We start from the raw sequence: 55,459 nt of genomic DNA on the forward strand, positions 1-55,459 counted from the left end.
GGCGTCCAGGCGCTTCTCGGCCACTTGCACGTTGGGCTGGATGTAGTCAGTGAACTCCTTGACCTTCAAATCCACCCCTTCCTTGGCCAGTGTCGGCTTGACGAAGTCGAGGATCTCGGCGTGCGGCACCGGGGAGGCGGCCACGCTCAAGGTTTCCGCCGCCTGGGCGGAGAAGGCCGCGACGGCGGCGACGACAGCAAGCAGTTTCTTCATCGATCACTCCTTGTGAGGGCCGCGACGGCCCCCGAACGGGTCGGCACGCCGACCCCATTGGGGTTGTTACTTACGGGAAAAATGCACGACCAGCCGGTCGCCCACGCTCTGCAGGATCTGCACCAGCACCAACAGCAGCACCACGGTGACGATCATCACGTCGGTCTGGAAGCGCTGGTAGCCGAAGCGGATGGCTAGGTCGCCCAGGCCGCCGGCGCCGACCACACCGGCCATCGCGGTATAGGACACCAAGGTGATCGCGGTGACCGTAATGGCCGCAAAAATACCTGGACGCGCTTCGGGCAGCAGGGCATTGGTGATGATCTGCCGGGTGGTGGCGCCCATCGACTGAGTGGCCTCGATGATGCCGCGGTCCACTTCGCGCAGCGCAGTTTCCACCAGGCGGGCGAAGAACGGCGTGGCACCGACCACCAAGGGCGGGATGGCGCCAGCCACGCCCAACGAGGTGCCGGTGATCAGTACGGTGACCGGAATCATCACGATCAGCAGGATGATGAAGGGCAGCGAACGCAGGATGTTCACCACCAGCGACAGCAGCGCATACACGCCCTTCTGCTCGAACATCTGCCGCGGGCCGCAGAGGAACAGCAGCACGCCCAGCGGCAGGCCGAGCAGCACGGTGAACAGCAGCGAGCCGAACAGCATGATCAGGGTGTCGCCGGTGGCCAACCAGATCTCGGACCAGTCGACGTTGGCGAAGAAATTCAGGGCGTCCATCAGCGCAGGACCTCCATGTGGACGTCAGCGGCCTGGAAGCGCGCGAACGCAGCGTCGATGTTGCCGCCGGTGACGGCGAGGGTGAGTTGGCCGTAGGGCACGTCCTTGATGCGGTCGATGCGTCCGGCCAGGATGCTGTAGTCCACTCCGGTTTCGCGGGCGACGGTGCCCAGCAGCGGCGCGTAGGTGGCTTCGCCCTGGAAGGTCAGGCGCACGATGCGGCCCGGCACGTGGGCGAAATCGTCGCGTTGCTCGTGCTCGTCCACCTGCTCGTCTTCCTGGACGAAGCGCTTGGTGGTGGCGTGCTGCGGATGCAGGAACACGTCGGCCACAGAACCCTGCTCGACGATGACGCCGGCATCCATTACCGCCACGCGGTCGCAGACCCGACGGATCACGTCCATTTCGTGGGTGATCAGCACGATGGTCAGCTTCAGCTCGCGGTTGATCTCGGCCAGCAGTTGCAGCACCGAGGCGGTGGTCTGCGGGTCGAGGGCGCTGGTGGCTTCGTCGCACAGCAGGATCTTCGGGTTGGTCGACAGCGCCCGGGCGATGCCGACGCGCTGCTTCTGGCCACCCGACAACTGCGCCGGATACTTCTTCGCGTGGTCCGACAGGCCGACGCGGGCCAGCAACTGGCTGACACGTTGGTCGATCGCCGCGCGCGACAGCTCGCCAGCCAGCACCAGCGGCAGGGCGACGTTATCGGCGACGGTCTTGGAGGCCAGCAGGTTGAAGTGCTGGAAGATCATGCCGACCTGCTGGCGGAAACGCCGCAGCTGGTTGGCGTCGAAGGCGGTGACGTCTTCACCGTCGACGATGATCTTGCCGCCGGACGGCGCCTCCAGGCGGTTGATCAGGCGCAGCAGGGTACTTTTGCCGGCACCGGAATGGCCAATAAGGCCGAACACCTGGCCATCTTCGATGCTCAGGCTGGTCGGGTTGAGGGCGGGGATGTCCCTACCGGCGACGCGGTAGGTCTTGTGCACATGTTGGAACTCGATCACGTAGCGAACCTTGTGGGGCGCATGGAATTTAGGGTCAGCGGTGAGCTGGGGTCGCGCATTTTAGCCTTTTCCCCTGGCGGTTCTTAGCATTTATTTCGTCTTCGACCAATCGCCTGGGCATAACGCGACGGTCGGTAAACCCGATGGAACGCATGGTCAACCCCTCCAGTCACTACCTGAACAAGCCCCCGATGGGCAGCCTGAAGACTGATGAGGAGAGCCAAGATGTCGAGCAACAGGACCGACGCGCCCAAGCAGAGCGAACTGGCTGGCACCCAGACCCCTGACCGCGCCAACACCAATACCAAGCTGCAGAACCTCGAGCAGGCGCGCAGCGATGCCACCGGTCAGGCGCTGCGGACCAACCAGGGCGTACGCATCGCCGACAACCAGAACACGCTCAAGGCAGGTGCGCGCGGGCCTTCGCTGCTTGAAGACTTCATCATGCGCGAGAAGATTACCCACTTCGACCATGAGCGCATCCCCGAGCGCATCGTGCACGCCCGCGGCACCGGCGCCCACGGTTACTTCCAGAGCTACGGCAACCACAGCGCACTGACCAAGGCCGGTTTCCTGCAAGACCCGGAGAAAGTCACCCCGGTGTTCGTGCGCTTCTCCACCGTGCAAGGCCCGCGCGGCTCGGGGGACACGGTGCGCGATGTGCGCGGTTTCGCCGTGAAGTTCTACACCGATGAAGGCAACTTCGACCTGGTCGGCAACAACATGCCGGTGTTCTTCATCCAGGATGCGATCAAGTTTCCCGACTTCGTGCATGCGGTCAAACCCGAGCCGCACAACGAGATTCCAACCGGTGGCTCGGCCCATGACACCTTCTGGGACTTTGTTTCGTTGGTGCCGGAGTCGGCGCACATGGTCATCTGGGCCATGTCCGACCGTGCCATTCCGCGCAGCTTGCGGATGATGGAAGGCTTCGGTGTGCACACTTTCCGCCTGATCAACGCCGAAGGCGTGGCCAGCTTCGTCAAATTCCACTGGAAGCCGCGTCAGGGTGTTCACTCGGTATTGTGGGACGAGGCGCAGAAACTGGCTGGCAAGGACACCGATTACCACCGCCGCGACCTGTCCGAAGCCATCGAGACTGGCGACTATCCCGAGTGGGAGCTGGGCGTGCAGATCGTGCCGGAAGCCGATGAGCACACGTTCGACTTCGACCTGCTCGATCCGACCAAGCTCATCCCCGAAGAACTGGTGCCGGTGACGCCGCTGGGCAAGATGGTGCTCAACCGCAACCCGGACAACTATTTCGCCGAGATCGAGCAAGTGGCGTTCTGCCCAGGGCATATCGTGCCGGGTATCGACTTCACCAATGACCCGCTGCTGCAGGGGCGCCTGTTCTCGTATACCGATACCCAGATCAGCCGCCTGGGCGGGCCGAACTTCCACGAGATTCCGATCAACCGCCCCGTGGCGCCGAACCACAACAATCAGCGCGATGCCATGCACCGCCAGACCATCCATAAGGGGCGCGCGTCCTACGAGCCGAACTCGATCGATGGCGGCTGGCCGAAAGAGACGCCTGCCGGGCCTCAGGATGGCGGTTTCGAGAGCTATCAAGAACGCGTCGACGCGCACAAGATCCGCGAGCGCAGCGAGTCGTTCAGCGATCACTTCTCCCAGGCCCGCCTGTTCTTCAAGAGCATGAGCCCGAACGAACAGCAGCACATCATCAAGGCCTACAGCTTCGAGCTGGGCAAGGTCGAGCGCGAGTACATCCGCGAGCGGCAGGTGAATGAGATTCTGGCCAACATCGATCTCGACCTGGCGGCGGCGGTGGCCGAGAACCTGGGCTTGCCGGCGCCCAAGGCGGGCACCGTCAAGGCGCCTCAGTCCAAGCTCAAGACCTCCCCTGCCCTGAGCCAGATGAACCATCCCGGCACGGTCGGCATCAAGGGCCGCAAGATTGCCCTGCTGATCGCCAACGGTGTGGACGGTGCCAGCGTCGACATGCTGGTCAAGGCGCTCGAGGCGCACAGCGCGCGGCCGATGCTGCTGGGGCCGACTTCGGCGCCGGTGAAAACGGCCGACGGCAAGGCGCTGCCGGTGGATGCGTCGATGGAGGGCATGCCGTCGGTGATGTTCGACGGCATTCTGGTGCCGGACGGCAAGGCCTCGCTCGATGCCCTGGGCGCCAGTGGCGTCGCCAAGCACTTCCTGCTCGAAGGCTACAAGCACTTGAAGGCCATCGGCGTGGCGCCGCAGGGCAAGGCGCTGCTCGATGCGCTGGGTCTGAAGACCGACAAGGGGCTGCTGCTGGGCGACGACCAGAATACCGTGGAGGCCTTCGTCAAGGCGGTCGAGGCTCATCGGGTGTGGGAGCGAGAAGCGGCCGCCGAGGCCATTCCAGCCTGACAGGTAACGCTGCGCTGTAGCGAAAGGGCCGCATTGCGGCCCTTTTCGTTTGTTCAGTTTTGATGCGGGACCAGCACCACTTGGGCCGGCAAGGCGCGCTGGATTTCATGCTTCTGTTTCAGCGGGAAGCTGGCATCGAGCTTGCTGACGCGCTTTTGCAGCAGCGTCTTAAGCCAAGGCGCGTCCTGGGTGCGCGGCACTTGGAAAACCACTTCGCAGTGATAATTCACGACGTCGGCGGCAATGTCGTCCAGTTGCCGGCGCATGGCCGCGATGTCCGTGGTTTTCAACGCAATTACCGTGCTCGGTGCTGCCGGATCGATGACCCGAGCCTGAGGTTTGGACTCGGCGGCCTTGAGTGCGGCCTCGGCCTTGTCCAGCTCGGCCTGGCGGGCCTGTGCCACGGCTTCGCCGCCGGTCAGAGCCGGCGCCTGTGGCATCAGGGCACGCGCTCGGGCCAGCGCGGTGGCAGCGGCGTTGACGTCGCCCTTCTGCAACACGATCTGGCTGCGTTGCAGGTAGGCTTCGGCCAACTGGCGATGATACTGCTCGACGCGGGCGTCGTCCGGCGACTGCGCTTGCAGCGTGGCGAGTTGATCTTCGGCGGTGGCCAGCTCGTTGCTGGCGATGTTCTGTTGCAACTGCTGCCAGGCGTCGGGCTGTTCCGGGGCGGCGGGCGGTTCGACCGGCGCTGAGGAGCAGGCGGCAAGGAACAGCGAAAAGACGGCAACAAGCAGATAACGGGAGGCGAACGGCTTCATTCCTGCGACTCTCTATTTGCGCAAAAAGCGAGCAAGTCTACACCCAGGTGTGCACGCTCGAAAACACGTCTTACTGACCCTTTACCCAGGTAAAGGTTGCACGGTGCGACCTTCAGGTGTCAGCGCTTGGGCAGTGCCAGGCTCAGCAAGAATAGCACCGCCGCGCAGACCACGATCGACGGACCGGCCGGGGTGTCCTTGAACCAGGACATCGCCAGGCCGCCACAGACCGCGGCCACGCCCAGCAGGCTGGCGCCCAACGCCATCTGTTCGGGCGAGCGGGCGTGACGTTGTGCCGCGGCGGCGGGAATGATCAGCAGCGAGGTAATCAGCAGTACACCGACGATTTTCATCGCTACCGCGATGACCACCGCGATCAGCAGCATCAGCGTCAGGCGCAGTCCCGCCACCGGCAGGCCTTCGACCCGCGCCAGTTCCTCGTGCACGGTGACCGCCAGCAGGGGGCGCCAGAGCGCGGCCAGCAAGGCCAGCACCAACACGCTGCCGCCGAGGATCCAGGCCAGGTCGGTGCTGCTGATGGCCAGCAGGTCGCCGAACAGATAGGCCATCAGGTCGATGCGCACATCGTGCATGAAGCTCAAGACCACCAAACCCAGCGACAAGGTGCTGGGGGCGAGAATGCCGAGCAGGGTGTCCGACGCCAGCGGCTGGCGCTGCTGCAGGGTTACCAGCAGGATTGCCAGCAGCAGGCAGCCGATGGTCACCGCCAGGGTCGGGCTGACGTCCAGGGCCAGGCCCAGGGCCACGCCCAGTAACGCCGCATGGGACAGGGTGTCGCCGAAATAGGCCATGCGCCGCCAGACCACGAAGGAGCCCAGCGGGCCGGCGACCAGCGCCAGGGACAATCCGGCAAGCAAGGCGTAGAGAAGAAAATCAGCCATGCTTGCAGTGCTCTCCGTGGACATGGGCGCCGGGGGCGATCACGGCGCCATGCAGGTCGTGGCTGTGATCGTGATGATGGTGATAGACCGCCAGGCTCGGCGCCGTCTGGCCGAACAGCTCGACGAACGCCGGGTCGCCGCTGACCTGCTCTGGGTGGCCCGAGCAGCACACATGGCGATTCAGGCAGACCACCTGGTCGGTGGTGCTCATCACCAGGTGCAAGTCGTGGGAGACCATCAGCACACCGCAGCCGTAGCGGTCGCGCAAGCGGGTGATGAGGTTGTACAGCTCGCCCTGGCCGACCACATCGACGCCTTGCACCGGTTCGTCGAGCACCAGCAACTCGGGCTCGCGCAGCAGTGCGCGGGCCAGCAGCACGCGCTGCATCTCGCCGCCGGAGACGGTCTGGATCGGGCTGTCGATGACCTGTTCAGCGCCCACCTCGCGCAACGCCGCCAGCGCCCGAGCGCGGTCCACGCCGGGTACCAGGCGCAGGAAGCGCAGCACCGACAGCGGCAGCGTGGCATCGACCTGGATTTTCTGCGGCATGTAGCCGATACGCAGGCGCGGCTTGCGCCAGACCGTGCCACGGTGCGGCTTGAGCAGGCCGAGCACGGCACGCACCAGGGTGGTCTTGCCGGCGCCGTTGGGGCCGATCAGGGTGACGATCTGGCCGGGTGCGACCGCCAGGTCGATGCTGTCGAGCACCGCTTCGCCGGCAAAGCTCACGCCGACCTGCTCCAGGCGGATCAGCGCGTCGCTCATGCGGCGCTCCGGCAGTTGGCGCACAGCCCGACCACTTCTACGGTCTGCGTCTCGACGGTGAAATTCACCGCCTTGGCGCTGGCGACGATGGCATCGCTGATGCTGTCCTGCTCCAGCTCGATGGCCACGTGGCAGGCGCGGCAGATCAGGAATTGTCCCTGATGCTTGTGTTCGGGATGGCTGCAGCCAATGAAGGCGTTGAGCGAAGCGATGCGGTGCACCAGGCCATTTTCCAGGAGAAAGTCCAGCGCGCGGTAGACCGTCGGCGGCGCGGCGCGGCGGCCGTCCTGCTCGCTGAGCACGGCGAGGATATCGTAGGCACCCAGCGGCTTGTGGCTTTGCCACACCAGTTCGAGCACGCGCCGGCGCAGCGCGGTGAGGCGCAGCCCCTGGCGCGTGCACAGGGTGTCGGCTTCGCTCAAGGCGCTGTGCACGCAACGGGAATGATCGTGGGGACGGTTGGCCAGCGGGGTGATAGACATGGGCGGCGACGATTATCGGCGGAGACGTTATTATGTTACCTGTTTCTGACGAGTCGAGTATTCACCGTGTCCCGATTCCTTGCCCTTTTTGTCGCTTTCATCGCTTTTTCCGCCCACGCAGACGTGCGGGTGCTTACCAGTATCAAGCCCCTGCAGCAGATCGCTGCAGCGGTTCAGGACGGCGTTGGCCGCCCTGACGTACTGCTGCCGCCTGGGGCTTCGCCGCACAACTACGCGCTGCGCCCCTCCGATGTGCGCAAGGTCGGCGATGCCGACCTGCTGTACTGGATCGGACCGGACATGGAGAGCTTCCTGCCGCGGGTGTTGAAGAACCGCAGCAAGCCTACGGTGGCGGTGCAGTCGCTGCCGGGCATGAAGCTGCGCCACTTCGGCGAGGACAGCCATTCCCACGAGCAAGACCAAGACGATCACGACCATGACCACCGCCCCGGTTCGCTCGACGCGCACCTGTGGCTGTCGTCGATCAACGCGCGGGTGATCGCGGCGAAGATGGCCAGCGACCTGGCGGCGGCCGACCCGGCCAACGCTGCGCGCTACCAGGCCAACCAGAAAGCCTTCGCCGAGCGGCTGGACGCGCTGGATCAGCGGATCAAGACGCGGGTCGCGGGTATCGCGGGCAAGCCTTACTTCGTGTTCCACGAAGCCTTCGACTATTTCGAGGCCGAGTACGGCCTGCGCCACACCGGCGTGTTCAGCGTCGCCGCCGAGGTGCAGCCGGGGGCGCAGCATGTGGCGGCCATGCGCACGCGTTTGCAGCAGGTGGGCCCGACCTGTGTGTTCAGCGAGCCGCCCATTCGTCCGCGTCTGGCCGAAACCTTGGTGGCGGGACTGCCGGTGAAGTTGGCCGAGCTTGACGCCTTGGGCGGGACCGACCCGGTGGACGGCACGGGCTATGAGCGCTTGCTGGAGACGCTCGGAGGGGATTTGGCGGGGTGTTTGGAGAGCCTCTGAGGCTCTGATCCCAAAGGGGCGGCCTCATCGCGGCGGGTCATCGCCGCGACGAGGTGCTTGCCTGTCACAAGGCGATGGGCAGCTTCAAGGCCACATGCTGACGCTGGGCCAGGCGGACCTCGAACTCGCGGGGGTCATGGATGGTCACGTCCATGCCGGCGAAATCACGGGCGGCGATCAGCCGCGACAGCCAGAACCGCACGCAGCCCACGCGCAGCATCACCGGCCACAACTCGGCTTCGGCCGCCGTGAAGGGCCGTAGCCCAGCGTAGGCGTCGAGCAGCGCCTGGGCATGCGGCAGGTCGATACCGCCGTCGGCGTCCAGGCACCAGTCGTTCAGGGTAATGGCGATGTCATAGAGCATCGGCCCGGAGCAGGCGTTGTAGAAGTCGATCAGGCCGCTCAAGTGAGTGCCTTCGAACATCACGTTGTCGCGGAACAGGTCGGCGTGCAGGTTGGCCCTGGGCAGTGCGAGAATCTGCGCCTTATGCGCTTCGATTTCCTGCAAGGCGCTACGCAGCAACCCGCTCTGCTCGGCGTCCAGGCCCGGCAGCAGCTCGGCGCCGGCGCTGAGCATCCAGTCCAGCCCCCGGTCGGTGCGGCGTTCGATGATGCGCTCGCGGGTGGCCAGGTGAATGTGCGCTAGCAGTTCGCCCACTTGCGCGCAGTGTTGGTTGTTCGGGGCTTTCACATGCTTGCCCGACAGCCGCGGTTGCAACAGCGCCGGCTTGCCGCACAACTGGCGCAGACCGTGGCCGTCGCGGTCGCGCACGGCGTAGGGCACCGGCATGTCGGCGTCGTGCAGCACATCGAGCAAATCGATGAAGAACGGCAGGTCCTCGGCCGGCCCGCGCTCGATGAGCGTCAGGACGAACTCCCCCTTTTCCAGGCTGACGAAGAAGTTGCTGTTTTCGGTTCCGGCGGCGATGCCCTGGAAGTCCAGCAGGCGGCCCAGCTCATACGGCGCCAGAAAGGTTTCCAGCTCGGGCCGGGACACGGGGGTGAAGACTGACATGTTGAAAAGCTGCCCATGCAGGCACTTCCAACTGGGAAGTGCCGGGTTGATGAGAACGGTACGGGTGACTACCTCACCATTCGAAGATTTTCCAGGACGGAATCAGCATGTCCGGCTGGTCGGATCGAATGAAGTTGCCGTCGGAGCCATCGGCGCGTACCAGGAAATATGGCTTGCCGTGTTTCGGCGTGACCTTGATCGCGTATAGGAAGCCGTTTTGACGGTACTCCTGGATGGTGCGATCGCCTTCCGTGCGAATGGTTACATCGGGATCGGCCGATGGGGCCTCGTCCGCCGCCAGTGCCAGGACCGGGGTAATGGCCAGCAGGCTGAGCAGTAACAGGCGAATGGGTGTGCGCATGATAACCTAAGTCCTTTTGTCGTCACTGATCCGGCTATTCTAGCGCCGGACCCGTCGAAAAGGTTGATTCCTCTCATGAGCCAAGCGCCCCTCGTCCTGGTGGACGGTTCGTCCTACCTCTACCGCGCCTTCCACGCCCTGCCGCCGCTGACCACCTCCAAGGGCATGCCGACCGGCGCGGTCAAGGGCGTGCTGAACATGCTCAAGAGCCTGCGCCGGCAGTACCCCGACGCGTTGTTCGCGGTGGTCTTCGACGCCAAGGGCGGCACCTTCCGTGACGCCATGTTCGCCGAATACAAGGCCAACCGCCCGAGCATGCCCGACGACCTGCGGGTGCAGGTCGAGCCGCTGCACGCCAGCGTGCGGGCGCTTGGATACCCACTGCTGTGCGTCGAGGGCGTCGAGGCCGACGACGTGATCGGCACCCTGGCGCGCAGCAGCGCGGCGGCCGGGCGCCCGGTGATCATCTCCACCGGCGACAAGGACATGGCGCAACTGGTGGACGGCCACATCACGCTGGTCAATACCATGACCGGCAGCGTGCTGGATGTCGCCGGCGTGCATGAAAAATTCGGCGTGGGGCCTGAACACATCATCGACTTCCTCGCCCTGATGGGCGACAAGGTCGACAACATCCCCGGTGTCCCCGGCGTTGGCGAAAAAACCGCCGTGGGCTTGCTGACCGGCATCGGTGGTGGTCTGCGCGAGCTGTACGAGAACCTCGACAAGGTGCCGAGCCTGGCCATTCGCGGCGCCAAGAGCCTGCCGGCCAAGCTCGAAGAGCACCGTGATGCGGCCTTCCTCTCTTACGAACTGGCCACCATCAAGATCGATGTCGAGTTGGACATCGCCGTGGACGCGCTGGTCTGCGGCGAGCCTGACCGCGAGGCCTTGCTGGCGCTGTACACGGAAATGGAGTTCAAGAGCTGGATCGCCGACGTGCAGCGCGACGCCGCCCGCGAAGGCGCTTCGATCGAGCCGGTGGAGGCGCCGGCGGCCAAGGTCGAGGCCAGGTACGAAACCGTCCTCGATCAGGCGCGCTTCGACGTCTGGCTCGACAAGCTGCGTCAGGCACCGCTGTTCGCCTTCGACACCGAGACCACCGGGCTGGACGCGCAGCGGGCCGAACTGGTCGGCGTGTCGTTCGCGGTCGAGCCCCACGAGGCTGCCTATGTGCCGCTGGCCCACGACTACGAGGGCGCGCCGCAGCAGTTGGACCGTGATGCGGTGCTGCTGGCGCTCAAGCCGCTGCTGGAAGACCCGGCCAAGGCCAAGGTCGGGCAGAACGCCAAGTACGACATCAACATCCTGGCCAATTGCAGCCAGCCGATCGAGGTGCGTGGCGTGGCCTACGACACCATGCTCGAGTCCTACGTGCTGGACTCCACCGCCACTCGCCACGACATGGACAGCCTGGCCCAGAAGTACCTCGACCACCGCACCATCGCGTTCGAGGACATCGCCGGACGCGGCGCCAAGCAGTTGACCTTCAACCAGATCCACCTGGACAAGGCAGGCCCCTACGCGGCCGAGGACGCTGACATCACCTTGCGTCTGCACCTGGCGCTGCAAGCCCGCCTGGCGCGTACGCCGAGCCTGCAGCCGGTGCTCATGGACATCGAGATGCCGCTGGTGCCGGTGCTGGCCAAGATCGAGCGCCAAGGCGCGCTGGTCGACGCCGCCTTGCTCAAGGTGCAAAGCGGCGAGCTGGGGGTGAAGATGGCCGAGCTCGAGCGCCAGGCGTACGAGTTGGCGGGCGAGCCGTTCAACCTCGGCTCGCCCAAGCAACTGGGGGTGATTCTGTACGACAAGCTGGGCATGCCGGTGCTGAGCAAGACCGCCAAGGGTCAGGCCTCCACCGCCGAGGCGGTGCTCGCCGACCTGGCCGCCGAAGGTTATCCACTGCCGACCGTGCTGATGGAGTACCGCTCCCTGAGCAAGCTCAAGAGCACCTACACCGACAAACTACCCGAACAGATCAACCCGCGCACCGGGCGCATCCATACCTCGTACCAGCAGGCCGTGGCCGCCACCGGGCGACTGTCCTCCAGCGACCCGAACCTGCAGAACATCCCGGTGCGTACCCTCGAGGGCCGGCGCATCCGCCAGGCCTTCGTCGCCAGTCCGGGCTACAAGCTGCTGGCGGCGGACTACTCGCAGATCGAGCTGCGTATCATGGCCCACCTGGCCAAGGACGAAGGTCTGCTGCACGCCTTCCGCAATGACCTGGACGTGCACCGGGCCACCGCCGCCGAAGTGTTCGGCGTGGCACTGGAGGCGGTCACCCACGATCAACGGCGCAGCGCCAAGGCCATCAACTTCGGGCTGATCTACGGCATGAGCGCGTTCGGTCTGGCCAAGCAGATCGGCGTGGATCGCAAGCAGGCGCAGGATTACATCGACCGCTATTTCGCCCAGTACCCCGGCGTGCTGGCCTACATGGAGCGCACCCGCGCCCAGGCGGCCGAGCAGGGGTTCGTCGAGACCTTCTTCGGCCGCCGTCTGTACCTGCCGGACATCAACGCCAAGAACCCGGCCCTGCGCCGTGGTGCCGAGCGCACGGCGATCAACGCGCCGATGCAAGGGACCGCCGCCGACATCATCAAGCGGGCCATGGTCAACGTCGATCATTGGCTGGCCGACAGCGGCCTGGATGCGCGGGTGATCCTGCAGGTGCACGACGAACTGGTGCTGGAGGTGCGCGAGGACCTGGTGGAGCAGGTGCGCAACGAGATTCGTCCGCACATGAGCAACGCGGCTCAACTGGACGTGCCGTTGCTGGTCGAGGTCGGTGTCGGCGCCAATTGGGACGAAGCCCACTGAGGCGAGCGCTGGCGGTCTGCGGCGTGAGCGCGCAGGCCGCTACAGTGCGAAAGATGAAACCTGTGCAATTAGTTTTCCGGGCTCAGGAACTAAACCCGTGAAGTGCAACTCAGAGTACCTGAATGGCTGGTGAAGCCGTTCGATGCTCCTATGTTGTGTTAAGTGTTGGCAGATATCTGGATCCCGCCCTAGCGGTCCGGACTTGAACCCCGAACTTCCCCCTCCCCATATGAAGTCCGGGGTTTTTTTTGCCCGCAATTTGCCATTAGGCGTCGAACACTGCGGGCAAACAGGCACCTCACGCCGCCGGCTTGTCTTCCAGCGCCATCCAGTCCGCCAGCACCCGGTATGCCTCTTCCAGGCCCTGGCGCTTGGGCGCCGAAAACAGCTGGATGGAGGCCGCATCGCCCCAGCCCTTGCGAATCTCCGCCTGGACCTTGAGCAAGGTGTTCTTGGCCGCACCGTGGGTGAGCTTGTCGGCTTTGGTCAGCAGGATGTGCATGGGCATGCCGCTGGCCTTGGCCCAGTCGAGCATCATCTTGTCGAAGTCGGTCATCGGGTGGCGCACATCCATCAACAGGATCACCCCACGCAGGCACTCGCGCCCGCCCAGATAGGCCTCCAGGTGCCGCTGCCAGTGCTGCTTGAGCGGAATCGGCACCTTGGCGTAGCCATAGCCCGGCAGGTCGACCAGGCGGCGCTCGTCGTCGAGGCTGAAGAAGTTGAGCAGTTGGGTGCGCCCTGGCGTCTTGGAGGTGCGCGCCAGGCTGGCGTGGGTCAGGGTGTTGAGGGCGCTGGACTTGCCGGCGTTGGAGCGCCCGGCGAACGCCACCTCGTAGCCCAGGTCTTGCGGGCATTGTTCGACCTTGGCGGCGCTAAGGGCGAATTTGGCCTTCTGGCAGAGGCCGAGGATGGGGTTTTTGAGTTGCATGGGTTATCCGAAGTGCGTGTTGCCTGATCCAGGCCACATTTCCGTTTACGGGGAGCACGTATATAATGCCCCAGTTTTTGTGTGCTCATTCTCCCAACGTAGGAGAGCGGGCATGGGGTGCCGAACACCAGCTTGCGCATCAGAACGCAGCGCGGCCCCCAACCCTGTCAGGTCGTTGCGCATGGCGAAACGGCTGCTGGCGAGCGGTAGGTTCCACCGTTTTCAGCGCACAGGCTACACAGGATCCCGAGGCGTGACCAACCGCAGCGATGCGCAGGGTCACGCGGCATCGCCGTCATCGGCCCTCTGCAGGGCAGACAGCGTCGAGGGAGCCTGGGCTGGCGCAGGTTGTGAGCGGGCCGTTGACGCACGTTGCTCAGGGTTTCAAGGCTATGCCGTCGCGTGGATTGTGCATGGACTGCAGTACCGAGGACTACCGGTCGGTCATCCTTTGGATGAGCGGCAGTCCCGATACATAACATTTCACCCTTAGCCGTGTTGGATGAGCTGATGAACAAACTAGTCGTGAGTCTGCTGTTGACCATGGGCGTCGCAGCGGCGGCCGTTGCCGCCGAGCCCATCAAGGGCGATGCCGCCGCCGGCCAGGCCAAGACTGCGGTCTGCGGTGCCTGCCACAACCCCGACGGCAACAGCCTGGCGCCGAACTTCCCGAAACTGGCCGGCCAGGGCCAGCGCTATCTCGAAAAGCAATTGCACGATATCCAGTCCGGTAAACGCCAGGTGCTGGAGATGACCGGCATGCTCGCCGGCCTGAACGATCAGGACCTGGCCGACATCGCCGCCTATTTCGCCAGCCAGAAAGGCAGCGTCGGCGCCGCCGATCCAAAGCTGGTCGAGCGCGGCCGCGCGCTGTTCAATGGCGGCGACCTGGACAAGGGCATGCCAGCCTGCACCGGTTGCCACTCGCCCAATGGCGAAGGCATCGCCCTGGCCGGCTTCCCGCACCTGAGTGGCCAGCATGCCCAGTATGTGTCCAAGCAGCTCACCGACTTCCGTGAAGGCAACCGCAGCAACGACGGTGATGCCATGACCATGCGCACCATCGCCGGCAAGCTGAGCAACAAGGACATCGAGGCGCTGGCCAGCTACATTCAAGGGCTGCACTGAGGCACGGCGTTAACGCTCGGCTAATGCGGTGTCGTGGAATATCGGTCGGCGCGGACATCCGACCGATGGCCAGGCTGAGTGCTGGCTGCCTTTTTTGCGCGCTCAGCCGTTACACTACAGAACTCGAGCCCGTCGTGGCCTGTCTGAGCACAGGTCGCGTCGAGGCGACCACAGATCGCCCAGGAGTAAAGCATGCGTAAACTGATTCTCAGCACTGCGCTGGTCGCCGCCAGCGTCTTCGGTATGACTGCCGTCCAGGCCGCCGAGCCGGTGGCAGGCAAGGAATATATCGAGCTGAGCCAACCGGTGCCGGTGTCCGAGCCTGGCAAGATCGAAGTCGTCGAGCTGTTCTGGTACGGCTGCCCGCACTGCTACCACTTCGAACCGACCCTCAATCCCTGGGTCGAGAAGCTGCCCAAGGACGTCCACTTCAAGCGCGTTCCGGCCATGTTCGGCGGCCCTTGGGACGCCCACGGCCAGATGTTCCTGACCCTTGAAGCCATGGGCGTCGAGCAGAAGGTTCACGCTGCCGTCTTCGACGCCATCCAGAACCAGCGCAAGCGCCTGACCGATCCGAAGGACATGGCCGATTTCCTCGCCACCCAGGGCGTGGACAAGGACAAGTTCCTCGCCACCTTCAACTCCTTCGCCATCAAGGGCCAGGTCAACCAGGCCAAGGAACTGGCGAAGAAGTACGAAATCACCGGCGTACCGAGCATGGTCGTCGATGGCAAGTACCGCTTCGACCTGGGCACCGCCGGCGGGCCGGAAGGCGTGCTGAACGTTGCTGACCAGCTGATCGCCAAGGAGCGCGCCGCCAAGTAGGCGGCGTCACCATGGCCCGTTTGCGTCAAACGCGAAGCGTCGGCCTGCACCAGCCGCGGGTCAACGAGCATCACCTGCAGGCCCCCGGCCTGCCGGAAGATGGTCGCCTGCGGCTGCTGAGCTTCAACATCCAGGTCGGCATCAGCACCGAGCGCTACCGTCATTACCTGACCCGCAGTTGGCAGCACCTGCTGCCGCACAACGGTCGGGCCGGCAACCTGCAGAAAATCGGCGAGCTGCTCGGCGATTTCGACCTGGTGGCCCTGCAGGAAGCGGACGGTGGCAGCCTGCGCTCGGGCTACATCAACCAGGTCGAGCATCTGGCCCAGCTCGGGGCATTCCCCTATTGGTATCAGCAGCTCAACCGCAACCTCGGGCGTTTCGCCCAGCACAGCAACGGCGTACTCAGCCGCCTGCGCCCCCAGCATCTGGAAGACCACCCCCTGCCCGGCCCAGCCGGTCGTGGTGCCATTCTGGTGCGCTTCGGCGAGGGTGAGGACGCGCTGATCGTGGTGATGATGCACCTGGCGCTGGGCGCCAAGACCCGTGCGTTGCAACTGGCCTACATCCGCGAGCTGATCGGCGGCTATCGCCACCAGATTCTCATGGGCGACATGAACACCCATGCCAACGACCTGCTCGAGCGCTCGCCGCTGCGCGACCTCGGCTTGATCGCGCCGCAAGTCGAGGCCACCTTCCCCAGCTGGCGCCCGCAACGCTGCCTGGACCACATCCTGCTCAGTCCGAGCCTGACCCTGGAACGGGTCGAGGTGCTGTCCCAGCCCATCTCCGATCACCTGCCCGTGGCCGTGGAGATCCGTTTGCCCGCTGCCCTGACGCCCGATGCCCTGCCGGCGGTGCGCTGAAGCGCTCAAGACTTGGCGCTTCTCGCCGACATCCAGTAGTTACCCTTCCCCGATGCCATCACCGTTGCGGACCCAGGCATGACCGACGAAGCCGAGCGCTGGAAAGAAAAGTACCTCAAGAGCCTCGAGCAGCAGGAGAAGCTGGAGCGGCGCTGGGAAGCCCGCCTCGACCTGCTGCGCCGTGGCCTGGTACGCAGCACCCTGGCTGCCGAGGGCAGCGACAAGGTGGTCGACCAGTGCATGAAGGAAATGCGCGAGGTGATCCGCGGCGACAGCATGGACGCCGGGCTGGCCGGCCTGATCCCGCGCCTGGAAACGGCGGTACTGGAGTCCGAACAGCGGCGCGAAACCCGCATGAACCAGGTCAGCGATGCGCTGACCTCGCTGGTCACCCAGTTGCAGGGCTTGGAACTCCCCGGCGATGTCTCCCGGCCGCTGAAAAAGCTGGCCAAGAAGCTCGATGGCGGCGTCAGCCAGTCGCGTGAATTGCCGCCGCTGCTCGGCGAGCTCAGCGGCTTGCAGGCCCAGGCGCTGTCGTCACTGCGCAAGGCCGGCGAGGACAGCCGCCCTGGCCTGTTCCAACGCCTGTTCGGTGGTCGGGACGAGAGCGCTGCAGCCGAGCCCGTAGAGCCGCAGGCGCAAACGCTGCGACCGCCTGCCGAAGCGGTGATCGCGTCGCGCTCGGACCCTGAGCCCGAACCCGCCAGCCAGCCCGTCGTCGAACCCATCCTTGAGCCTGAGGCGCCCGTCCCGCCGCAGCCGATGCCGCCTGTTGTCGAGGCCAAGCCCGCCCGTGCCGAGCCTGAGTCCTTGGCCGAAGCGCGTGTCGAATCGCCTGCGCAAGCGCCGGCCGAACTCCACGCCGATCAGCCTCTGCCGCCGTCGGTCGAAGCGGCCGAGCCTGTTGTCAGTGCCGAGCCTCAGGGCGAACCCGAATCCGTCGAGGTCGTTGCGCCCTGGGCGCCTGTCGAGACGCTGGCGACCCCTGAGGCGCCGCTTGAGGAGGATACGTCCGCCACCACCCCGCTGGCCGAAGGTGCGCTCGATGAAGACGCCACCTACGCCCTGCCCGATGCCGTGGAGCCGCCCTACAGCCAGGTTGCCGAGCATATCGAGCACACCCTGCTTGGCCTGCTCGACGACCTCAGCCTGCCGGAGCGGCATCAGGCCCAAGCCCTGGAGATGCGCGAGCGGGTTGCCCGCGGGCTGAACTGGTACGAGCTGATTCCCGTGCTGGACGATCTGGCGGTGCTGATGTTGGCGATCAACGACAGCGGCCAGCACGAGTTCGAGCGCTATCTGCAACAGATCAACGAGCGCCTGGAAAGCTTCCAGAGCCATTTGCAGGAGGCTAGCGCAGGGCACGCCGACAACAGCAGCGCCGCGCGCCAACTGGACGACCAACTGCGCGAGCAGGTCGACGGCCTGCAAAGCAGCGTGCAGGGTGCAGTCGACATGGACAGCCTCAAGCAGTTGCTGGACAGCCGCCTGGAGGGCCTGCTGGTCACCCTCGATCAGCACCAGCACGAACGCGACCGCCGCGAGCAGGCCCTGGCCGTGCGTTTGCAGGGCTTGGCCGAGCGCGTCAGCAGCATGGAGCAGGAGGCGCTCGGCTATCGCGAGCACCTCGAAGAGCAGCGGCAGAAGGCCCTGCTCGATCCGCTCACCGGATTGCCCAACCGCGCCGCCTGGGCCGAGCAGGTCGAGCGCGAAGTCGGCCACTGGCAGTCCGAGGGCGGGCACCTGGCCATGGCCATCCTCGATCTCGACCACTTCAAGCGCATCAACGATGGCTACGGCCACTTGGCAGGCGACAAGGTACTGAAGATCGTCGCCGATCAATTGCGCAAACGCCTGCGCGGGCGTGACTTCATCGCCCGCTTCGGCGGCGAGGAGTTCGTTCTGCTGCTGCCGCAGAGCGCGCCGGAGGCGGCGTTGCAGGTGGTCGAGGGTTTGCGTGCGGCGGTCGCGGCCTGCCCGTTCCACTTCAAGGGCGAGCGCGTTGTGGTCACCACCTCCATCGGCCTTACTGCGCTGCGCTCGGGCGAACGCGGCGAGCAGGCACTCAAGCGTGCGGACGAGGCGCTGTACCGGGCCAAGAGCCAGGGCCGCAATCGAATCGAGCTGGGCTGACCGTCAGGTCGAAGGTTTTCCTGACTGGGTAATCGCCAGCAGCTCGTTATACTGTATCGCTGACTGCCCTCATGACGTGCCCCGCCAATGAAAACCCTGATCACCACCCTGTTCCTCGTGCTCCTCACCGGCTGCTCCAGTGGCCTGCGCATCGACCGCAGCCACCCCTCGGCCAACCAGGACAGCCGCATCCAGTTCGTCGTCCTGCATTACACCAATGCTTCGCTGGAGCGCTCTCTGGCGCTGCTCACCCACGGTGAGGTCAGCAGTCATTATCTGGTTGGCGATGGCAATGCCACGGTCTATCAGTTGGTGGATGAAAACCGCCGCGCCTGGCACGCCGGCGAAAGCCAGTGGCAGGGCCGCACTTGGCTCAACTCCAGCTCCATCGGCATCGAGATCGTCAACCCTGGCTACACCGACACGCCGACCGGGCGTGTCTGGCACCCGTACAGCGAAGCGCAGATCCAGGCCGTGATCGCCCTGGTCAAGGACATCGTTCAGCGCAATGGCATCGCACCGCGCAACATCATCGGTCACAGCGACATCGCGCCGCTGCGCAAGCTCGATCCAGGGCCGATGTTCCCTTGGAAGCGCCTGGCCGATGCCGGGCTCGGCGTCTGGCCGAATGCCAATGCGGTGGCACGTCAGCAGGTGTATTTCGAAGCCAACCCGCCCAGTGCGCTGTGGTATCAGCAGCAGTTGGCGCGGTTTGGCTACGCCATCGAGCAGACCGGCGAGCTGGATGTCGCCACCCGCCACGTGATCGGCGCCTTCCAGATGCGTTTCCGCCCGCAGCTGTTCGACGGCACGCCCGATGCGCAGACAGCCGCGATGCTGCAGGTGCTCAATACCCAGCGTTGAGCCGGCAGGCTAAATCGTCACGAGCCAATTCACCATCCAGTTGCTATACCTTGGTTATTCAACTGGATGCCGCGCATGCCCTTGTTCATCGCCACCGTGCGTCAAATTATCAGCAGTCCCTGGTTGCAGGCGGTACTGGTGGCGCTGGCCAGCGCCAGCGTGCTGCTGGCGGCCAGCGTCGGTGTGTCGGTGCAACAAGCCAGGCAGCATGAAAGCGCGCAGATGAACGCGCGCGGCGAGCGCTTCCTGGAGCGCCTGGAGCAAATCTTCGGGCAGTTGCGCGAGGGCGTCGATCATTTGCAGGCGGTCGCCAGCCGCCAATGCGACGCGCCCATGCGCCAGGCCCTGCGCGACGTGGGGTTGAACTATCGCTTCGTCTACGAGGCGGTCTATCTCGATGGAGCCGTCGCGTGTTCCAGCCGAGGTGGCGGCCAGGTCATCCGGCCTGATCGCGCCCCCGATATCCATGGTCCCACCTACAGCTATTGGCTCAATACCTCAGCCGAACCCAACGACAACCTCGCCGCGCTGGTACTGGGGCGAGGTTCGTTCCTGGTCTCGACCTCGCGCGGACACCTGGCTGACGCGGTGGACCTGCCGCAGGGCGGCAGCCTGCTGGTGGTGCTCGATGGCGGCCGGCGCGCCATCCCGGTCCTGGGCCCGCCGCAGCCCTGGCCTCCGACGCCCGACTGGCCACCGCCCTCGCCCAAGGCCTTGCTCGAACTCAGCGATCGCCTGATTTACCGCATGCCCACACAGTTTCCCGACTATCAACTCGTGCTCATCGTGCCCCGGCAGAGCCTGCCCCTGCCGGGCGACACGTTGCTGTGGCTGATGATCGGCGCCAGCCTGCTGTTGGCCAGCCTGCTGGGATGGCTGACGCTGCGCCTGATTCGTCGCCGCCGCTCATTGGGCGCGAAGCTGCGCAAGGCCTTGCGGCGCGGTGAGTTACAAGTGCTGTACCAGCCGATCTTCGAGCTCGACAGCCGCCGCTGTGTGGGCGCCGAAGCGCTGGTGCGCTGGCGGCGTGCGGACGGCAGCCTGACCAGCCCGGAACTGTTCATTCCGCTGGCCGAGGACACCGGGCAGATCCAGCAGATCACCGACTTCGTGCTGCAGCGTGTGCTGGAGCAACTGAGCCCGCTGTTGCGGGCTCATCGTCACTTGTACATTTCGATCAACCTCGCCGCCTGCGACGTCATGCTGCCGCGCATCGGTCATGTCGCCGCGCGGCTACTGGCCCAGCACCGTGTGCCCGCGCAGCAACTCGCGTTCGAAGTCACTGAGCGCAGCCTGGTCGATGTGGTCGCTGCGCGCGATACCTTGCAGGCCCTGCGCGCAGCGGGTCACCAGATCCTGATCGACGACTTCGGCACCGGCTATTGCAGCCTGTCGTACTTGCAGGCCTTGCCGGTGGATGGCCTGAAGATCGACAAGGCCTTCATCGAGGGGCTCGGCCAGGACACGACTAACAGTGCCATCGCCCCGCACCTCATCCGCATGGCCCATGACCTGCACTTGCGGGTGATCGCCGAAGGTATCGAGTCGGAAGCGCAGGCGGCGTTGCTGGCCCTGGAGGGGGTCAAGCATGGACAAGGATGGTTGTTCGCCCATCCGCTGAGCGCCCGGGAGCTGATCGACTCGATCGGTCTCGGGCGTCGGGTGCAGCCGCGCTGGCGCAGCAAGGCCAAGCCCTGAACGGCCAGCCTGCGCTCGTCCTCAGACCGGCAGCGCCATGTAGAACTGCGTGCCCTGCCCTGGTCGGGAGAACACGCCCATGCGCCCGCCATGCAGTTGCACGATCTCTTTGCACAGCGCCAGGCCCAGGCCGGCGCCACCTTTCTTGCGCCCGACCTGCACGAACGGTTCGAAAATCCGTCCCTGTTGGCCGTAGGCGATGCCCTCGCCATCGTCCTCGACACTGACGATGACGCGCTCGGCATGTCGCCGTGCATGCAGGCGGATGTGACCGCCGCTGGCGGTGTGGCGGATGGCGTTGTGCAACAGGTTGTCCAGCACCCGGTCCAGTTGCGCGGCGTCGGCCTGGATGCGTGGCAAGGGTTGCTCGAGCTCGCTAACCAGCTCGATCTGTTTGTCCGCGGCCGATTCGGCGAAGCGCGCCTGCGCCCGCTCGAGCAGTTCGTCGATGGCGCAGGGCGCCAGCTCCAGCTTCTGCAAGCCATTCTGGTAGCGGGAGAAGTTGAGCAGGTCGTTGATCAGTTGGGTCAGGCGCTGCATTTCTTCGCCGATGGTGTCGAGCAGGTCATGCTCGCGGGCCTCGGGTGGGAACTTGACCCGCTCGCGCAGCAGGCCGAAGGCCATGTGCATGCCGGTGACCGGTGTGCGCAACTCATGTGAGGCGCGCAGGACGAACTCGCTGCGCACGCGCTCGAAGGCGCGCTGCTCGGTGACGTCGTGCAGCACCATCACTGCGCCCAGGATCGGTCCTTGAGGGTGGCTGACCGGGGTCAGGCTGAAGGTCAGCAGCCGAGTTTCTTCGTCGATCTCGATGCTCAGGTCTTCCGGCGCACGGTCCAGGCTGCCGCCGCGCAGGACCTGGCGCATCTGCTGCTCCAGCTCAGGTCGACTGAGTGCTTCGGCCAGGCTGCTGCCGACCCGCGAAGCGTCCCAGCCCAACTGGCGCTGAGCGACCGGGTTGAGGTGCTCCAGACGGCCCTGGCGATCGATGATCAGCAGGCCGTCGTCGATGCTGTCGAGCACTGCCTGCAGGCGCTGCTGCCCGGCCAGCAGCTCGTCGACGTTGGTGGCCTGGTGCTTGCGCAGGGCGTCGGCCATCAGGCCGAAGCGGCGTGTCAGCAGGCTGAGCTCATTGGCTTGAGTGATTGGCAGGGTCACCTCGAAGTTGCCCTGGCCGACCTGGTCGGCGGCCTTGGCCAGCGCCTCGATCGGCTGGCCGAAGCGACGCGCCAGGTTGTGCGCGGTGACGAAGCCCAGCACCACCACCGTCAGCCCCATCAGGCCGAGCACTCCGCTGACCAGCAATGCGCGCTCGCGGGTGTGTTCTTCACTGCGGGCGATCTGCTCCAGGGCCTGGCGATGCGAGTCGATCAGGTCGTTGCGCACCTGGTTGAAGGCGGCGCCCAGTGGGTTATCCAGGCCCATGCTGCGCCACGGCTCGGGGCTGTCGCGGTAGGCCCGGAGAAAGGCTGGGTAATGGCTCTGCGCTTTGCCAAAGCCCGTGCGCTCGCCGCCCTGCTCCAGACCGGTCGCCAACAGCGTGCTGAAGCTGTCCTGCAGGTGGGTCAGGCTTTTCGGATCGGTCTGCGGGTCGAGGATCAGCGTCAACTGCTCACCCAGGTTCTGCCGCAGCTTCAGGCCGATTTCCAGGGTGTGATTGGTCTCGCGCACCATCTGCTGCTGCACCGAGGCCATCTGCAGCACGCTGATCAGCCCCAGTGCCAGGCCCAGCAGCGCGACGGTCACCAGCGCCGAAAGGCTGAGGAACAGCCGCGTGCGCAGCTTCATGTGCCACTTCACAGGTTGTACTGCTTGCGTTTGCGGTACAGCGTCGAGGCGTCGATGCCGAGCGTCTTGGCGGCTTGGTCGAGGGTGTCGCTGGCGGCCAGCACTGCACCGATGTGCGCGCGTTCCAGTTCGTCCAGGCTCAGGGCTGCGCCGACCCGTGGGGCGTTGCCGGTGGGTTGCTCGCCCATGCCCAGGTGGGTGATTTCCACGCGCTCCTGCGGGCAGATGATGCTGGCGCGTTCGATCACGTTGCGCAGTTCGCGGATGTTGCCGGGCCAGCGGTAATTGAGCAGTGCCGAGCGGGCTTCGTCGCTGAAGCCGCGGGCCGGACGCGAGTATTCCTTGACGAAGCGCGCCAGGAAACGGTCGGCCAGGGTGAGGATGTCTTCGCTGCGCTCGCGCAGGGGCGGCAGGTGCAACGTGATGACGTTGAGGCGGTACAGCAGGTCTTCGCGGAAGCGACTCTCGCGCACCATTTCCTCGAGGTTGAGGTTGGTTGCCGCCAGGATGCGCACATCGGCGCGACGGGTGACCGGATCGCCCACCCTCTCGTATTCCTTGTCCTGAATGAAGCGCAGCAGCTTGGGTTGCAGGGTCAGCGGGAAGTCGCCGATCTCGTCCAGGAACAAGGTGCCGCCATCGGCCTGGTTGACCCGTCCAAGGGTGCTCTCGCTGGCGCCGGTAAAGGCCCCGCGGGTGTGACCGAACAGTTCGCTCTCCATCAGCTCGGCGTTGAGCGACGGGCAGTTGATGGTGACGCAGGCCTTGCGTGCGCGTTTGCTCCAGCCATGGATGGCGCGGGCCAACTCGCCCTTGCCGGTACCGGATTCGCCGAGGATGAGAATGTTGGCATCAGTGGTGGCCACCTGCCGTGCGGTTTCCAGCACCGCCATCATTTGTGGACTGTGCGAATCCAGGCCGTCCTTGGGTTTGCGCACTTCGCCTTCGAGCGCTTCCAGTCGAGCCGACAACTGCCGCACCTCCAACTGCTTGGCGGTGGCCAAGCGCAGTTGATCGGGGCTGCAGGGCTTGACCAAGTAATCGGCGGCGCCAGCCTGGATGGCGTCCACCGCGGTGTCGATCGCCGAGTGTGCGGTGACGATGACGACCCGCATCCATGGCGCCTGGATACGCATTTGCGCCAGCACATCCAGGCCATTGTCTTCACCCAGGCGCAGGTCGAGGAAGCACAGATCGAACACCTGGCGCTGCAGCAGTGTCTCTGCCTGGGCAGCACTGTTGGCCGTGGCGACGTTGTAGCCCTCGTCTTCGAGGCAGTAACGGAAGGTACGCAGGATCGCGGACTCGTCGTCCACCAGCAGAATGCGGCCTTGGTTATCCTGGGCTGATTCCATTTTTCCTGCGCTCCTGTGGGAATGATCTGGGTTAGTGTCGGAAAAATCGGGCAAGTTGCATGGTCGATTCTGAAGGATTACGCCCTATGCAGGCTAGCTGTTGCCTAGGTTATTGGTTAACCGATTGAAATAGTTATGTTTTTTACGCTTTTTTCAACCTGGCATGCAGGTTGCGATGAGCGTGGGATTTGTCACGAATAAAGGAGAAGCCCAATGTCTTTGTTCTCGCGTCATACCGTTCTGGCCGCCAGCCTGTTGTTGGCGGCGGTCCCCGCCTTTGCCGATTCCGTACAGGACGCTCGCCTGGAGGGCGCGGTGCAGACGGCGGTGTCCCTGAACAAACTGCTCAACCCGTTCCGCATCGAAGTCCAGGTCGAGGGCGCCCAGGCCCGCCTCAGTGGCGAAGTGGAAAACCCGGTCGAGCGTGATCTGGCAGAGCGCGTGGCCCTGGCCACCCGGGGCATCGAGCGGGTGGACAACCGGCTGCAGGTCAATCCGCAACTGGCCGAGCGGCCGCTGGAATTGCGGGCCTATGCCCAGCGCCTGGAAGACGCCACCCTCACCTCCGTCATTCGCGCTCGGCTGTTGTGGAGCCGGGTCACCGAGAAGGCGCCGATCGAGGTCGAGAGCCGCGAGGGCGTGGTGACCATGCGTGGGCGAGTGGACAACGTCGAGGCCAAGGAACAGGCCGGGGTGATCGCCCGAACGACCGAGGGTGTGTATCTGGTCAATAACCTGATCAGCCTGGACTCGGCCGCCATGGCTCTGTCCCGCGACAAGCCAGTGACCGCGCCGAGCGGGCCGCAGCCCAGCGATGCCTGGATCATCGACAAGGTGCAAAGCAGCTTGCGCTTCAGTCGCAACCTGGACGGCCCGAATATAAAGGTGGCGAGCCAGGACGGCATGGTGCGCTTGTCCGGTGAAGTGGTGAGTAATGAACAGAAGTCCATCGCGGTGCAGATCGCCGGGCAGATCCTGGGCGTTCGTGGGGTCGACGCCGACCTCTTGAAGGTCGCCAGCAAGGTCGAGGGGTGATCGTGCAAAACGCACGGGCTGCACGACGTCATCGTGCAGGATACGTTCCCCAGTGGTTTTGATTTATTTGTTAAGTGATTGATTTATAAGGTTTTTTATTTGATTAAAAACCTGGCATGCAGGCTGCAATACCTACTGCAAGAGTTGGATAACAACATTTGCAGGAGTCGCCGGCATGAATCGCCAATCCGTCAATCGTTCGCAGGTCGCCGCGTTGTCCGTACACCCGATGGTGTATCTGGTTGTGGCTCTGGTACTGACCCTGGCTGCCGGCCTGTTCTACCACAGCGTGCAGACCGCACGTCTGGCCGATCAGGTGGCTGCGCAAACAGCGCTGCTGGCGCAACTTCGCACCACCCACGCCAACACCTTGGTTCGAGCCGCTCAACCGCTGCCGGCGACCAATGCCTCGCCGGCCACGGTCGAGCGCATCGTTCCACAAGAGCGCTGGGTGTTCTGACGGCACACCGATTCAACCCTGGAAAGAATCCCGAAAAGAAAGGAGAAACACCATGCTGAGCTGGGCTATCACATTCCTGATCATCGCTATCGTCGCCGCAGTGCTGGGCTTCGGTGGTATCGCCGGCGCCGCGACCGGTATCGCCAAGATCCTGTTCATCGTGTTCCTGGTGCTGTTCGTCGCTTCCTTCTTCTTCGGACGCGGACGTCGATGAAACAGGTGCTCCGCAATGTTCTGGCCACCGCCCTGCTGCTGGGCGGTGCGACCGGGGCGCTGGCAGGTAATGACGGTCAGATGCGAGTGGGCCAGCTGCTAGGGTCCGACGAGCAGTATCGGCAGGCTTGGCAGAAGGCGATCAAAGGGGAGGAGCGGTTGCCCGAATGGGTGATCAACCTCAGCGGCAGCTCGAATGAGCAGATGTCCGCCGTCACCGAGGACGGTGACAAGTACATGGTCGGGCCGCTCTGCGAGTCCGAGACCAACTGCAAGTACAAGCGTTTGATCGTAGCGTTCAGCTGGGACAAGGACAATGCCTACGCAATGTTGGTCGAAGTGCCCGAAGGCCTGCCTTCGGACAAGTCGCCAACGCGGCATGCTGATTACCGCTGGCTGGGTAAACCGAACGAAGGCATGCAGCAGTTGCTCAAAGAGCAGCTCAAGCGTGACCCGAACTGGTACTGACCAGCGGTCGTCGTTTGTAATCAGATGGAAGCCTGCAGCCTTCAAGCTTGCGGCTTCTATGATGCGCGGCGCCGATGAGGGGCTGCACATGACCAGGGGGCCGGGCCGCTTTGATCGATTCAGGGTCGGAGTGGCCTAGGGGTACAGGGAGTACCCCCGATGAGGGCCGGGTCAGGAGCGACAGCATCGGAAGATCCAGGTCAGTGCGGGCACATGCAGACCCGCCACGCTGACCTGGCTTCCGGAGCGTCCATTGATCGTTTGAAACCCTGCTTTACGCAATTTCCCGCCGAGACACATTTTGTCTCAACCGTATGTCGAAAAAAATCCTGCGCTTCGGTTCCGCCAGTGGACCGTTAAAGTGCCCATTCGGATTGTCGAACACCCTCCTTTTAGCGCTCTGCACATCTGGTCATTTCGGCCGTGAAATGGCACGTCGGTCGTGTTCGGAAAACCGAATACGCTGATTTTTCAGCGGCTGTATTGGCCGAAATAGCCGTTTCTGTTATGCCGATTCGGCATGGGGTAGTCGTTTACGGCATTAGACTGGCCCGGCCCTCATCGCAATAGTTGCGCCTTTTTCGCAAGCCCGAGCGTTCTTTCGCTCGCGGGCGGCGGCCTTCCAAGCGGGTCGCCGGACGGAAGCCCATCGCTGGCCGTTTCATTGCCGAAGGCTCTGGGACGCGCTTTATAGCCGGGCAACCCAAGACCACTACAACAAAGGTAATGACATGAAGAAGGCAAAACTGAGCCTCGCCTGGCAGATCGTGATCGGTCTGGTACTGGGCGTTGCAGTCGGCGCGCTACTGAATCATTTCAGTGCAGAAAAGGCATGGTGGATCAGCAACGTCCTTCAGCCCGCCGGCGACATCTTCATTCGCCTGATCAAGATGATCGTCGTCCCGATCGTGATTTCGTCGCTGATCGTGGGTATCGCCGGGGTTGGCGATGCGAAGAAACTGGGCAGCATCGGCCTGAAGACCATTCTCTACTTCGAAGTGGTGACCACGATCGCCATCGTGGTAGGCCTGGTCATGGCCAACGTGTTCCATCCGGGTGCCGGCATCGACATGAGCACCCTCGGTACCGTCGATATTTCCAAATACCAGGCCACGGCGGCCGAGGTGCAGCATGAGCATGCGTTCATCGAAACCCTGCTCAACCTGATCCCGTCGAACATCTTCGCCGCGCTGATGCGTGGTGAAATGCTGCCGATCATCTTCTTCTCGGTGATGTTCGGCATGGGGCTGTCGTCGCTCAATGCCGAGCTGCGCGAACCGCTGGTGCGGACCTTCCAGGGCGTATCGGAGACCATGTTCAAGGTCACCCACATGATCATGAACTACGCGCCGATCGGTGTGTTCGCCCTGATCGCCGCCACGGTCGCCAACTTCGGCTTCGCCTCGCTGCTGCCGCTGGCCAAGCTGGTGCTGCTGGTGTACTTCGCCATCGCCTTCTTCGCCTTCATGGTGCTGGGTCTGGTGGCGCGGGTGTTCGGCTTCTCGATCATCAAGATCATGCGCATCATGAAAGACGAGCTGATCCTCGCCTACTCCACGTCCAGCTCCGAGACCGTGCTGCCACGGGTGATCGAGAAGATGGAGAAGTACGGCGCGCCGAAGTCGATCTGCTCGTTCGTGGTGCCCACCGGCTACTCGTTCAACCTCGACGGCTCGACCCTGTACCAGAGCATCGCGGCAATCTTCATCGCCCAGCTGTATGGCATCGACCTGTCCATCGGCCAGCAACTGATGCTGGTGCTGACCCTGATGGTCACCTCCAAAGGCATCGCCGGTGTGCCGGGCGTGTCCTTCGTGGTGCTGCTGGCGACCTTGGGCAGCGTGGGTATTCCGCTGGAAGGCCTGGCGTTCATCGCCGGTGTCGACCGCATCATGGACATGGCCCGTACCGCCCTGAACGTGGTGGGCAACGCCCTGGCCGCGGTGGTGATCGCCAAGTGGCAGGGGATGTACGACAGCGCCAAGGGCGAGGCGTACTACAACTCGCTGTTCCAGGCCGGCGCCAAGCCACACGCCGTGGCGACGGGCAAGACCGTCAACCAGTAAACCTGGCGTTGCACCCAAGAGCCCCGACCTGTCGGGGCTTTTTGCATGGTGCGGAGGGGTCGGGTCGCCCCCGTTTGCGCTATCATTCCGGCATTTTTCACAGGGGAACAGGCGCATGCTCAACGGCCTTTGGCTCGGCTTCTTCGTGGTAGCGGCCATCTCCGCCCTGGCCCAGTGGCTGGTGGGCGGCAACGCCGGGATCTTCGCTGCCATGGTCGAGAGCATCTTTGCCATGGCCAAGCTGTCGGTCGAGGTCATGGTGCTGCTGTTTGGCACCCTCACCCTGTGGCTGGGTTTTCTCAAGATCGCCGAGAAGGCCGGCATCGTCGAATGGCTGGCCAAGGTACTCGGCCCGCTGTTCGCCCGCCTGATGCCCGAGGTGCCGCCTGGCCACCCTGCCCTGGGCCTGATCACCATGAACTTCGCCGCCAACGGCCTGGGCCTGGACAACGCCGCCACACCCATCGGCCTGAAGGCCATGCGTGCCTTGCAGGAGCTCAATCCCAGCAGCACCACGGCGAGCAATGCGCAGATCCTGTTCCTGGTGCTCAATGCCTCATCCCTGACCCTGTTGCCGGTGACCATCTTCATGTACCGCGCCCAGCAGGGCGCCACCGACCCGACCCTGGTGTTCCTGCCGATCCTGCTGGCCACCAGCGTCTCGACGCTGGTCGGTCTGCTCTCGGTGGCGGTGATGCAGCGCCTGCGCCTGTGGGATCCGGTGGTGCTGGCCTACTTCATTCCCGGCGCGCTGCTGCTGGGCGGTTTCATGGCGTTTCTCGGCACGCTGTCGGCGGCGGCGCTGGCCAGCCTGTCGTCGATCCTCGGCAACCTCACGCTGTTCGGCGTGATCATGCTGTTCGTGGTGATCGGTGCGCTACGCCGGGTGAAGGTCTACGAGGCGTTCGTCGAGGGCGCCAAAGAGGGCTTCGACGTCGCCAAGAGCCTGCTGCCGTATCTGGTGGCGATGCTGGTGGCGGTGGGTGTGCTGCGCGCCTCCGGGGCGCTGGAGCTGGCGCTCGATGGCATTCGCCACGGCGTCGAATGGCTGGGGATGGACAGTCGTTTCGTCGAAGGCTTGCCCACGGCGCTGGTCAAGCCGTTCTCCGGCAGCGCCGCGCGGGCGATGCTGATCGAGACCATGCAGACCCAAGGCGTCGACAGCTTCCCGGCGCTGGTGGCAGCCACGATCCAGGGCAGTACCGAAACCACCTTCTACGTGCTGGCGGTGTACTTCGGCGCGGTCGGCATCCAGCGTGTGCGCCACGCCGTGGGCTGCGCGCTGCTGGCTGAGCTGTCCGGGGTGATCGCGGCGATCTGCGTGTGCTACTGGTTCTTCGCCTGAGCCTGAAACCCTGAAGCCTGGGTCACGGTCCAGTCCACCACCTGGCGCGCCAGGGTGTCGCCCGCGGCGCCGAAGCCACTGACCACCGCCGGCACCTGCTTTTCGCTCAGCGGCTGGCGCACTTCGAAGCGCTGGCTGGCGAGAATGCGCTGGCTACGTCCCTGCACCAGTCGGGCGTCATAGCGCATCACCACGTCTACACCGGCCGAGCCGTACTCGCTCTGAAATGCCTGCAGTTCGCCGACCAGTTCGTAGTCGGCCTGCAGGTTGCTGTCATCGGCGCTCAGGCGCTGCACCCGGCCATCGCGCTGGAAGGCATCGAGCAGCCGGTTGCGCACCAGCAATGGCACCGGATCGCTCCAGCGCGCGCCCTTGTAGCTGCTGATCACGTCGCCTGCGGGAATCACCGCGATGCGCGACCCCGACAGCGCTTCACTGGCCAACGGCTTGTTCAGGCGCAGCGACCAGTTCACGGGCGTGGCGGTGTGGCTGGCCTGATGCACCGGCAGGCGATAGACATCGCTCGGCTCGCCTTGCGGCAGGATCGAGCAGGCGGCCAGGTTCAGCAGGCCGGCCACGACGAGCAGGCGTAGAGGCGATTTCACGGCTGGAACTCCTTGTTCGGCTCGCGGCCCAGCAGGTAGCCGCTGGGGTCGGCTTCCAGGCGCCGCGAAATGCCCTTGAGGGCGTTGAGCGTCTCACGCAGCTCGCGGATGGCGGGCGCCAGTTGGTTCAAGCCTTGGGCACCGTCGTCCAAGGCTTCGCGGTTGTGCGAGAGCAGTTCGTTGATGGTCGCGGTGCTCTGCGCCAACGACTGCATGGCCTGCTCGGCGCTGCCGATGGCCTGCTTGCCCTCGCTGCCCAGCAGGCCGTTGGCGCTGCGCATCAAGGCTTGGGTCTCGGCCAGGGTGGCATTGGCCTGCTTGCCCACCTGGCCCAATTGCTCGATGGCCTGGGCGATGCCGCCCTTCTGGCTGGCGAAGGCCCCGGTGGTCTGCTCGAGGTTGGCCAGGGTGTTGCTCAGGCGCTCGATGTTGGTGTCGGAGAACATCTGGTTGGCGTTGTGCAGCAGCAGGTTGACGTTGGTCACCAGGTCGCTGCTGTCGTCGAGCAAGCGCGAAATCGGCGAGGGCGATGCGACGATCACGGGCAACTGGCCGTCCTTGCCTTTGAGCGCCGGACTCTGTGGCGTGCCGCCGCTGAGCTGGATGAAGGTGTTGCCGGTCACGCCGGCCAGGGTCAGCTTGGCCTGGGTGTCCTGCTTGACCGGCGTGTCGGCGCTCAGGCGGATGCGGGCCAGCACGCGGCGCGGATCCTGCGGGTCCAGGCGCAAGCTGCTGACGTCGCCGACCTTGATGCCGTTGTACTGCACCGGGCTGCCACGCGACAGGCCCGACACCGCCTCGCTGAAGACCACTTCGTAGTCCTTGAACGCGTCGTCGACGCTGGACTTGGCCAGCCACAGGCCGAACAGCATGGCACCGGCCACCACCAGCACGGCGACCAGCCCGATGAGAACGTGATGCGCGCGGGTTTCCATGCTTCAGTGCTCCTGTGCCGCGCCGGCAGCGGCCTGTGCCGCCGCCCGCCCGCGCGGGCCGTGAAAGTAATGGTGAATCCAGGGATCGTCCGCCTGTTCGACTTCGGCCAGGGGGCCGGCCACCAGCACCTTCTTCTGCGCCAGCACGGCGACGCGGTCGGTGATGGTGTACAGGGTGTCGAGGTCGTGGGTGATGAGCAATACCGACAGGCCCAGGGCGTCACGCAGCGTCAAAATCAGCTGATCGAAGGCCGCCGCACCGATCGGGTCCAGCCCGGCCGTGGGTTCGTCGAGAAACAGGATGTCGGGGTCCAGCGCCAGGGCGCGGGCCAGGGCGGCGCGCTTGATCATGCCGCCGGACAGCGCAGCCGGGTATTTGTCCGCCGCGCTGATGGGCAGCCCGGCCAGCGCCAGCTTTACCCCGGCCAGGTGCTCGGCGTCGGCGCGCGACAGGCCGGCGTGCTCGATCAAGGGCAGTGCGACGTTTTCGGTAATGGTCAGTGAGGAGAACAGCGCGCCCTTCTGGAACAGCACGCCAAAACGCCGTTCCAGTCTCGAGCGCTGGTCGTCATTCAGTGCGTTGAGGTCCTGGCCGAATACCGTCACCTGGCCCTCGTTGGGTCGACGCAAGCCGACGAGGCTGCGCAGCAGCACCGATTTGCCGCTACCCGACCCGCCGACCACGGCGAGGATTTCGCCGCGATACAGGTCCAGGTCCAGCCCTTGGTGCACCACCTGACTGCCAAAGCGGTTGCCCAGGCCACGCGCCTGGATCACTAGTTCGCCCTTGCCGATCACCAGCCCATCTCCATGAAGAACAACGCCGCGACGGCGTCCAGTACGATCACTACGAAGATCGACTGCACCACCGCCGAGGTGGTGTGGGCGCCGACCGACTCGGCGCTGCCACTGACCTTGAACCCCTCCAGGCAGCCGATGGCGGCGATCAGAAAGGCGAAGAACGGCGCCTTGAGCAGGCCGACCAGGAAATGCTGCACACCGATATCGCTCTGCAGCAGGGACAGGAACATCGCCGGCGGGATGTCCAGCGACAGCGCGCAGACCACCGCACCGCCGACCATGCCGCAGAGCATGGCGACGAAGGTCAGCAGCGGCAGGGCGATCAGCAACGCCAGCACCCGAGGCACCACCAGCAGCTCGATCGGGTTCAGGCCCAGGGTGCGGATGGCGTCGATTTCCTCGTTGGCTTTCATCGAGCCGATCTGCGCGGTGAAGGCGCTGGCGGTGCGCCCGGCCATGAGGATCGCGGTGAGCAGTACGGCGAATTCGCGCAGGAAGGAGAACGCCACCAGGTCGACGGTGAACACCGTGGCGCCGAAGTCGGCCAGCACCGTGGCCCCGAGGAAGGCGACCACGGCGCCGACCAGGAAGGTCAGCAGGGCGACGATGGGGGCAGCGTCCAGACCGGTCTGCTCGATGTGTGCCACCACCGGGGTGAGGCGCCAGCGGTGCGGCTGGAACAGGCGGGTGGCGAGCGTGGCCAGGATCAGGCCGACGAAGCCCAGCAGTTGCCGGGTGTCCTGCCACAGTGTGTCGACGGCGCAGCCAATGCGCGCGAGCAGTTGCAGCAGCACGGGCTGCTCGGGTTCCTTGAGCGGGATGCAGTAGTCCTGCAGCGAGCGATAGACCGTCTGCAGCAAGGCGCGGCTGGCGGCGGGCAGTTCGTGGGTGCAGTTCGCCAGGCGTTCGGCGCCCAGCAGCTCGGCCAGCAGCGAGGCGCCCGCCGTGTCGAGGCGGCCAAGCTGGGTGAGATCGACCTGAGCCTCGGCGCCGTATTGGTCGCGCAGGCGCTCGCTGTCGCGCCGTAGGCGAGCGTAGTGCTCCAGGGTCCAGTCACCGGTGATGGCGAGTCGCGTAGGGTGCTGGCGCGTGTCGAGGGTGACGCTGGGCTCCATGTCTTTGGCTCTGCACGACGGCGGTGGGGCAGATCATAGCCTGTTGCAGCGGTGGTGGCTGCATCGCCGGGCAAGCCCACTTCCACAGACATCCACCTCTATCGAACCCGCGCAATACCTGTGGGAGCGGGCTCGTCCCGCGATGAAGGCGACGCAGTGATCGGACCTCACCCCGCCGTCCCATCCTCGACCACCTTGAAGCGCAGCACGCCGATGACCTGACCGTCCTCGGTCAGCACCCGCACTTGCCACTTGCCCACCGGGTTGGGCGGGAAATTCTGCTTGTGGGTCCAGGCCCGATAGCCCTCTTTGCGCCCGCCATGGATGTCCAGGGCAATGCGGTCCACTTCCTTGCCGTCCTGCTGCCACACGTGGAAGATCCGCTCGTTCAGGCCGCGTGGGGCGTTGATCGAGGTGTAGGCGTACAGGCCGGCGCTGCGGATGCGGCTGGCGTCGATCTGCTCCAGCGACTCGCCCGGCTCTCGGTCCTGCATCTGCGTGGTCACCGCCACTTCGGTCATCCACAGGGTCGCCGGCGGCACCCAGGAACGCAGCAACCAGCCGCCGCCGCCGATCGCCAGGGTCAGCACCACCAGCATCACGCCGCGTCGCCAGGTGTTGATCGGGAAGCTGCTGGCCAGGCTCGGGAACGACAGTACCATGGCGGCGATCAGCGCCAGCTTGAAGCTCTGCGCGGTGGTCAGGTGCAGGATGATCGGCAGTGCGGTGAGCAGCGCGGCGAACAGGGTGAGCGTGTGCAGGGCCAGGAACAGCCAGCGGCGCGGGGCGAGCCAGCGGTAGTACAGCGGGTCGACGATGGAAATCAGCCCCGCTGCGCCGAGCAGACCGGTGAACACCAGTTGCCCGCTGTTCCAGGTGGTGGTGATGAAGAAGAACGGCAGGACGAAGAACAGGCTCTCCTGGTGGATCATCTGCGTCGCATAGCGCAGCAGCGGCTGCGGGATTTCGCGCTTGAAGGTGCGGGCGAACAGGCCGGTGAGGGTGTTCTCGAGCATCAGCCATATCCAACTGACCAACAGCAGGATGGCGATCCAGCTGGCCAGCCCGGCCTGGCGGTCGACCAGGATGAAACTGCCGATGCCCGACAGGAAACCGCCCAAGGCGATGACTCCCGGGTAGCGTTTGAGCAGTTCGATGATGCGCTGGACGATCTGGGGTATGGGGGGCATGGAGGCTGGCAGCAAGGTGAGGTGACGGTTCTGGCCGTGTCACGGATTCACCCGCGACACGGCCGGCTCAGAATAACGCCAATTCAACGTTCACGCGTAGCACCGCTGGGACGATCCGCCGGCTGGCGGCGGCGTCGCAGCAGCCCGATGGCCAGGATCAGCCCGAGCACCAGCGCCACCAGCCCGTACAACTCGTCATAGCCCAGCAGCGGTTTCTCGATGCGCACATAACCGGGCGTGGCCAGCAACTGGCGCAGAGCATCGTTGGCCTGCGCCAGGCTGACCTTGCGCAGCTTGCCGATCGGATCGCCGAAGCGGCCGTCCTCGTAGTCGTTCAGCGCGCCCCAGTAATAGTCGGCCAACGCGCTGTTTCCCTGGCTGGTCCAGCTTTCCCGAGCGATGGCGGCTTCCTTGAGGCGGGCGAAAGTGTCGGGGTCCAGGCCATGCTTGCGCAGGTCATCGAACGTGGCTTGCAGCACGGTGACGGCTTGGTCGATGTCGCCGCGTTCCAGGTCGGCGTTGAAGCTGAGCATGCCACTGTCGCCGAAGCTTTCCCGGCGCACCGAGGGACCGTAGGACAGGCCGTGGCGCAGGCGCAGTTGATCGTAGAGCGTCCAGTCGAGGTAGCGCGAGAGCAGGTCGAGGGTCTGCTCGTGGTCGCTGTCGAGCACCGGCTCGATGAACAGCCAGTGCAGCTTGGCACTGTCGCCGAGCCAGCCGCGGGTGAGGTCGCGGCGCTGTTCGGCCTGCTGGGTGATGCTGTCCAGGTTGCGCCGCTCGCCGGGTTCGGTGGCAGGCAATTCGCCGTAGGTGCGCTCCAGGTAGGCGGGCAGCAAACGATCGAGGCCACCGACCACGATCAGGCTCATGTTGTTGGCGGCATACCAATGTTCGCGCATGGCCTGGACCTGCTTGAGGCTCATGCTGGCGATGTCGGAGCGCTCGGCGCATTTCAGCCCGAGCTCGACCGCCAGTTGATCGCTGGCCGGGTGGCCGATGTCCTGGCGGTCCAGCCAGCGTTGCAGGTGACCGTAGTGGCCGCCGTCCTCACGCTCGACGATCCGCTTCGCCGTGGCCAGGGCCTTGGCGTCAATGCGCGTGTCGCGCACCGCCGCCAGCAGCAGGTCGAGTACCTTGCGCTGGTTGCGCGCCGGGGCCTCGACCACGAAGGTGGTGTCGGCCGCACTGGTGAAGGCATTCCATTCGCCGCCCAGTGCTTGCAGACGTTCTTCCAGGCCGCCTTCGCCACTGTCGTCCAGGCCGCTGAACAGCAGGTGCTCGAGCAGGTGCGGCAGCTCGCGCTGGTCGCAGGGGAAGTCGTCCAGGCCGACGCCAACCACCAGACGGATCGCGACGTGGTCGCGCTCGTAGCCGGACTTGAGGATCACCTGCAGGCCGTTGGGCAACAGATAGCCCTCGACCCGCGAGCGGTCGAGGGCGAGCGAGGGCAGGCTGAACAGGATGCAGCAGGCGAACATCAGGCAACGCATGGGCAGGCTTCCGGGCCGGTCTCCAGGTGTGCGGGGGTCAAGTGGGACTGGCGTCTTCCGGCTGATCGTCGAGCAAAAGCCCGCCGGTGTCCGCGCCGCCCAGTACCACATAGGCACTGCTGCAGAACAAAGAGTTCAACCGTTTCATGTCGGCGATCAGTTCCAGGTGCAGTGAGCTGGTCTCGATGCTCTGCACCACCTTGCGTTGCAAACGGCTGACATGGGCGTGGGCCAGGCGCCGCTCCTGAGCGCGGAACCTGCGCTTTTCGCGCAGCAGCAGACGCGCGCTTTGCGGATCGGCGCTGAGGAACACCGACAGCCCCAGGCGCAGGTTGGCCAGCAGTTGCTGTTGCAGGCCAGCCAGCTCTTCCAGCCCGACCTCGGAGAACTCCCGGCGCTGGGAGGTCTTCTGCTGCTGGACTTTGCGCAGCATGCGCTCGATCAGGTCGCTGGCCAGCTTGAGGTTGATCGACAGCTCGATGATCTCTGCCCAGCGCTGGCTGTCATGTTCGCCCAGGTCTTCGCGCGGCATCTGCGCCAGGTACAGCTTGATTGCGCTGTACAGCGCTTCGGCATCTTCGCCCAGGGCGCGGGTCTGTTGCGCGAGGGCAGTCTGAGTGCCGCGCAGGGCACCGAGCATGGCATCGAGCAGGCTTTCGACGATATCGCCCAGGCGCAGGGTCTCGCGAGCAGCATTGGCCAGTGCCAGGCTGGGGGTCTGCAAGGCCGTGGGGTCGAGGTGACGCGGTTTGACCTGGCCGTTGGCCAGTTCGCGTTCGGGCAGCAGGGTGTTGCACAAGCGGCCCATGGGTTTGACCGTCGGCAGCATGATCACGCAGCGGGCGGTGTTGTAGAGCAGGTGGAAACCGATCACCAGCTCTTGCGGGCTGAAGCTCAGCGAGTCCATCCAGTCCACCAGCGGGTGCAGAACCGGAATGATCAGCAGCAGGCCGATCAGCTTGTACAGCAGGCTGCCCAGCGCGACCCGACGACCGGCGGCGTTCTGCATGCTGGTGCTGAGAAAGGCCAGCAGCCCGCTGCCGATGTTGGCCCCGACCACCAGGCCGATGGCCACCGGCAGGCTGATCACCTCGGCGCCGGCCAGGGTCGCGGTGAGCAACACGGCGGCCAGGCTCGAGTAGGAGATCATCGCGAACAGCGCGCCGACCAGCGCGTCGAGCAGAATATCGCCGGTGAGCGAGGCGAACAGCACCTTCACGCCCTGGGCCTGGGTGATGGGCGCTGCCGCCTGCACGATCAATTGCAGGGCCAGGATGATCAGGCCCAGGCCGATGGCCACTCGGCCCAGTTGGCCGATCCGGGTCTGCTTGCGCGAGAGGAAGAATATCACCCCGATGAAGATCAGCAGCGGTGACAGCCAGGACAGGTCGAAGGTCAGCACCCGGGCCATGAGCGCGGTGCCGACGTCGGCGCCGAGCATGATCGCCAGCGCCGGGGTCATGGCCATCAGGCCCTGGCCGACGAAAGAGGTGACCAGCATGGCGGTGGCGTTACTGCTCTGTACCACGGCGGTGACCACGATGCCGGCGATGAACGCCAGCGGGCGACGATCCATGTTCTGGCCGAGTACCCGGCGCAGGTGCGAGCCGTACACGCGCAGGATGCCGGTGCGCACGATATGCGTACCCCAGACGAGCAGCGTCACGGCAGACAGCAGGTTGAGCAGGGTCAGCATGGTCGGGGCCCCCTTGTTACCGACGCCCCAGTGCGGGGCCAATGGGTGAAGCGGTGAGCCTGGCCCGGGGCTGGGCGGTTCTGTCAGTGCTCACTGAAGCTTTAGTGGGTTTGCGCAGGAGACGCCAGCTTCGCATGGCAGGCATTTATTTGAAACATTTGTGTCATGGAAGGTGTTGGGGCCGCAAAGCGGCCCCAACGGTAACGACGCACAGCCGGGCGGTCACTGGCCGGGCACGTCCTTGCGCAGCTTGACCGGGTCCTGCTCCTTGCCATCCTTGCGCGCCAGCGCCGTGCGCATGCGGATGTTGATCGCCTCCACCGCCAGCGAGAAGGCCATGGCGAAGTACACGTAGCCCTTGGGCACATGCACATCGAACGATTCGGCGATGAGCACGGTGCCGACCACGATCAGGAACGACAGCGCGAGCATCTTCAGCGAGGGGTGCTTGTCGATGAAGTCGCTGATGGTGCCGGCGCAGAGCATCATCACCAGCACGGCGACGACGATCGCCGCGATCATCACCGGGACGTGAGACACCATGCCCACCGCCGTGATCACCGAGTCCAGGGAGAACACGATGTCGATGATCGCGATCTGGATGATGGTGTAGAAGAACTTGCCGCCGCCGCCCTTGGGCGCCTCGCCGCTTTCGTCTTCGCCTTCCAGGCCGTGGTAGATCTCCTGCGAGCTTTTCCACAGCAGGAACAGGCCGCCGAAGAACAGAATCAAATCACGTCCGGAGATGCCTTCGCCGAGCACCACGAACAGGTCGTCGGTCAGGCGCATGACCCAGGTGATCGACAGCAGCAGCATGATCCGCGTGACCATCGCCAGCGCCAGGCCGAAGATGCGCGTGCGCGGCTGCATGTGCTTGGGCATGCGGCTGACCAGGATCGAGATCATGATGATGTTGTCGATCCCGAGCACGATCTCGAGTGCGGTGAGGGTGAAAAAGGCAACCCAGATTTCCGGGCTGGTCAGCCATTCCATGTGTATTCCTTCGAGCGGTGAAGGCGACGACCCCAAAGGGCCGCCGCGGTAGGGTGGTGCAGTTGTATTAAAGACTACTGAACAGCGGGAAAACTCCCATGAGCAGGGCGGCGAGCATTATGCACAGGCACACCAACACTGCCCACTTGAGGGTAAAGCGCTGGTGATCGCCGAATTCGATGCCGGCCAGGGCCACCAGTAGATACGTGGACGGCACCAGCGGGCTGAGCAGGTGCACCGGCTGACCGACGATCGAGGCGCGGGCCATTTCCACCGGGCTGATGCCGTAGTGGCTGGCGGCCTCGGCGAGCACCGGCAGGACACCGTAGTAGAAGGCGTCATTGGACATGAAGAATGTGAACGGCATGCTGACGATCGCGGTGATCGTCGCCAGGTAGGGCCCGAGCGCCTCCGGGATCACCGCCAGCAGACTCTTGGACATGGCCTCGACCATGCCGGTGCCGGACAGGATGCCGGTGAAGATGCCCGCAGCGAAGATCAATCCGGTCACCGCCAGCACGCTGCCGGCGTGGGCCGCGATGCGGTCTTTCTGCTGTTGCAGGCACGGGTAGTTGACGATCATGGCGATGCTGAAGGCGATCATGAACAGCACCGGCAGCGGCAGCAGGCCGGCGATCAGGGCGGCCATCAGCGCGACGGTAAGGGCGCCGTTGAACCAGATCAGCTTCGGCCGACGCGCCTCGGGGAATTGCGACACGCTGATTTCGCTGTGGTCGATGTCGTCGGTCGGCAGGTGCAGCTCGCCCAGGCGCGCACGTTCGCGCTTGCCGTACAGGTAAGCGATGGCGAGGATCGCCAGTACGCCGAAGGCCATGGCCGGGATCATCGGCACGAAGATGTCCGAAGGGTCTACGTGCAGGGCGCTGGCGGCACGGGCGGTCGGTCCGCCCCAAGGGGTCATGTTCATCACCCCGCCCGCAAGAATGATCAGCCCGGCCATGATGCGCGGGCTCATGCCCAGGCGGCTGTACAGCGGCAACATGGCGGCGCAGCAGATCATGTAGGTGGTGGCGCCGTCACCGTCGAGCGAGACCACCAGGGCCAGCACGGCGGTGCCGACCGAGACTTTCAGCGGGTCGCCCTTGACCAGCTTGAGGATCTTGCGCACGGCCGGGTCGAACAGGCCGGAGTCGATCATCAGAGCGAAGTAGAGGATGGCGAACATCAGCATCACGCCGGTGGGCGCGAGCTTGCTGATGCCCTCGAGCATCATGGGGCCGATCTTGGCGGAAAAGCCGCCGAACAGGGCGAACAGGATCGGTACCAGGATCAGCGCGATCAAGGCCGACAGGCGCTTGGTCATGATCAGGTACATGAAGGTGATGACCATGGCAAAGCCGAGGAAGGTCAGCATGACGGTACTCCAGGCGTGGCGCGGCGAAAGGTGTCGGGCGGATCAGCGCGTTGGGCGCTGTGCGTGGAATACGGGGAGGGGTACTGCGGGGAGGCGGGCACAGGACAGCATCGGAATCACCATTGTTGTTGTTGATTGAGCCGGGTGTGCTGTGGATGCGCACCCTGGCTGACCGGTCTTTGTGCCGGTGGTGGCGCTATCCTAGGGGCGAAAGCTTTCAGCCAGCTTTCGCGGCGATGAAGGCGACAGGAGGTGGTGTCGAGGAAGACGAAGCGCAGGGCCGGTCAGAGGCTGTAAAACAAAACGGGGCCTGGTGATAGGCCCCGTCAGGGTTCAGATGGTCAGCGTCCAGTCGTAGTCGACGATCAGCGGCGCATGCTGGGAGAAGCGCGGCTGGCGTGGCAGGCGCGCGTTACGTACGCAGCGGCGCAGGCCCTGGGTGAGGATCTGGTAGTCGAAGCGATAGCCCAGGTTGAGCATCTCGGCCTGTTCGTTATCCGGCCACCAGCTGTACTGATCACCTTCGCGGCTGACTTCGCGCAGGGCATCGACGTAGCCCATTTCGCCGATGATGGCGTCCATCCAGGCGCGCTCGGGCGGCAGGAAGCCGGGCGACTGCTGGCTGTCGCGCCAGTTCTTGATGTCGAGCTTCTGCTGCGCCACGTACAGCGAGCCGCAATAGATGTACTCGCGGCGCTTGCGGCGCTGCTTGTCCAGGTACTTGGCGAAGTCGTCCATCAACTTGAATTTCTGATTCAAGTCTTCGTCGCCGTTCATGCCCGAAGGCATCAGCAGGCTGGCGATGCTGACCTTGTCGAAATCGGCCTGCAGGTAACGTCCGTAGCGGTCGGCTGTCTCGAAGCCCAGGCCGGTGATGACTGCCTTGGGCTGCATCCGCGAGTAGAGCGCCACGCCACCGTGGGCGGGCACCTCCGCGTCGCAGGCATAAAGGAAATAGCCATCGAGCTGGAAAGCTGGGTCGTCGAGTTCAAAGGCCGAGGCGCGGGTATCCTGAAGGCAGATGACGTCGGCATTCTGGGCTTGCAACCAGCTGAGCAAACCACGCTCGGCCGCAGCCTGAATGCCATTCACGTTCACACTGATGATCCGCATAAATGGCCCCAAAAATCTCGTGCGTGTATGATACCCGAGCTCAACTCATTTAGCTAAATCCGTGGTGTCCGGGACTTTTCATGCAGCCGTATCAGCGCGACTTCATCCGTTTTGCCATCGATCGCGGCGTGCTGCGCTTCGGTGAATTCACCCTGAAATCGGGGCGTACCAGCCCGTACTTCTTCAACGCCGGTCTGTTCAACAGCGGCTCGGCCCTGGCCCAGCTGGGACGTTGCTATGCGGCGGCCATCGTCGACAGCAAGATCCCCTTCGACGTGCTGTTCGGTCCGGCCTACAAAGGCATTCCGCTGGCCGCCGCCACGGCGGTGGCGCTGGCCGAGCATCATCAGATCGACGTGCCCTGGTGCTTCAACCGCAAGGAAGCCAAGGACCACGGCGAGGGCGGCAGCCTGGTCGGCGCTCCCCTGGCGGGCGAGGTGCTGATCATCGACGACGTGATCACCGCAGGCACCGCGATCCGCGAAGTCATGCAGATCATCCAGGCCCAGCAGGCACGCGCCGCCGGTGTGCTCATCGCGCTGAACCGCGAGGAGCGTGGTAACGGCGAACTCTCGGCCATTCAGGAAGTGGAGCGTGACTTCGGCATGCCAGTGGTCAGCATCGTATCCCTGACCCAGGTACTGGAGTTCCTGGCCGATGATCCGCAGCTCAAGCAGCACCTGCCGGCGGTCGAGGCCTATCGAGCGCAATACGGGATCTGAGCGCAGATCGTCCATGAAAAAGGCGACCTTTGTAGGTCGCCTTTTTCATGGCTTCGATGCAGTGCTCGTCGCTCAATCGGTGCCGTACTTCGGCGAGCGCGGCCCGTACAGGATGCCCCCGTTGGGGTTCGGCGACAGCAGCCGGGCGCTGGTGATACCGGCGATCGGATAGCCCGCGTCGTCCTGCACGCTGGAGATGATCTGGTTCACCGCTGCGGTGATCAGCATGCCGACCAGCCCACCCTGGTTCTGCCGGCCTTCTTCGCTGGAGGCCGAGGCCGCGCCGGTCCACAGGGTCGCGCCGGTTTTCAGGTCGACCAGCTTGGCGCTGGCGGTGACGATGGTTGCGCTGCTCAGCACCATGTAGCGGGTGCCGTAGTCGCTGACGGTCACGTACAGCCCGGCATCGGCGCCGAAGATCTCGCGCAGCTTGGCGGCCGGCAACTCATGGATGTCCGCCGGGGTGGTCATGCCGTTCTGGCGGAACGTCTCGGCCACCAGCGCCACCGGCATCACGTAGTAACCTGCTTCGGCCAGCGGATAGGTGACCTGCGCCAGCATGCTGTAGCTGGCCTTGACGTCCGGCGAGTTGTTCAGCGGCGGCACGATCAGGATCGACTTCGGCCGGCTCTGCTTGAAGGCGGCGTAGTCGGTGGTCTTGCGCTCGGCGCAGCCGGCGAACAGGGCCAGCACGCAGGCGCCGACCAGGCATTGAGTGAGGCGCTTGATCACGGCTTGGCTCCTTGCGTGGCGTTCTTCATCAGGAAGTCCATGTAGGTCGCCGACTCAGGGAACAGCGCTTTCTCGGTACGGAATTCCTGGATCATCTGGTCATCCTTGCCCAGGCTCGAGTAGAGCAGGCCCAACTGCGCGTGATAGCCCGGAGGCACCGCGCCGTTCTTGGCCTTGATCTTCTCCAGATCGCGCTCCAGGGCGATGACCTGTTCTTCCTTGGACTGGTCGTTGAAGTACTCGCGCACCTGGGGCTGGTAGCTTTCCCATTGATACAGCGGTTTTGGCGTATTGCAGCCGGCCAGCAGGGCGCTGGCCAGCAGAAGGCCGGCGCCAGTGCGCCAGGCCGAGCGGGTGATACTCATGTGCATGCTTTCCTTGTCGTGTTACGGGCGTCGATTACTGGGCCTGTGGCTTCCACTGGCCACTGTCCACGGCGCTGACCAGCTTGTTCACCGCCTCGCGCATGGCCAGGTCCAGGACCTTGCCGTTGAGGGTGGAGTCGTAGCTGGCGGTGCCGCCAAAGCCGATGACTTCGCGGTTCGACAGCGCGTATTCGCCGGCGCCCTGGCTGGAATACACCACTTCGGAGGTGCTGATGTTGACGATGTTCAGCGCCACCTTGGCGTAGGCGATCTGGGTCTTGCCGCGGCCGAGAATGCCGAACAGCTGGTGATCGCCCACTTCCTTGCGGCCGAACTCGGTGACATCGCCGGTGACCACGAAATCGGCGCCCTTCAGGCGCTGGCTCTGGCCCTTGATCTGCGCTTCCTGCTGGATCTCACCCATGTTGTCGCGGTCCAGTACGTTGAACCGGTGGGTTTGCTGGAGGTGGGTGATGAGGATGGTCTTGGCCTGGCCGCCGAGGCGGTCGACGCCATCGGAGAAGATGCCGCGCATGTAGCTCGAACGGTTGTCGAACTTGCCAACGGCGATCGGGGTGCGCACGCCGCTGTAGGGGCGGTTGACGCTCTCGACCTGTTGAACGGCCACGGCAGTAGAGGTTTCGGTAGCGCAGCCGGCGATGGACCCGAGGGCGATGGCGGCGGCCAGCACGAGTCCTTGTGATGCGTATTTCACGCGAGTTTCTCCAGATGAACGGTAACTTTTTGCAACGGGCGTGCATTCTGCCACGTTGTTTCGGCCGTCTGGAGGGAAAGTTGAGAAACGTGAAGTGCATCGCGGGACTGTTCATTGCCGAAGGCACGGACGGTCCCGCGAATTCTTGCTACGACGCTGTCAGGCGCGTTTGCGGTTGGTGATGAGGGTGCCGACGCCGCTGTCGGTGAAGATCTCCAGCAGCACCGCGTTCGGTACGCGACCGTCGATGATGTGCGAGCTGTTGACGCCGCCCTGCACCGCCTCGAGTGCGCACTTGATCTTCGGCAGCATGCCGCCGTAGATGGTGCCGTCGGCGATCAGTTCGTTGACTTGCTCGGTGGTCAGGCCAGTGAGCACCTGGCCCTGCTTGTCCATCAGGCCGGCAATGTTGGTCAGCAGCATCAGCTTCTCGGCTTTTAGCGCCTCGGCCACCTTGCCCGCCACCAGGTCGGCGTTGATGTTGTACGACTCACCGTTGGCGCCCACGCCGATCGGCGCGATCACCGGGATGAAGTCGCCGCGTACCAGCATGTTCAGCAACTCGGTGTTGACCCCGACCACTTCGCCGACATGACCGATGTCGATGATCTCGGGCGTGGTCATTTCCGGGGTCTGGCGGCTGACGGTGAGCTTCTTCGCGCGGATCAGCTCGGCGTCCTTGCCCGTCAGGCCGATGGCGCTGCCGCCGTGACGGTTGATCAGGTTGACGATGTCCTTGTTCACCTGACCGCCCAGCACCATCTCCACCACATCCATGGTCGCCGAGTCGGTGACGCGCATGCCGTCGATGAAGTGGCTCTCGATCGACAGGCGCTTGAGCAGATCGCCGATCTGCGGGCCGCCGCCATGCACCACCACCGGGTTGATGCCCACCGCCTTCATCAGCACGATGTCCCGGGCGAAGCCGGTCTTGAGCTCTTCGCTCTCCATCGCGTTGCCGCCGTACTTGATCACCAGGGTCTTGCCGACGAAGCGGCGGATGTAGGGCAGCGCTTCGGACAAAACCTCGGCTACATGGGAAGCGGCGTCGCGATCGAGGGTCATGCAGGGCTCCAGTATGTGAACGTCAGAACGGCAGGTGCAGGCCAGGCTCGACCTTGTGCAACTGCTCACGGAATACAGCCTTGATTCGGTTCAGTTCTGTCTCGCTGTCGGCCTCGAAGCGCAGCACCAGCACCGGCGTGGTGTTGGAGGCGCGAACCAGGCCCCAGCCGTGGGGATAGTCGACCCGCACACCGTCGATGGTGGTGAGTTCGGCCGCGCCCCAGTCGGCGTCGCGTTGCAGTGCATCAATGATGCTGAATTTACCCTCGTCGGTCACATCGATGTTGATTTCCGGCGTGGAAATATCGTTCGGGAACGCGGCGAACAGGTCTTCGGCAGACTGCTCGGCCTTGCTGAGGATTTCCAGCAGGCGTGCGGCGCTGTAGATACCGTCGTCGAAACCGTACCAGCGTTCCTTGATGAAGATGTGCCCGCTCATCTCGCCGGCCAGCAGCGAGCCGGTCAGTTTCATCTTCTTCTTGATCAACGAATGACCGGTCTTCCACATCAGGGCACGACCGCCGTGCTGCTCGATCAGCGGGGTGAGGCGGCGGGTGCATTTGACGTCGAAGATGATCTCGGCGCCGGGGTTGCGCGACAGCACGTCCTGGGCGAACAGCATCAGCAGGCGGTCGGGGTAGACGATGCTGCCGGTGTTGGTCACCACGCCGACGCGGTCACCGTCACCGTCGAACGCCAGGCCCAGGTCGGCACCGGTTTCGCGCACCTTGGCGATCAGGTCTTCGAGGTTTTCGGGCTTGCCCGGGTCCGGGTGATGGTTGGGGAAGTGGCCGTCGACCTCACAGAACAGCGGAATCACGTCGCAACCCAGGGCCTCGATCAGGCGCGGGGCGATCACGCCCGCCGCGCCGTTGCCGCAGTCGACCACCACCTTGAGCGGCTTGGCCAGCTTCACGTCCTCGACGATCTGCTGGAAATAGCGCTCGAGGATCTCGACGCGTTCGACGCTGCCCTCTGCGCGGGTCAGGTCGTTGGTTTTCAGGCGGGTCAGCAGGGCCTGGATCTGTTCATTGGCCAAGGTGTCGCCGGCGATCACGATCTTGAAGCCGTTGTAGTCCGAGGGATTGTGGCTGCCGGTGAGCATCACGCCGGAGGTGCCGGCCAGCACGTTGGCGGCGAAGTACAGTGCGGGGGTGGGCACCAGGCCCACGTCGCTGACCTGGCAGCCGGCATCGGCCAGGCCCTGGATCAGTTGCTCGACCAGCATCGGGCCGGACAAGCGGCCGTCGCGGCCTACGGAAATCTTCGGCTCGCCCTGGGCGAGGGTCTGGGCGCCGATGGCGCGGCCGATCCAGTAGGCGGTCTCGGCGTGCAGCGTCTTGCCGACGATGCCGCGGATGTCATAGGCGCGGAAAATGCTGTCCGGCAGTGCGGGAACCAGCTGGGCCATATCGTTCATCTCAGGGGACTCCAAGGGTCTGAGGCTTCTGGGTAGGCGCAAACAGAACGCTTGGACGGTCGTTGGACCCAAGAGTTCGCCATCCATGGCCCCGGTGGTCGTTTCAGCGGGTACCGGAGTGACCGAAACCGCCGCTGCCGCGCTGGGTTTCGTCGAAGGCCTCGACGATGTCGAAATGCGCCTGCACCACAGGCACCAGGATCAGTTGGGCAATGCGCTCGCCGACGCTGATGGTGAAGGCGGTGTTGCCCCGGTTCCAGCACGAGACCATCAGTTCACCTTGGTAGTCCGAGTCGATCAGACCCACCAGGTTGCCCAGTACCACGCCGTGTTTGTGGCCCAGACCGGAGCGCGGCAGGATCATCGCTGCCAGGCCCGGATCGCCGATGTAGATCGACAGGCCGGTGGGAATCAACAGGGTCTGACCCGGTTCGAGGACGGTGTCCTCGGTGAGCAGGGCGCGCAGGTCCAGACCGGCGGAACCGGGCGTGGCGTACTGCGGCAGGGGAAATTCGGTACCCAGGCGTGGGTCGAGGATCTTGGCTTGAAGAGCGTGCATGTAACTCATTGAACCTGATTGAGCCGTTCGGCGATGAAGGCGACCAGTTGCCGGGCGATCTTGCCCTTGCTGGTCTGCGCGAAGAGGGTCTGGTGCTGCTGGCGGTCGATCACGGTCAAGGCGTTCTCTTCGCTGTTGAAGCCGATGCTGGGGTTGGCCACATCGTTGGCGACGATCAGGTCGAGATTCTTGTCCTTGAGCTTGCGCGTGGCGTAATCGAGCAGGTGTTCGGTCTCGGCGGCGAAGCCGACGCTGAACGGACGGTCGGCGCGGCCGGCGAGGGTGGCAAGGATATCCGGATTACGCACCATCTGCAGCAGCATACCGTCGCCGCTCGTAGGGTCTTTCTTGAGCTTCTGCGGGGCAACCACTTCCGGGCGGTAGTCCGCGACCGCCGCCGAGGCGATGAACAGGTCGCAGGGCATGGCCGCTTCGCAGGCGGCGAGCATGTCCCGCGCGCTCACCACGTCGATACGGGTGACTCGGTCGGGGGTCGCCAGGTGCACGGGGCCGGTGACGAGGGTCACCCGAGCCCCCGCTTCGACGGCCGCCTCGGCCAGGGCGAAGCCCATCTTTCCGGAACTATGATTGGTGATGTAGCGCACCGGATCGATGTTTTCCTGGGTGGGGCCGGCGGTGATCAACACGTGCTTGCCGGTCAGCGACTGGCGCTTGAAGGTTTCGGCGGCGCACCAGGCCAGGTCGGTGGCTTCGAGCATTCGGCCCAGGCCCACGTCGCCGCAGGCCTGGCTGCCGGAGGCTGGACCGAACACCTGGATGCCCCGGCGCTCGAGCAGCGCCAGGTTGTCCTGGGTGGCCGGGTCGCGCCACATGGCCTGGTTCATGGCCGGCGCCACGGCGACGGTGGCGTCGGTGGCCAGCACCAGGGTGGTCAGCAGGTCGTCGGCCATGCCTTGGGCCAGGCGCGCCATGAGGTCGGCGGTGGCCGGGGCGATGAGCACCAGGTCGGCCCACTTGGCCAGTTCGATATGCCCCATGGCCGCTTCGGCGGCAGGGTCGAGCAGATCCATGTGCACCGGATGACCGGAGAGCGCCTGCAGGGTCAGCGGAGTGATGAACTCGGCCCCGCCGCGGGTCATGACGACGCGCACCTGCGCGCCGTGTTCCAGAAGTCGGCGAATCAGCTCGGCGCTCTTGTAGGCGGCAATGCCGCCACCCACGCCGAGAACGATGCGCTTGCGATACAGCCGCTGCATAGGCTTGCCTTTTTCCAGTAAAAGCGGGCGACGACGTTTGAACATGCCTGCGGCAGAACGTCGCATTCAACGAGGCGAACTAGATTAACACAGGGCTCGAAGCCGCCGCAGTAGCACGCAAGGAGGGGTATGAACATCAGGGAATGGCCGCAGGATGAGCGGCCGAGGGAAAAGTTGCTGGCACGCGGCGCAGCAGTGCTCTCCGACGCCGAACTGTTGGCCGTGTTGCTCGGTTCGGGCGTGGCCGGGCGCAATGTCGTCGACCTGGCGCGAAGCCTGCTCGCGCGCTTCGGCGGGCTGCGCCCGTTTCTGGAGGCCGACCGCGCGGTGTTGTTGCGCGAGCCGGGCATGGGGCCAGTGAAGTACACGCAATTGCAGGCGCTGCTGGAAGTGGGCAGACGCTATCTGGACCAGGCCATCGAACGCACCTCAGCGCTGGAGAACCCCGCCGCCGTGCGCCGTTACCTCAAGGCCATGCTGCGCCACGAGAACAGCGAGGTATTCGCTTGCCTGTTCCTGGACACCAAGCACCGGCCGGTCGCGTTCGAGATTCTTTTTCGCGGCACCATCGACCGGGCGAGCATCTACCCGCGAGAAGTGGTGCGCCGCTCGCTGCTGCACAACGCAGCGGCGTTGATCATCTGTCACAACCATCCATCCGGGAGCTGCGAGCCGAGCGAGGATGACGTGCGCCTGACCTGCACCTTGAAGCAAGCGCTGGCGTTGATCGACGTCCGCGTGCTCGACCATGTGATCGTCGGTGACGGCGAGCCGTTGTCCATGGTGGAGCAGGGCTGGATAGGGGGCTAGTGGACGGCTTGGGTCGCTTCATCGCGGGTGACTCCGCGATGAAGTCGGCGTTGATCGGCGGCCGATCAACGCTCCACCGACACCTTGCTGAAGTCCACGCGCCCGAACGGACTCACCTGATACCCCTCCACGCGCTTGCTGAGCAAGGTCGCGGCAGTGGGGTGAGCCAGGGGCAGCCACAGCGCCTGCTGCTGGATCAAGGTCTGCGCCTGCTGGTACAGGCGGCTGCGCACGCTCTGGTCGTTGGTGGTACGCCCAGCGTTGATCAACTGATCCAGGCGGCTGTCGCAGAAGCGTGCGAAGTTGGTCCCGGACTTCACCGCCGCGCAGGAAAACTGTGGCGTGAGGAAGTTGTCCGGGTCGCCGTTGTCGCCCGCCCAGCCCATGAACAGCAAGTCATGCTCGCCGGCCTTGGCGCGGCGGATCAGCTCGCCCCATTCGATGGTGCGGATTTCGGCCTTGATGCCGACCTTGGCCAGGTCGGCCTGGAGCATCTGCGCGCCGAGGCTGGGGTTGGGGTTGAGCAGGCTGCCCGAAGGTCGGGTCCAGATCGTAGTGCTGAAGCCCTCGCCCAGGCCCGCTTTGGTCAGCAGCGCCTTGGCCTTTTTCAGGTTCAGGCTGTAGCCGGGCAAGTCCTTGGCGTAGCTCCAGGTGTTGGGCGGGTAGGGGCCGTTGGCGGCGGTGGCGGTGTCGTCGAACACGGCTTTGACGTAGGCCGACTTATCGAAGGCCAGGTTGATGGCCTGGCGCACCTCAGGCTTGTCCAGCGGCGGGTGCTCGCTGTTCAGGGCGACGAAAGCGGTCATGAAGGCCGGGGTGGAGGCGACCTTGAGGCTGCCGTCCTGGGTGGCTTCGGTGATGTCCAGTGGCTTGGGCGAGAGCGCCACCTGGCACTCGTTGCGCTTGAGCTTCTGCAGGCGCACGTTGGGGTCGGTAGCGATGGCGAAGATCAGCGGATCGACCGCAGGCTTGCCGTCGAAATAGTCGGGATTGGCGCGATAGCGCACCACCGCGTCCTTCTGGAAGCGCTGGAAAACGAACGGGCCGGTGCCGATCGGCTGGCTGTTGAGCTTCTCCGGGGTGCCGGCCTTGAGTAGCTTGTCGGCATATTCGGCGGAGTAGATCGAAGCGAAGCCCATGCTCAGCGTGGCCAGGAACGTGGCGTCGGGGTGGCTCAGGACGAAGCGCACGTGCTGCGGGTCAGGCGCCTCGATCGACTTGATCAGGCTGCCCAGTTGCAGCGATTGGGCGTGAGGATAGCCGCCCGGCGCGGTCTTGTGCCAGGCGTGGGCCGGATACAGCATGCGCTGGAAGCTGAACAGCACGTCGTCGGCGTTCAGCGTGCGGGTAGGCTTGAAGTAGTCGGTACTGTGGAATTTCACGCCATCGCGCAGGGTGAAGTCGTAGGTCAGGCCATCGTCGGACACGGTCCAGGCTTGCGCCAGGCTCGGCACCACCTTGCCCTGGCCAGCGTCGAACTCGACCAAGCGATTCATCAGCACATCGGCCGAGGCATTGGTGGTGGTCAGCGAGTTGTACTGGACCACATCGAAACCTTCGGGGCTGGCCTCGGTGCACACCGACAGCGGCGCTGCCTGGGCCAGGCCCGCGACGAACAGGGAAGAGAACAGAACGGAAAGGGCGGCGACGCGCATGCGGGATCCTCGGCTGGTCAGTGGCCCATCTGCCAGTGCAGTCTGGAAGCGGAAAGCTCTAACCCTAGAGTGCCGCTTGGCAAATGGCTACCGGATTTTTGCGCCGCGCGGCGACGAGCGGTCGACAGTGCGCAAGCCTTGTCGCTATGCTGGCCCGGCGCAATCGACCCGCCTGGAATGTGCATCTTCTGTTGTTGTGGTCGACCCTTTCTGGTATAAAGCAGCGCTCTTTTCTAGGGGCTCAGTCTGTCGCTCATTCGAGCCGGTTCGATAAGACCCCCAGAAACACGGCGCCTTGGCGCCATAGACTGAGAGATTAAGCGGCCAACCCATGCCGGGTTGGGCATGTGGTTTTAGAGGGCTGAGGCATGTCGAGAGTCTGTCAAGTTACCGGTAAGGGTCCGGTAACCGGGAATAACATTTCCCACGCAAACAACAAAACCCGTCGTCGTTTCCTGCCGAACCTGCAGCATCACCGTTTCTGGGTCGAGTCCGAGAAGCGTTTCGTGCGTCTGCGCGTTTCCGCCAAAGGCATGCGCGTCATTGACAAGCGTGGTATCGACGTAGTGCTGGCCGAGCTGCGCGCTCGCGGCGAAAAGTTCTAAGGAGAACGTCATGCGTGAATTGATCCGTCTGGTTTCGAGTGCTGGCACTGGCCACTTCTACACCACCGACAAGAACAAGCGCACCACCCCGGACAAGATCGAGATCAAGAAATATGATCCGGTCGTTCGCAAGCACGTGGTGTACAAGGAAGCCAAGATCAAGTAATTGATCGGCGACCTGAAAAAAACCCGCCTTCGCAAGAAGGCGGGTTTTTTTATGCCAGGTGATGCTTGGCAGGCTTAGACGTGGGCTGCAACGAAGGTGATGTTGCCGTCTTCGACGCTGTACAGCACGACGTCATGGCGCGCTTGCAGCGTGATGACTTCACCGACCTGCTCAGCATTGCTCACGCCGGCCAGTTCCTTCATGTAGCTCACTGCGCTGGGTACGAAAGGTGTGCCCAGCAGGTGCTGCAGAGCGTGTGTCGCTTGTTGGCTGTCCATGATCGTGTCCTTTTCGATAAGCCTCCAGTCGAGGCCGAACGATGGTCGATCATCCTGTGGGCCGAGACGCTGTAGATATCTAGGTGCAGAAAAAAACCGCTTCGGTAGGGAAGCGGTTTTCGACAGCGCCAGACTTCAGGCATTGGCCAGGTTCGTGATGAAGCCACTGTCATCCACGTAGATGCGCAGTTGATGTGGGCGGTAATCGCGCAGGTCTGCATCGCCTTTTACGATCCTCACAGCCTTCAAGCCGGTCAGTTCGAGCGCATAGGCTTGCACGGTTTCCACGTATCGCGAGCCGATGAGGTGGCGCACGGGGCCGATGATGTCAGTTGTCATGATGGTGATCCTCAGTACCGTCCATTGGCGGACGCCACCGATGATGCTTTTCACCGCGCCTGGCAGCGCTGTAATTACTTAGGGGCGGCCTCGAACATCACATAAATCTTGCGGCACGGCTCCAGCACCTCCCAGGTGCCCTTGAAACCGGCCGGAATGACGAAGCGATCACCCGCGCGCAGGGTCTTGGCGTTGCCGTCTTCATCGCGCAGCACCGATACGCCCTGGACGATCTCGCAGTATTCGTGCTCGGTGTAGTTCACCGTCCACTGCCCCAGCTCACCTTCCCAGACCCCCGCCGCGAATTGCCCACAAGGACTGGAATAGTGGTTGTACACGGCCTGGTCGGGATCACCCTTGAGGATCTTTTCCGCCGCTGGGCGGTAGCGCTCGGCCTCGGTCAGGGCTTGGGCGAAATCGATGATGCGGTCGATGCTCATGCTGGATACCCTTTTGGTTCAAGACGTTGATTGTTTAATAAAATGCACATCAGTAGGCATTTTGGCCTTTAGTGTCAAATATATTGATAGTTTGTCAGGCCTGGTTTAGGGTGTCGGATGCCCGTGTGCGCTCGTCGCCCGGCCAGCATATCCGACAGTGCCCGTGAGTCCTCGGTACGGGGCTGCACTTCAACAAGAGGAGGAGTTTCGTATGACCACCTTGACGCGTGCGGATTGGGAACAACGTGCCCAGCAACTGAAGATCGAAGGCCGCGCCTTCATCGACGGCCACTATACCGACGCCGCCTCCGGCGATACTTTCGAGTGCCTGAGCCCGGTCGACGGGCGCTTCCTGGCCAAGGTTGCCAGTTGCGACCAGGCCGATGCCAACCGCGCGGTAGAAAATGCTCGCGCCACCTTCGCTTCGGGTGTCTGGTCGCAACTGCCGCCAGCCAAGCGCAAGGCCACGCTCATCCGTTTCGCCGGCCTGCTGCGCCAGCATGTCGAGGAACTGGCGCTGCTGGAAACCCTGGACATGGGCAAGCCGATCAGCGACTCCTCCAGCATCGACATCCCCGGCGCAGCCAACGCCATCCACTGGACCGCCGAGGCCATCGACAAGGTCTACGACGAAGTGGCCCCAACGCCCCATGACCAGCTCGGTCTGGTCACCCGCGAGCCGGTGGGTGTGGTCGGTGCCATCGTGCCGTGGAACTTCCCCCTGATGATGGCCTGCTGGAAACTCGGCCCGGCGCTGGCCACCGGCAACTCGGTGGTGCTCAAGCCTTCCGAGAAATCGCCGCTGACTGCCATCCGCATCGCCCAGTTGGCCATCGAGGCCGGTATCCCGGCGGGCGTGCTGAACGTGCTGCCAGGCTATGGCCACACGGTCGGCAAGGCCCTGGCCCTGCACATGGACGTGGACACCCTGGTGTTCACCGGCTCCACGCGCATCGCCAAGCAACTGATGGTGTATGCCGGCGAGTCGAACATGAAGCGCATCTGGCTCGAAGCCGGTGGCAAGAGCCCGAACATCGTCTTCGCCGACGCGCCTGATCTGCACGCCGCCGCCCAGGCTGCCGCCAGCGCCATCGCCTTCAACCAGGGCGAGGTCTGCACCGCCGGTTCGCGCCTGCTGGTCGAGCGCTCGATCAAGGACACCTTCCTGCCGATGGTGGTCGAGGCGCTCAAGGCCTGGAAGCCCGGCAACCCGCTGGACCCGGCCACCACGGTAGGCGCGCTGGTCGATACCCAGCAGATGAACACCGTGCTGTCGTACATCGACGCCGGTCATCAGGACGGCGCCACGCTGCTGGCCGGCGGCAAGCGCATCCTTGAGGAAACCGGTGGTACCTACGTCGAGCCGACCATCTTCGACGGCGTGACCAATGCCATGAAGATCGCCCAGGAAGAGATCTTCGGTCCGGTGCTGTCGGTGATCGCCTTCGACAGCGCCGAAGAGGCCGTGGCCATCGCCAACGACACGCCTTACGGCCTGGCCGCTGGCATCTGGACCGCCGACCTGTCCAAGGCGCACAAGACCGCTCGCGCCGTGCGCGCTGGCAGCGTCTGGGTGAATCAGTACGACGGCGGCGACATGACCGCGCCGTTCGGTGGCTTCAAGCAGTCTGGCAACGGCCGCGACAAGTCGCTGCATGCGCTGGAAAAGTACACCGAACTGAAAGCGACCTGGATCAAGCTGTAACCTCCCCAATGGCCCACTCGCGGGTCAATCGCTTCGGTGATTGGCACGCGAGTGGGCCTTGTGCATTTCGTTCAGGAGAAGGCCGATGCGTTGGGCCACCTACTTTGCCGTGCTGGCCTCGGTGCTCAGTGTCGGCCTCGCCCTCGGCGTGAGCATGCCGCTGGTGTCCCTGCGCCTGGAAGGCTGGGGCTACGGCAGTTTCGCTATTGGTGTGATGGCGGCGATGCCGGCCATCGGCGTGCTGCTCGGCGCCAGCCTGGCCAGTCGTCTGGCTGGCTGGCTCGGTGTTCCGGCGGCGATGCGTCTGTGCCTGTGGGGCGGGGCGCTGTCGATCGGCCTGTTGGCGCTGCTGCCCAGCTATCCGTTGTGGTTGGCGCTGCGCTTGCTGATCGGCACCTCGCTGACGGTGGTGTTCATCCTCGGCGAGAGCTGGATCAACCAGTTGGTGGTCGAGCAGTGGCGCGGTCGTCTGGTCGCGCTCTACGGCAGCAGCTATGCCCTGAGCCAACTGGCCGGGCCGCTGGTGTTGGGCGTGCTCGGCTCGGATGACGACTTCGGCTTCTGGGCGGCCACCGGCCTGCTGCTGCTGTCGCCATTGCTGCTGTTTGGCCGCACGGGCGCGCCGTCTACCGAAGCGTGCAGCGTGACCCTTCGCGATCTGTTGGCTTTCTGTCGGCGCCTGCCAGTGATCGCCTGGGCCATCGCCCTGTTCGCCGCCTTCGAGGCGATGATTCTCACGCTGCTGCCGGTCTACGTGCTGCAGCAGGGCTTCACCGCCGAAGTGGCGCTGTTCATGGTCAGCACCGTGGTGGTCGGCGACGCGGTGCTGCAACTGCCGATTGGCGCGTTGGCCGACCGCATGTCCCGGCAGGCTCTGTTCAGCGGCTGCGCCGTGAGCCTGATGGGGTCTAGCCTGGCGATTCCGTTGCTGCTGCATACCCCCGCGATCTGGCCGCTTTGGGTGCTGTTCGGCGCCAGCGCCGGAGGGCTGTTCACCCTGTCGCTGATCCTCATCGGCGAGCGCTATCGTGACGACGCGCTGGTGCGCGCCAATGCCCACGTGGCGCAGTTGTGGGGCATCGGTTGCCTGCTCGGGCCGCTGCTGGCCGGGGCGGGCAGCCAGTGGGTCAGCGGCCATGCGCTGTTGTGGCTGATGGCGGCCGGTGCGGCGGGGCTGGTGTTGTTGACCCGGCGAGCGGGGGCGTTCGAGCCGGCCGCGCTGTGAGGGACTAGAGCATTCGCTCCAGTCCCACCGCCTGGGCTACCCACGCGTTGAAGCGTCGCCACAGGTCGCCCGGCTCTTCGGTCAGGGTGTGCACCTGGCCGTTGTCCTCGGTCACCCAGACCATCTTTCCGTCAACCAGCTTGGGCTGGTAGCTCAGCGCCGGGGCCATGCCCTGTTCGGCCAGCTCGCGGGTGTACTCGGCCAGCTCCGGGCTGTCGACCAACACCCCCACTTCGGTGTTCCACAGCACCGAGCGCGGGTCGAAGTTGAACGAGCCGATGAAGGTCTTCTGCCGGTCGAAGACCATGGCCTTGCTGTGCAGGCTCGAATCCGACTGCCCCTTGAAGCTCAGCGCGCCGCGTACGGCACTCGGATCGCCGGGTTGGCGGCGCAGTTCGAACAGCTCCACCCCATGCTCCAGCAGCGCGCGCCGGTACGGCGCATAGCCGCCATGCACGGCCGGCACGTCGGTGGCCTCCAGCGAGTTGGTCAGCAGCTTCACCGAGGCGCCGGCGTCGGCACGGCCGGTGAGGTACAGCAGGC

Annotated in this window: 54 protein-coding genes and 2 pseudogenes (2 of these 56 only partly in view); 22 read left to right on the forward strand and 34 right to left on the reverse strand. The window is 64.5% G+C overall.

The window, feature by feature from the left end:
- The 3 genes from ACK2SD_RS00290 to ACK2SD_RS00300 all read right to left on the reverse strand — a co-directional run.
- Window positions 1-213: the 5' end (the start) of a MetQ/NlpA family ABC transporter substrate-binding protein gene (locus ACK2SD_RS00290; RefSeq protein ID WP_412461071.1), read on the reverse strand. 561 nt of this gene lie to the left of the window's left edge; the window shows 213 of its 774 coding nt (coding positions 1-213); it begins with the start codon at window positions 211-213; its stop codon lies beyond the left edge, outside the window.
- 66 nt (window positions 214-279) lie between these two features.
- Window positions 280-951, reverse strand: a complete 672-nt coding sequence (locus ACK2SD_RS00295) for a methionine ABC transporter permease (protein ID WP_039582067.1) — start codon at window positions 949-951, stop codon at window positions 280-282.
- On the reverse strand, window positions 951-1,958 hold the full coding sequence (locus ACK2SD_RS00300) for a methionine ABC transporter ATP-binding protein (RefSeq protein WP_039582065.1): 1,008 nt from the start codon (window positions 1,956-1,958) through the stop codon (window positions 951-953). Before ACK2SD_RS00300 ends, ACK2SD_RS00295 begins: the two co-directional genes overlap by 1 nt.
- Before the next feature lie 225 nt (window positions 1,959-2,183).
- Here ACK2SD_RS00300 and katE point away from each other — a divergent pair, with 225 nt between their 5' ends.
- On the forward strand, window positions 2,184-4,328 hold the full coding sequence (gene katE / locus ACK2SD_RS00305) for a catalase HPII (protein ID WP_412461072.1): 2,145 nt from the start codon (window positions 2,184-2,186) through the stop codon (window positions 4,326-4,328).
- 53 nt (window positions 4,329-4,381) lie between these two features.
- On the opposite strand, the gene ACK2SD_RS00310 is transcribed toward katE, so the two are convergent.
- From ACK2SD_RS00310 to zur, 4 genes are all read right to left on the reverse strand, one after another.
- The gene (locus tag ACK2SD_RS00310) at window positions 4,382-5,089 is read right to left on the reverse strand and encodes a PA5502 family lipoprotein (RefSeq protein WP_116889897.1); all 708 of its coding nucleotides are present in this window, start codon (window positions 5,087-5,089) and stop codon (window positions 4,382-4,384) included.
- 119 nt (window positions 5,090-5,208) lie between these two features.
- On the reverse strand, window positions 5,209-5,991 hold the full coding sequence (gene znuB, locus ACK2SD_RS00315) for a zinc ABC transporter permease subunit ZnuB (protein WP_039582060.1): 783 nt from the start codon (window positions 5,989-5,991) through the stop codon (window positions 5,209-5,211).
- Complete coding sequence (gene znuC, locus ACK2SD_RS00320) at window positions 5,984-6,757, reverse strand: zinc ABC transporter ATP-binding protein ZnuC (RefSeq protein WP_039582057.1); 774 nt, start codon at window positions 6,755-6,757, stop codon at window positions 5,984-5,986. Before znuC ends, znuB begins: the two co-directional genes overlap by 8 nt.
- Window positions 6,754-7,239, reverse strand: a complete 486-nt coding sequence (gene zur, locus ACK2SD_RS00325) for a zinc uptake transcriptional repressor Zur (RefSeq protein ID WP_412461073.1) — start codon at window positions 7,237-7,239, stop codon at window positions 6,754-6,756. Before zur ends, znuC begins: the two co-directional genes overlap by 4 nt.
- 66 nt (window positions 7,240-7,305) lie before the next feature.
- Between zur and ACK2SD_RS00330 the strand changes: the two genes are divergently transcribed.
- A complete protein-coding gene (locus ACK2SD_RS00330) occupies window positions 7,306-8,211 on the forward strand; it encodes a zinc ABC transporter substrate-binding protein (RefSeq protein WP_412461074.1) in 906 nt (301 codons plus the stop codon).
- Window positions 8,212-8,275: 64 nt separating this feature from the next.
- Here ACK2SD_RS00330 and ACK2SD_RS00335 read toward each other — a convergent pair whose 3' ends face one another.
- Together ACK2SD_RS00335 and ACK2SD_RS00340 are read right to left on the reverse strand one after the other, a co-directional pair.
- Window positions 8,276-9,226: a homoserine kinase gene (locus ACK2SD_RS00335; protein WP_412461075.1), complete on the reverse strand. Its 951-nt coding sequence runs from the start codon at window positions 9,224-9,226 to the stop codon at window positions 8,276-8,278.
- A 73-nt stretch (window positions 9,227-9,299) separates the two neighbouring features.
- Complete coding sequence (locus ACK2SD_RS00340; protein ID WP_029612500.1) at window positions 9,300-9,587, reverse strand: DUF2782 domain-containing protein; 288 nt, start codon at window positions 9,585-9,587, stop codon at window positions 9,300-9,302.
- 75 nt (window positions 9,588-9,662) lie between these two features.
- Here ACK2SD_RS00340 and polA point away from each other — a divergent pair, with 75 nt between their 5' ends.
- Window positions 9,663-12,410, forward strand: a complete 2,748-nt coding sequence (gene polA, locus ACK2SD_RS00345; RefSeq protein ID WP_039582051.1) for a DNA polymerase I — start codon at window positions 9,663-9,665, stop codon at window positions 12,408-12,410.
- A gap of 298 nt (window positions 12,411-12,708) precedes the next feature.
- Here the strand turns inward: polA and yihA are convergent, their stop codons facing one another.
- Window positions 12,709-13,341: a ribosome biogenesis GTP-binding protein YihA/YsxC gene (gene yihA / locus ACK2SD_RS00350; RefSeq protein ID WP_116889889.1), complete on the reverse strand. Its 633-nt coding sequence runs from the start codon at window positions 13,339-13,341 to the stop codon at window positions 12,709-12,711.
- A 181-nt stretch (window positions 13,342-13,522) separates the two neighbouring features.
- Between yihA and ACK2SD_RS00355 the strand changes: the two are divergent.
- From ACK2SD_RS00355 to ACK2SD_RS00385, 7 genes and pseudogenes are all read left to right on the forward strand, one after another.
- Window positions 13,523-13,820 (forward strand): annotated as a pseudogene (locus ACK2SD_RS00355) (cytochrome c5 family protein).
- A 31-nt stretch (window positions 13,821-13,851) separates the two neighbouring features.
- Complete coding sequence (locus ACK2SD_RS00360) at window positions 13,852-14,469, forward strand: c-type cytochrome (RefSeq protein WP_116889887.1); 618 nt, start codon at window positions 13,852-13,854, stop codon at window positions 14,467-14,469.
- Between the two features lie 192 nt (window positions 14,470-14,661).
- Window positions 14,662-15,294 (forward strand): thiol:disulfide interchange protein DsbA, encoded by a 633-nt coding sequence (gene dsbA / locus ACK2SD_RS00365; RefSeq protein WP_029612507.1) that lies wholly within the window; start codon window positions 14,662-14,664, stop codon window positions 15,292-15,294.
- Between the two features lie 11 nt (window positions 15,295-15,305).
- The gene (locus ACK2SD_RS00370) at window positions 15,306-16,160 is read left to right on the forward strand and encodes an endonuclease/exonuclease/phosphatase family protein (protein ID WP_412461076.1); all 855 of its coding nucleotides are present in this window, start codon (window positions 15,306-15,308) and stop codon (window positions 16,158-16,160) included.
- A 78-nt stretch (window positions 16,161-16,238) separates the two neighbouring features.
- Window positions 16,239-18,293 (forward strand): diguanylate cyclase, encoded by a 2,055-nt coding sequence (locus tag ACK2SD_RS00375; RefSeq protein WP_412461077.1) that lies wholly within the window; start codon window positions 16,239-16,241, stop codon window positions 18,291-18,293.
- Window positions 18,294-18,380: 87 nt separating this feature from the next.
- Window positions 18,381-19,157: an N-acetylmuramoyl-L-alanine amidase gene (locus tag ACK2SD_RS00380; protein ID WP_116889883.1), complete on the forward strand. Its 777-nt coding sequence runs from the start codon at window positions 18,381-18,383 to the stop codon at window positions 19,155-19,157.
- Between the two features lie 75 nt (window positions 19,158-19,232).
- Window positions 19,233-20,855, forward strand: coding sequence for an EAL domain-containing protein (locus ACK2SD_RS00385; RefSeq protein WP_412461078.1), 1,623 nt, complete (start codon window positions 19,233-19,235; stop codon window positions 20,853-20,855).
- Window positions 20,856-20,876: 21 nt separating this feature from the next.
- On the opposite strand, the gene ACK2SD_RS00390 is transcribed toward ACK2SD_RS00385, so the two are convergent.
- Together ACK2SD_RS00390 and algB are read right to left on the reverse strand one after the other, a co-directional pair.
- A complete protein-coding gene (locus ACK2SD_RS00390; protein WP_412461079.1) occupies window positions 20,877-22,655 on the reverse strand; it encodes a KinB sensor domain-containing domain in 1,779 nt (592 codons plus the stop codon).
- Window positions 22,652-23,998, reverse strand: coding sequence for a sigma-54-dependent response regulator transcription factor AlgB (algB, locus tag ACK2SD_RS00395; protein WP_039582036.1), 1,347 nt, complete (start codon window positions 23,996-23,998; stop codon window positions 22,652-22,654). Before algB ends, ACK2SD_RS00390 begins: the two co-directional genes overlap by 4 nt.
- Before the next feature lie 213 nt (window positions 23,999-24,211).
- Between algB and ACK2SD_RS00400 the strand changes: the two genes are divergently transcribed.
- The 6 genes from ACK2SD_RS00400 to ACK2SD_RS00425 all read left to right on the forward strand — a co-directional run bounded on the left by ACK2SD_RS00400 (window position 24,212) and on the right by ACK2SD_RS00425 (window position 29,585).
- Window positions 24,212-25,033 carry a BON domain-containing protein gene (locus tag ACK2SD_RS00400; protein ID WP_412461080.1) on the forward strand — a complete coding sequence of 274 codons (822 nt, stop codon included), beginning with the start codon at window positions 24,212-24,214 and terminating at the stop codon, window positions 25,031-25,033.
- A 175-nt stretch (window positions 25,034-25,208) separates the two neighbouring features.
- On the forward strand, window positions 25,209-25,493 hold the full coding sequence (locus ACK2SD_RS00405) for a hypothetical protein (RefSeq protein WP_039582031.1): 285 nt from the start codon (window positions 25,209-25,211) through the stop codon (window positions 25,491-25,493).
- 52 nt (window positions 25,494-25,545) lie between these two features.
- Window positions 25,546-25,707 carry a DUF1328 domain-containing protein gene (locus ACK2SD_RS00410; protein ID WP_023532363.1) on the forward strand — a complete coding sequence of 54 codons (162 nt, stop codon included), beginning with the start codon at window positions 25,546-25,548 and terminating at the stop codon, window positions 25,705-25,707.
- Window positions 25,704-26,174: an inhibitor of vertebrate lysozyme family protein gene (locus ACK2SD_RS00415; protein WP_412461081.1), complete on the forward strand. Its 471-nt coding sequence runs from the start codon at window positions 25,704-25,706 to the stop codon at window positions 26,172-26,174. Before ACK2SD_RS00410 ends, ACK2SD_RS00415 begins: the two co-directional genes overlap by 4 nt.
- 731 nt (window positions 26,175-26,905) lie before the next feature.
- Complete coding sequence (gltP, locus tag ACK2SD_RS00420) at window positions 26,906-28,240, forward strand: glutamate/aspartate:proton symporter GltP (protein WP_029613190.1); 1,335 nt, start codon at window positions 26,906-26,908, stop codon at window positions 28,238-28,240.
- A 115-nt stretch (window positions 28,241-28,355) separates the two neighbouring features.
- Window positions 28,356-29,585: a nucleoside recognition domain-containing protein gene (locus ACK2SD_RS00425; protein ID WP_039582022.1), complete on the forward strand. Its 1,230-nt coding sequence runs from the start codon at window positions 28,356-28,358 to the stop codon at window positions 29,583-29,585.
- Here the strand turns inward: ACK2SD_RS00425 and ACK2SD_RS00430 are convergent.
- The 10 genes from ACK2SD_RS00430 to ACK2SD_RS00475 all read right to left on the reverse strand — a co-directional run bounded on the left by ACK2SD_RS00430 (window position 29,567) and on the right by ACK2SD_RS00475 (window position 40,898).
- Complete coding sequence (locus tag ACK2SD_RS00430; protein ID WP_412461082.1) at window positions 29,567-30,190, reverse strand: ABC-type transport auxiliary lipoprotein family protein; 624 nt, start codon at window positions 30,188-30,190, stop codon at window positions 29,567-29,569. The genes ACK2SD_RS00425 and ACK2SD_RS00430 overlap by 19 nt on opposite strands.
- Window positions 30,187-31,125 carry an MlaD family protein gene (locus tag ACK2SD_RS00435; RefSeq protein WP_295485349.1) on the reverse strand — a complete coding sequence of 313 codons (939 nt, stop codon included), beginning with the start codon at window positions 31,123-31,125 and terminating at the stop codon, window positions 30,187-30,189. Before ACK2SD_RS00435 ends, ACK2SD_RS00430 begins: the two co-directional genes overlap by 4 nt.
- A gap of 3 nt (window positions 31,126-31,128) precedes the next feature.
- Entirely contained in the window at window positions 31,129-31,923 is a 795-nt protein-coding gene (locus ACK2SD_RS00440) for an ABC transporter ATP-binding protein (RefSeq protein WP_412461083.1), read from the reverse strand.
- Window positions 31,920-33,041, reverse strand: coding sequence for an MlaE family lipid ABC transporter permease subunit (locus ACK2SD_RS00445; protein ID WP_412461084.1), 1,122 nt, complete (start codon window positions 33,039-33,041; stop codon window positions 31,920-31,922). The genes ACK2SD_RS00440 and ACK2SD_RS00445 overlap by 4 nt, the downstream gene beginning before the upstream one ends.
- A 167-nt stretch (window positions 33,042-33,208) precedes the next feature.
- A complete protein-coding gene (locus ACK2SD_RS00450) occupies window positions 33,209-34,231 on the reverse strand; it encodes a DUF5924 family protein (RefSeq protein ID WP_039582013.1) in 1,023 nt (340 codons plus the stop codon).
- 83 nt (window positions 34,232-34,314) lie between these two features.
- Window positions 34,315-35,721 carry a M16 family metallopeptidase gene (locus ACK2SD_RS00455; protein WP_412461085.1) on the reverse strand — a complete coding sequence of 469 codons (1,407 nt, stop codon included), beginning with the start codon at window positions 35,719-35,721 and terminating at the stop codon, window positions 34,315-34,317.
- Window positions 35,722-35,758: 37 nt separating this feature from the next.
- Entirely contained in the window at window positions 35,759-37,417 is a 1,659-nt protein-coding gene (locus ACK2SD_RS00460) for a Na/Pi cotransporter family protein (protein WP_317872176.1), read from the reverse strand.
- 222 nt (window positions 37,418-37,639) lie between these two features.
- On the reverse strand, window positions 37,640-38,410 hold the full coding sequence (locus ACK2SD_RS00465; RefSeq protein WP_029613183.1) for a TerC family protein: 771 nt from the start codon (window positions 38,408-38,410) through the stop codon (window positions 37,640-37,642).
- 67 nt (window positions 38,411-38,477) lie between these two features.
- Entirely contained in the window at window positions 38,478-39,785 is a 1,308-nt protein-coding gene (locus tag ACK2SD_RS00470; RefSeq protein WP_039582006.1) for a CitMHS family transporter, read from the reverse strand.
- A gap of 333 nt (window positions 39,786-40,118) precedes the next feature.
- The gene (locus ACK2SD_RS00475) at window positions 40,119-40,898 is read right to left on the reverse strand and encodes an exodeoxyribonuclease III (RefSeq protein WP_039582003.1); all 780 of its coding nucleotides are present in this window, start codon (window positions 40,896-40,898) and stop codon (window positions 40,119-40,121) included.
- A gap of 80 nt (window positions 40,899-40,978) precedes the next feature.
- Between ACK2SD_RS00475 and pyrE the strand changes: the two genes are divergently transcribed.
- Window positions 40,979-41,620 (forward strand): orotate phosphoribosyltransferase, encoded by a 642-nt coding sequence (gene pyrE, locus ACK2SD_RS00480; RefSeq protein ID WP_029613181.1) that lies wholly within the window; start codon window positions 40,979-40,981, stop codon window positions 41,618-41,620.
- 72 nt (window positions 41,621-41,692) lie between these two features.
- On the opposite strand, the gene ACK2SD_RS00485 is transcribed toward pyrE, so the two are convergent.
- From ACK2SD_RS00485 to coaBC, 7 genes and pseudogenes are all read right to left on the reverse strand, one after another.
- Window positions 41,693-42,328 (reverse strand): DUF799 domain-containing protein, encoded by a 636-nt coding sequence (locus tag ACK2SD_RS00485; protein WP_039583310.1) that lies wholly within the window; start codon window positions 42,326-42,328, stop codon window positions 41,693-41,695.
- 20 nt (window positions 42,329-42,348) lie between these two features.
- A complete protein-coding gene (locus tag ACK2SD_RS00490) occupies window positions 42,349-42,717 on the reverse strand; it encodes a DUF4810 domain-containing protein (protein ID WP_039582001.1) in 369 nt (122 codons plus the stop codon).
- Window positions 42,718-42,751: 34 nt separating this feature from the next.
- Complete coding sequence (locus tag ACK2SD_RS00495) at window positions 42,752-43,432, reverse strand: CsgG/HfaB family protein (RefSeq protein ID WP_116889865.1); 681 nt, start codon at window positions 43,430-43,432, stop codon at window positions 42,752-42,754.
- 159 nt (window positions 43,433-43,591) lie between these two features.
- Window positions 43,592-44,497: an acetylglutamate kinase gene (gene argB / locus ACK2SD_RS00500; RefSeq protein WP_029613177.1), complete on the reverse strand. Its 906-nt coding sequence runs from the start codon at window positions 44,495-44,497 to the stop codon at window positions 43,592-43,594.
- Window positions 44,498-44,519: 22 nt separating this feature from the next.
- Window positions 44,520-45,896, reverse strand: a pseudogene (locus tag ACK2SD_RS00505) (phosphomannomutase/phosphoglucomutase); the annotation flags it as partial.
- Between the two features lie 124 nt (window positions 45,897-46,020).
- Complete coding sequence (gene dut, locus ACK2SD_RS00510) at window positions 46,021-46,476, reverse strand: dUTP diphosphatase (RefSeq protein ID WP_029613175.1); 456 nt, start codon at window positions 46,474-46,476, stop codon at window positions 46,021-46,023.
- 5 nt (window positions 46,477-46,481) lie between these two features.
- Entirely contained in the window at window positions 46,482-47,693 is a 1,212-nt protein-coding gene (gene coaBC, locus ACK2SD_RS00515) for a bifunctional phosphopantothenoylcysteine decarboxylase/phosphopantothenate--cysteine ligase CoaBC (protein WP_039581997.1), read from the reverse strand.
- Window positions 47,694-47,822: 129 nt separating this feature from the next.
- Between coaBC and radC the strand changes: the two genes are divergently transcribed.
- Entirely contained in the window at window positions 47,823-48,503 is a 681-nt protein-coding gene (gene radC / locus ACK2SD_RS00520; RefSeq protein WP_412461086.1) for a RadC family protein, read from the forward strand.
- 65 nt (window positions 48,504-48,568) lie between these two features.
- On the opposite strand, the gene ACK2SD_RS00525 is transcribed toward radC, so the two are convergent.
- Window positions 48,569-50,158, reverse strand: coding sequence for an ABC transporter substrate-binding protein (locus tag ACK2SD_RS00525; protein ID WP_412461087.1), 1,590 nt, complete (start codon window positions 50,156-50,158; stop codon window positions 48,569-48,571).
- 368 nt (window positions 50,159-50,526) lie between these two features.
- Between ACK2SD_RS00525 and rpmB the strand changes: the two genes are divergently transcribed.
- A complete protein-coding gene (rpmB, locus tag ACK2SD_RS00530; protein WP_003258972.1) occupies window positions 50,527-50,763 on the forward strand; it encodes a 50S ribosomal protein L28 in 237 nt (78 codons plus the stop codon).
- Between the two features lie 10 nt (window positions 50,764-50,773).
- Complete coding sequence (rpmG, locus tag ACK2SD_RS00535; RefSeq protein WP_003253507.1) at window positions 50,774-50,929, forward strand: 50S ribosomal protein L33; 156 nt, start codon at window positions 50,774-50,776, stop codon at window positions 50,927-50,929.
- Window positions 50,930-51,003: 74 nt separating this feature from the next.
- Here rpmG and ACK2SD_RS00540 read toward each other — a convergent pair whose 3' ends face one another.
- The 3 genes from ACK2SD_RS00540 to ACK2SD_RS00550 all read right to left on the reverse strand — a co-directional run bounded on the left by ACK2SD_RS00540 (window position 51,004) and on the right by ACK2SD_RS00550 (window position 51,986).
- The gene (locus tag ACK2SD_RS00540) at window positions 51,004-51,207 is read right to left on the reverse strand and encodes a hypothetical protein (RefSeq protein WP_029613173.1); all 204 of its coding nucleotides are present in this window, start codon (window positions 51,205-51,207) and stop codon (window positions 51,004-51,006) included.
- Between the two features lie 135 nt (window positions 51,208-51,342).
- Window positions 51,343-51,546: a hypothetical protein gene (locus ACK2SD_RS00545; RefSeq protein ID WP_412461088.1), complete on the reverse strand. Its 204-nt coding sequence runs from the start codon at window positions 51,544-51,546 to the stop codon at window positions 51,343-51,345.
- Between the two features lie 74 nt (window positions 51,547-51,620).
- Window positions 51,621-51,986 (reverse strand): cupin domain-containing protein, encoded by a 366-nt coding sequence (locus ACK2SD_RS00550; protein WP_412461089.1) that lies wholly within the window; start codon window positions 51,984-51,986, stop codon window positions 51,621-51,623.
- Window positions 51,987-52,197: 211 nt separating this feature from the next.
- Here ACK2SD_RS00550 and ACK2SD_RS00555 point away from each other — a divergent pair, with 211 nt between their 5' ends.
- On the forward strand, window positions 52,198-53,691 hold the full coding sequence (locus tag ACK2SD_RS00555) for an aldehyde dehydrogenase (RefSeq protein WP_029613169.1): 1,494 nt from the start codon (window positions 52,198-52,200) through the stop codon (window positions 53,689-53,691).
- Window positions 53,692-53,776: 85 nt separating this feature from the next.
- A complete protein-coding gene (locus ACK2SD_RS00560) occupies window positions 53,777-54,916 on the forward strand; it encodes an MFS transporter (RefSeq protein ID WP_116889859.1) in 1,140 nt (379 codons plus the stop codon).
- Between the two features lie 4 nt (window positions 54,917-54,920).
- Here the strand turns inward: ACK2SD_RS00560 and ACK2SD_RS00565 are convergent, their stop codons facing one another.
- Window positions 54,921-55,459: the 3' portion of a phospholipase D family protein gene (locus ACK2SD_RS00565; protein WP_412461090.1), read on the reverse strand. 1,021 nt of this gene lie beyond the right edge of the window; 539 of the gene's 1,560 nt are visible here — the last part of the coding sequence; its start codon lies beyond the right edge, outside the window; its stop codon occupies window positions 54,921-54,923.

The organism is Pseudomonas sp. SC11 (assembly GCF_047039205.1).
GTDB classification, from domain to species: domain Bacteria; phylum Pseudomonadota; class Gammaproteobacteria; order Pseudomonadales; family Pseudomonadaceae; genus Aquipseudomonas; species Aquipseudomonas boreofloridensis.

Excerpts from the sequence above, each read along its gene's own strand:
- ACK2SD_RS00295 (WP_039582067.1), bottom strand. The coding sequence starts at position 951 with ATGGACGCCCTGAATTTCTTCGCCAACGTCGACTGGTCCGAGATCTGG.
- ACK2SD_RS00405 (WP_039582031.1), top strand. The coding sequence starts at position 25,209 with ATGAATCGCCAATCCGTCAATCGTTCGCAGGTCGCCGCGTTGTCCGTA.
- ACK2SD_RS00555 (WP_029613169.1), top strand. The coding sequence starts at position 52,198 with ATGACCACCTTGACGCGTGCGGATTGGGAACAACGTGCCCAGCAACTG.
- ACK2SD_RS00455 (WP_412461085.1), bottom strand. The coding sequence starts at position 35,721 with ATGCGTTGCCTGATGTTCGCCTGCTGCATCCTGTTCAGCCTGCCCTCG.
- rpmG (WP_003253507.1), top strand. The coding sequence starts at position 50,774 with ATGCGTGAATTGATCCGTCTGGTTTCGAGTGCTGGCACTGGCCACTTC.
- ACK2SD_RS00425 (WP_039582022.1), top strand. The coding sequence starts at position 28,356 with ATGCTCAACGGCCTTTGGCTCGGCTTCTTCGTGGTAGCGGCCATCTCC.
- ACK2SD_RS00450 (WP_039582013.1), bottom strand. The coding sequence starts at position 34,231 with ATGCCCCCCATACCCCAGATCGTCCAGCGCATCATCGAACTGCTCAAA.
- ACK2SD_RS00475 (WP_039582003.1), bottom strand. The coding sequence starts at position 40,898 with ATGCGGATCATCAGTGTGAACGTGAATGGCATTCAGGCTGCGGCCGAG.
- rpmB (WP_003258972.1), top strand. The coding sequence starts at position 50,527 with ATGTCGAGAGTCTGTCAAGTTACCGGTAAGGGTCCGGTAACCGGGAAT.
- ACK2SD_RS00410 (WP_023532363.1), top strand. The coding sequence starts at position 25,546 with ATGCTGAGCTGGGCTATCACATTCCTGATCATCGCTATCGTCGCCGCA.
- yihA (WP_116889889.1), bottom strand. The coding sequence starts at position 13,341 with ATGCAACTCAAAAACCCCATCCTCGGCCTCTGCCAGAAGGCCAAATTC.
- ACK2SD_RS00550 (WP_412461089.1), bottom strand. The coding sequence starts at position 51,986 with ATGAGCATCGACCGCATCATCGATTTCGCCCAAGCCCTGACCGAGGCC.
- ACK2SD_RS00385 (WP_412461078.1), top strand. The coding sequence starts at position 19,233 with ATGCCCTTGTTCATCGCCACCGTGCGTCAAATTATCAGCAGTCCCTGG.
- ACK2SD_RS00525 (WP_412461087.1), bottom strand. The coding sequence starts at position 50,158 with ATGCGCGTCGCCGCCCTTTCCGTTCTGTTCTCTTCCCTGTTCGTCGCG.
- ACK2SD_RS00545 (WP_412461088.1), bottom strand. The coding sequence starts at position 51,546 with ATGACAACTGACATCATCGGCCCCGTGCGCCACCTCATCGGCTCGCGA.
- ACK2SD_RS00540 (WP_029613173.1), bottom strand. The coding sequence starts at position 51,207 with ATGGACAGCCAACAAGCGACACACGCTCTGCAGCACCTGCTGGGCACA.
- ACK2SD_RS00340 (WP_029612500.1), bottom strand. The coding sequence starts at position 9,587 with ATGCGCACACCCATTCGCCTGTTACTGCTCAGCCTGCTGGCCATTACC.
- ACK2SD_RS00490 (WP_039582001.1), bottom strand. The coding sequence starts at position 42,717 with ATGAGTATCACCCGCTCGGCCTGGCGCACTGGCGCCGGCCTTCTGCTG.
- algB (WP_039582036.1), bottom strand. The coding sequence starts at position 23,998 with ATGGAATCAGCCCAGGATAACCAAGGCCGCATTCTGCTGGTGGACGAC.
- ACK2SD_RS00460 (WP_317872176.1), bottom strand. The coding sequence starts at position 37,417 with ATGCTGACCCTGCTCAACCTGCTGTCTGCCGTGACGCTGCTCGTCTGG.
- coaBC (WP_039581997.1), bottom strand. The coding sequence starts at position 47,693 with ATGCAGCGGCTGTATCGCAAGCGCATCGTTCTCGGCGTGGGTGGCGGC.
- ACK2SD_RS00400 (WP_412461080.1), top strand. The coding sequence starts at position 24,212 with ATGTCTTTGTTCTCGCGTCATACCGTTCTGGCCGCCAGCCTGTTGTTG.
- znuB (WP_039582060.1), bottom strand. The coding sequence starts at position 5,991 with ATGGCTGATTTTCTTCTCTACGCCTTGCTTGCCGGATTGTCCCTGGCG.
- dsbA (WP_029612507.1), top strand. The coding sequence starts at position 14,662 with ATGCGTAAACTGATTCTCAGCACTGCGCTGGTCGCCGCCAGCGTCTTC.
- argB (WP_029613177.1), bottom strand. The coding sequence starts at position 44,497 with ATGACCCTCGATCGCGACGCCGCTTCCCATGTAGCCGAGGTTTTGTCC.
- znuC (WP_039582057.1), bottom strand. The coding sequence starts at position 6,757 with ATGAGCGACGCGCTGATCCGCCTGGAGCAGGTCGGCGTGAGCTTTGCC.
- ACK2SD_RS00435 (WP_295485349.1), bottom strand. The coding sequence starts at position 31,125 with ATGGAAACCCGCGCGCATCACGTTCTCATCGGGCTGGTCGCCGTGCTG.
- dut (WP_029613175.1), bottom strand. The coding sequence starts at position 46,476 with ATGCACGCTCTTCAAGCCAAGATCCTCGACCCACGCCTGGGTACCGAA.
- ACK2SD_RS00380 (WP_116889883.1), top strand. The coding sequence starts at position 18,381 with ATGAAAACCCTGATCACCACCCTGTTCCTCGTGCTCCTCACCGGCTGC.
- ACK2SD_RS00375 (WP_412461077.1), top strand. The coding sequence starts at position 16,239 with ATGACCGACGAAGCCGAGCGCTGGAAAGAAAAGTACCTCAAGAGCCTC.
- radC (WP_412461086.1), top strand. The coding sequence starts at position 47,823 with ATGAACATCAGGGAATGGCCGCAGGATGAGCGGCCGAGGGAAAAGTTG.
- katE (WP_412461072.1), top strand. The coding sequence starts at position 2,184 with ATGTCGAGCAACAGGACCGACGCGCCCAAGCAGAGCGAACTGGCTGGC.
- ACK2SD_RS00470 (WP_039582006.1), bottom strand. The coding sequence starts at position 39,785 with ATGCTGACCTTCCTCGGCTTTGCCATGGTCATCACCTTCATGTACCTG.
- ACK2SD_RS00445 (WP_412461084.1), bottom strand. The coding sequence starts at position 33,041 with ATGGAGCCCAGCGTCACCCTCGACACGCGCCAGCACCCTACGCGACTC.
- zur (WP_412461073.1), bottom strand. The coding sequence starts at position 7,239 with ATGTCTATCACCCCGCTGGCCAACCGTCCCCACGATCATTCCCGTTGC.
- ACK2SD_RS00335 (WP_412461075.1), bottom strand. The coding sequence starts at position 9,226 with ATGTCAGTCTTCACCCCCGTGTCCCGGCCCGAGCTGGAAACCTTTCTG.
- ACK2SD_RS00310 (WP_116889897.1), bottom strand. The coding sequence starts at position 5,089 with ATGAAGCCGTTCGCCTCCCGTTATCTGCTTGTTGCCGTCTTTTCGCTG.
- ACK2SD_RS00465 (WP_029613183.1), bottom strand. The coding sequence starts at position 38,410 with ATGGAATGGCTGACCAGCCCGGAAATCTGGGTTGCCTTTTTCACCCTC.
- ACK2SD_RS00360 (WP_116889887.1), top strand. The coding sequence starts at position 13,852 with ATGAACAAACTAGTCGTGAGTCTGCTGTTGACCATGGGCGTCGCAGCG.
- polA (WP_039582051.1), top strand. The coding sequence starts at position 9,663 with ATGAGCCAAGCGCCCCTCGTCCTGGTGGACGGTTCGTCCTACCTCTAC.
- gltP (WP_029613190.1), top strand. The coding sequence starts at position 26,906 with ATGAAGAAGGCAAAACTGAGCCTCGCCTGGCAGATCGTGATCGGTCTG.
- pyrE (WP_029613181.1), top strand. The coding sequence starts at position 40,979 with ATGCAGCCGTATCAGCGCGACTTCATCCGTTTTGCCATCGATCGCGGC.
- ACK2SD_RS00370 (WP_412461076.1), top strand. The coding sequence starts at position 15,306 with ATGGCCCGTTTGCGTCAAACGCGAAGCGTCGGCCTGCACCAGCCGCGG.
- ACK2SD_RS00560 (WP_116889859.1), top strand. The coding sequence starts at position 53,777 with ATGCGTTGGGCCACCTACTTTGCCGTGCTGGCCTCGGTGCTCAGTGTC.
- ACK2SD_RS00415 (WP_412461081.1), top strand. The coding sequence starts at position 25,704 with ATGAAACAGGTGCTCCGCAATGTTCTGGCCACCGCCCTGCTGCTGGGC.